Raw genomic sequence first — 57,671 nt, forward strand, 5'->3', positions numbered from 1 at the left:
TTCCTGATAAAAATATTTTTCTGTTTATTTCTAAGCTAGATAATACTGAAAGTGAAGTAAAAGAACCCACCAGTAGTAATATTTATCAAGTAATTTTTAGCGATGTTAGCAAAAAAGAAGGGGAGCTACTGTATATTTTTTGGGCAGGACATGGTTATATTAGCGATGTTGAAAATCGTAGATTATTATACAGCGATGATAACAAAAATCTTAATTTATCTTCTTTGTTAAAATCTCTAAAGACTGATACTTTTACTGCTTTTAAGAATCAAATATTGTTTATAGATGCTTGCGCTACATATGCTAAATCCACATCTAAGATACAATATTTTGGCGAACAATTATATAAAGAAGAATATGATATAGGAAAACCGAAGAGTAATTGTGAACAGTTTACCTTACTAGCAGCTAAAGAAGGAGAGACAGCTAAATATAATACTTCTGAGACGACAGGATTATTTTCACAGGTATTGATGGAAAAGTTAGAGGAAAAGAAGAAATTGCTTCTTCCTGAAGAAATGGGAGAAGTTGCAGAAAATGTACACAAAGTATTTGCCGAAAACGAAAATTATAAAAATTTACAAACGCCCATCTATTTGTGGTACAGAGATAAAGATGGTAATGAAAAACATTTAGGATTGACTAAATCTGCACAAGCTTCTCTTTTTTTGGAAGAAAGGTGGGAAGAATTAGAATTGATTTTATCTAAAATCGATGAGCGGTACATATTATATGCTTCTTGTTATTTTGTTTTATCAGAATTTAGTAAAGATGTAAATGGTAATTATCCAGAAATTAACTCATTAAAACTAGAAGATACTAATAGAGAAGATATTTCTAAGATATTAAAGAATATCTTATTTAAAGTGATTACTAACAATAAAATACAGCCAATATTTATTAATATTAAGTTTGTATGTTATTTGGTTATGTTAATAAGTTCAGAACAAACTAAGGAAGAATTACAAAAATGGAATAAAATAACAATTAATAAACTTAATCAAATAGGTCTAGACGTAAAGAAAATAAAACAAGAAATAAATAGAAAATTAAACAATTACAAAAAACAGTATCAAAAATGTTATCCTTACTTAATTATAGTTTATAAACCAAATTTTTCTGGAAAATTCTATTTAAGCGCTGAGTTAATTTTCCAAAGAGATAATGATGAAGCTAAGTTAAAGTTTCCAATTACTGATGAAATTGAGGTAGCATTAACCAACATTCAAGATAAAATTGATGATTTTCTTATTTTTAGTTATAAAATAATTAAATTATATGGATTTGAAAACAATCAATTAATTGTTGAAATATTTTTGCCTAATAGTCAATTAGTAACATCTTCTGAAAAATCTTATGAAAAGATAGAAGTAAAAACTGATATATATAATGTCCGAAAATGGATTGGTTGCCATCATAAATTTGTATTGCGTTCTTTCGAGCGTTTACAAAATCAGGATCATACTTCACTAATAACCATCAGAAAAAAATGGGATCAGCTTAGTTATTTCAATTTAGCTGAACAAGAAATTGACAATATATTCAAATGGATTTCTTGTAAGGAAGATTGTACTTTTAAATCGAATTATGATATTTTAGGTATTAACTTACTCTCTTATTCAGGAATAAGCATAATCGATTTGTTGCAAAAGCAAATTATTAGAGAAGGATTACCCCTTTTTCTTTGGATAAGAGGTGTTTGTATTGAACAAAAACAATTAAGAAAAGAATTTGAGAAGCTATTAAATGTAAATAACTTAAATGATTTATTAATAAAAATTAAAGAAAAACGATTAGAGGCTTTTGAAAATAAAGAGCAAACAGAATATTCTTTAGGATATCATTTAGGGTTTTTATGTGACAATCCTTATCGCTTGCCTTCCGGTTACAGTACTATTGGTAATGATGTTATAGATTTGGGATTTTAACTCAAATTTAATTAATAAATATAAGTAATTATAAGGAGAAAATTTGTGTCTGGTTGGTATTTATTTGATGGTAAAGATCAGCGAAAAGAAGTATTAACAAAAGAGAAAACTAAGGAATTGCGAGAAAAGATTAAAAAAATAGATGCTCCTCCTTGGCGACAGTTTGGGAAAGAACAGGATTTGACTGAAGAAGCAGATAATAAACGCTTTGAGTCCTTAATTAAATTAGCTAAAAACAAAGAAAGAGAAATCAAAAAAGGAAAAAATTTTCGACTTTCTGACTCTCCGCCAGCAACTGAAGTAAGAGATGCTGTTAATGCAGCTATTTATTTGAGAAGACCTTTATTAATAACCGGAAATCCCGGTTCAGGAAAAACATCTCTAGCTTATGCGATCGCCTATGAATTAAACTTAGGTCCAGTGTTATCTTGGTCGATTACAGCACGGTCAACTTTACAGGAAGGATTATATCGCTATGATGCGATCGCCCGGTTACAAGATGCTAATAAAAATAACAGTGATGAACAGCCTATCGGACAATATATTAAATTAGGAGCATTGGGAACAGCATTTTTACCTTCTTATTTACCGAGAGTATTATTGATTGATGAAATTGATAAAAGTGATATCAATTTGCCTAATGATTTATTAAACTTATTTGAAGAGGGACAGTTTGAAATTCCTGAATTGGTGAGACGTTCAAAAAAGAAGATAAGCCAGGAAACAGATAATTTAGAAACAGATAATTTAGAAACAGATAATTTAGAAACAGAGAATTTGTTTGAAGTCCAAACCCAAGATGAGGGTATTGATGTGGTCATCAAAGGAGGACGAGTTAGGTGTTACGCTTTCCCCATTATTGTGATGACTAGTAATGGAGAACGGGATTTTCCCCAAGCTTTTAAACGGCGGTGTTTGCGAGTAAGAATGCCCGACCCTACAAAAGACGAACTTGAAGCTATTATTAAAGCCCATTTTGGAGAAAAATTGTTTAACGATAAAGCACAAGAAATTAATGATTTGATGGAAAAATTTATACCCAAAGAAGGTGAAGGAATGGATAAAGCAACAGATCAGTTATTAAATGCTATTCATATCTTTACCCAGAAAGATAGTCCTCGAAAACCAGAAGAAAAAGAAGCAATTCGCAAATTATTAATGAAACCACTGACTGAAAGTGAATGAGCATCAAAAATAATGCCAACATCATAAACTCAACAAAAGGCTAAAATTGAGTAATGACTGATGACAGATTACCAAACAATCAACTGAAACAATTGATTTCTCGTTTAAGTGACAATTATGACTTAACGGGAGAGGATATTGCTGATGTTTTGTGGTTAGCCTTAAAACAGAGACAATTTTTAGTCAAAGAAGAAGAAAGACATCCTTCTTCCAAAACTGATATTAATCAACTGAATCAAGAAAAACCAAATAATATTCCAAAAAACAAGAATCCAAATCATATTTCCCCACCAGAGTTAAGCCCAGCACCACCGAAAGAAGAACCATCAGTCAATATTCACCCCACTAAAGCAATAGATGAGGATAAAACCGCTTCATCTTTGAGTGAAAAAACTCTACCTCTCAGACATCCTGATCCCCCTTCATTACCAAAACAATTAGAATTTGCTAAAGCATTTCGTCCTTTAATGCGTAAGGTCGATTCTGGAAGAAGAATCCAATTAGATGAACTAGAAACAGTTAAACGCACTGCTGAAGAAGGAATTTTTATTCCTATCCTTAAAAGTGAACCAGAACCTTGGTTAGATTTAGCTTTAGTAATAGATGAAAACTCATCAATGGTGATTTGGCGGAACACAATTCAAGAGTTAAAACAACTTTTTGAACATTATGGAATTTTTCGAGAAGTGCGAATTTGGGGATTAACCAAAGATGAGCAAGGAAAAATTCAAATTAGGGCGAAAATCGGTAGACAAGAACGCTTCAAAAATCCTCAAGAATTAATAGATCCTACCCATCGCCGTTTGATTTTGATTGTAAGCGATTGTGTAGCTCAAATTTGGTTTGATGGCACAATTCTTTCCACATTACAAGGTTGGACAAAACATCAACCGATGGCGATTATTCAACTGTTACCTGATTGGATGTGGTTGAGAACCGGATTGCGTATAGGAGCTTCTGTTGAGTTAGTCAATTTCATTCCGGGGGTAGCTAATCGAAACTTACGCATCCATGAACTACTGTTGTGGAAAGACATTGATTTAGAGCAAGGGACAAAAATACCTGTTTTTACTCTGAACCCAGAAATTGCTAGTCTTTGGAGTGGTTTTGTTGCAGGAATACGTGACAAGGTCATGCCTGGGTTTGTATTGCCATCTGACTCGGAATTTACTCCACCACCACAATCACTTCAAACTCAGGTGAGTCAATTAAATCCAGAGCAACGGGTTGATCGTTTTCGTAAAATTAGTTCTCCTTTGGGGCGCAAATTAGCAGGTTTATTAATGGCTGCTCCTGTCATTACTTTACCTGTGGTTCGCTTAATTCAAAAAACTTTATTGCCTGAATCTCTACCTGTTCATGTTGCAGAGGTATTTTTAGGAGGATTGCTCAAACCTTTAACAGAGATTACCGCAGATGTTAACGCCGATGGAGTCTTGTTTGATGTCATGCAGGATGAAATTCGGACAATTTTCTTAGAAGATGCTCCCTATAGGGATTCTCAATCTATATTTGAAATTCTATCGGATTATATAGAAAAAAATATAGGGAAGTCTTTGAAAGAATGTGTTGCTTTGTTAAAGGAAACATCAACAGGGGAAGATGGACAACAAGAAAACTTAGAAAAAGCTTATGCTCGAATTTCTTTAAAAATCCTCAAGCAGTTTGGGGGAAGTTATGCTGAGTTTGCTGAAAAATTAGAAACATCTGCTCCTGTAAAAGAACCAATTTCTCCTACATCAGAAGATGATTATCCTCAACTTGAAGAATTGACATTTGAACTAGCAACTATCTCTATCGAACCCGAGATAAAAACATCTACGGATATTGAGCTAGAACCTTTTGAGTTTGAAGTTGCATTGATAGAGATTAATCAATCTGCTCAAATCAGTACAGATAGTCCTCTCGAAATGGTGAACGAGGAGATTTTGACTAAAACAGGAAAACATCTCAACGATGCTGAGCAGTTAGTACTACAGGGAACATTAGCCAATCAAACCTACGAGCAAATTGCAGCGTCAGCAGACTACTCTGTGCCTGACCTAAAGAATGTTGGTATTAAGCTATGGAAAGTTTTATCAGAAGTGTTTGGTGAAAAAGTTACCAAAAGAAATCTACAAAGTGTACTCGGACAGTGGGCTGCTAGTCGTCATCTAACCATTCATCGTCATCGCCAGCAAGGGCAATGCTTTATTGAGGACTTAGGAAATGCCGTTCAGCTAGAGATGGTAGCCATCCCTGAAGGCAGTTTTCTAATGGGTTCGCCAGAGGATGAACTTGAACGCTCAAGCAGTGAAAGCCCTCAGCATACAGTAACAATTAGCCCTTTCTACATGGGCAAGTACCCCGTAACGCAAGCACAGTGGCAAGCAGTAGCTGCTCTGCCACAAGTTAACCGCGAACTCAAAAGAGATCCATCTTACTTTAAAGGTGCAAATCGCCCTGTTGAAAACGTTTCCTGGTACGATGCGGTTGAGTTTTGCTTACGCCTGTCTCAACACACTGGCAAATCCTATCGTTTATCAAGTGAAGCCGAATGGGAATATGCGTGTAGAGCCGGAACAACAACTCCTTTCCATTTTGGTGAAACAATGACATCGGAACTAGCTAACTATAATGCTGAGTACACTTACGGTGCTGGTGTAAAGGGAAGATCTAGAGGAAAAACAACAGAGGTAGGCAGCTTTGGTGTAGCTAACGCCTTTGGTCTATACGATATGCATGGAAACGTATGGGAATGGTGTCTTGATGATTGGCACGATAATTATGAAGGTGCGCCAAAAGATGGCAGTGCTTGGTTTGAAAACGATAACGATAACCTTTCTCAAAAACAAGGAAGAGCCGTACTGCGGGGCGGTTCCTGGCCCGACGTTCCTAACTTCTGCCGTTCCGCGTTTCGCTACTACTACGGCTCTTGGGCGGGGCGCGACCACATCCTCTACAATATTGGTTTTCGTGTTGTCTGCGCGTTCGGGAGGATTCTTCAGTAGCCCTTTATACTTTAGCCCTTTTACCCTCTACACTTCTTTTTTTTGCCCTTTTTTAGCGTAGCGGAGCGGAGCGATCTAATTTTTTCAGGGTTGCCTGCATGATATTTAGGAATAAAGTGCATTTATATACAAATCTTAGAAAAAGTAAGCAGGTAAAAAGAAATGGCAAAAATAGTCATTAATCGTACCCAACAGACAGCGCAATATTACAAAGAAGACTTAGGCAATAAAGTTGAACTAGAGATGATGCTGATTCCTGCTGGCAGTTTTATGATGGGTTCACCAGAAGATGAACTAGAACGTAGTAACTCAGAAAGTCCTCAGCATTTAGTAAACATTAAGCAATTTTGCATGGGTAGATACCCCGTCACTCAAGCACAGTGGAAAGCAGTAGCAGCACTACCCCAAGTCAACAAAGAGCTAGAAACAGATCCATCGCATTTCAAAGGAGATAATCGACCAGTAGAGTGTGTTTCCTGGTACGATGCAGTGGAATTTTGCGATCGCCTTGCTGCCCATACAAAAAGACAGTATCGCCTCCCCAGTGAAGCGGAATGGGAATATGCCTGTCGCGCGGGAACTACGACTCCATTCCACTTTGGTGAGACAATTACAACCGATTTAGCCAATTATCGAGGTACAGATAACGAACAATATAAATGGTCAGGTTCTTATGGTCGAGGTTCAAAAGGAATTTATCGAGAAGAAACTACCGTTGTGGGCAGTTTTGGAGTAGCTAACGCCTTTGGACTTTGCGATATGCACGGAAACGTATTGGAATGGTGTCTCGATGATTGGCACGATAACTATGAAGGTGCACCTACAGACGGTAGCCCTTGGTTTGATAATAAGAATGATAACCTTTTTCAAAGACAAGGAAGGGTGGTACTGCGGGGCGGTTCCTGGATCCACGATCCTAGGAACTGCCGTTCCGCGTTTCGCAGCAACTACAATTGGGCGGAGCGCGACGACTTCTACTACGTTATTGGTTTTCGTGTTGTCTGCGCGTTCGGGAGGGACTCATAAGTAGCCCTTTATACTCTAGTGCTTTTGCACTTTACACTTGTTCTTTTTTTCTCTTTTTTTGTCGCCTCATGGCGACTCGAATTTTTTGACAGAAATATTAAGATTGATGAAATTCAATGAAAGAATTATCAGTCATCCAAAAGACCTATGATTGTATTAAATGGTACGTGCCAATTATCGAAAGATTGCCAAAAATTCATAAGTTCACTTTAGGAGACAGGATAATCAATCAACTGTATGATTTATTAGAAGGTTTGATTAAAGCTAAGTATGCCAAAAATAAACTTCCTCAACTAGAATCTCTCAATACTCAACTGGATATTTTACGTTATCAAACACGAATGCTCCTAGACTTCAATAAAATGTCAGTGGAACGATACGAATATGCTATCAAGTTAATAGATGAAATAGGGATAGAACTAGGTGGATGGATTAAAAAACAAAGAGACAGAGAACAGTAAGTTTATGTAAATAAAATAGAATGAAGCGTTACGGTAATCTTTACCCCGAAATTATTAATTTTGAAAATGTACTCCTAGCATCGCGTCAGGCGCAAAAAGGGAAGCGATTTCGAGATAATGTTTTAGATTTTAATTATCATCTAGAGACTGAATTAATTAGATTACAGCAACAGTTAACTGATAAAACTTATCAGCCAGGAGCTTACCGGACTTTTCACCTGACAAACCCTAAAAGTCGCCTCATTTCAGCCGCACCCTATCGGGATAGAGTTGTTCATCATGCTCTCTGTAATATCATCGTACCAATTTTTGAAAAAACTTTTATTCACGACAGTTACGCTAATCGACTTGGTTTTGGAACACATCGAGCTTTGAGGAAATTTACTCACTTTGCTCGCAACAGCCGTTATGTGCTTCAGTGTGATATCAAAAAGTATTTTCCTAGCATTGACCACATAATTTTAAAAGAATTCATACGCCGTAAAATCAAATGCCCAGACACGCTCTGGTTAATTAATAGTATCATCGACAACAGCAATGAGCAAGAAACAGTAGTTGATTATTTTTATGGGGATGATTTACTTACTCCTGTGACTCGTAGGAAAGGTTTACCAATTGGAAATTTAACTAGCCAGTTTTTTGCCAATATTTATTTAAATGGCTTTGACCATTTTGTGAAAGAACAGCTTTAGTCAGTTATCAGTTACCAGTTATCAGTTATCAGTCTATGGATTGTTGGTTAATTTTTGTTTTTTTGAGGATTGAGAACAGAATTTTTCCGATTTCATCTGCATCCTGATAAATGCTATCAAAGGCTTTCTGCTCAATGTACCCTGTATCTTTTAACAAAGAAAGCCAATATTTCGTTTCCAAGCATTCTTTATAAGCAATAGAAATTTTGGCGGAAAAATCTGCTTGAGATATTGCTCCATTAGCTTCAGCAATATTAGCTCCGATTGATGTTCCGCTTCTCATTAATTGCTTTGATAGAATATATTCTTTCTTCTTTTCGGAAAGATATTTGTAGGCGTTTACAATCCGAATAGCAAATTTATACGCCTTCTCATAAACTAAACTGTTCATAACTGACTGATAACTGATAACTGGTAACTGATAACTGAATCAGCTTGGTAGGCATTAGCCGAACAGTTGCTCAACTCTATAAACAAATTAATTTATGGGATATATTCTTGTAGCTCTTAATAATTTCCCTTCCTTTCTTAAATATTTCAAAGCGTCAATATTTTTCCTCAAAGCATGATCTACAACACTATGAGCCACACTGGTATACGTAGAAGCATCCCACTCGGTTAAATACTGCTCAATCTCAGTAATTTCTGCCTCACTGTATTTTGCACACGAACTTAGGCATCCAATTATTAATATAGTAATTTCCTAGCTTCTGGCAAGATTGAAATTACTTTATTGGCATAGGCTTTATCCGGGCAATATCCACAACCAACGATAAATTTTAAATAATCTTCTGGACTAGAATATTGCTCCCATCCCTGGTATGGTTTCCTGCCAATAAATAACCAATATCCCTTTACTGCATCTTCTAGAGTTTGAAATTTGCAATAACTATCAATTCCGTCATGGGCTTTATAGGAAACATTTTGAGCAATTTCGCTCATTTCCCTCCGCCATTTCAAACCATAGGGGTTGTTGTGCTCTAAAAATAATTCAGAAGTTCCCCTGCCTGATTCTAAAATTGCTTGCGCTAATTGTGCTGGCTTCAATTGCGGATAGGCTATATTAGCAGCTTTAAGCACATCTATAAATTCCTGCCACTTAGCCGCGCGATCTGGACTTTTGGCAGGAGTTGCGACACATTGCCCAGTTAATCCCTTAACAATAGCCGCTGCCATCGTGTCAGCATTTAATAAATTCATATCCGTTGCGGAATCTACAAAGCAGCACTCTACAAGAATCGCTGGCATACATGTATTTTTCAAAACATACAGATGAGATCCATCTTTTACCCCACGGTTGAAAAATCCCAGAGAGCAGATTTCGTTTATTACATTCTTAGCTAAAGTCTTCCCGCTGTTGCTCATTGCATAGACTTCAGTCCCGTAAGCTTTGCAATTAAAGGCATTGAAATGAATACTGACGAAAACATCCACATTCTCGCTGTTGGCGATTTGGCAACGTTGCCTTAACGAATCACCGACGCTGCTAGCTTTTGTAGGAGTACAATTAACAACCTCATGCCCTAGCGATCTCAAGCCAGCCATAACTCGACTACCTACAGCTAGAGTCAATACATCTTCTTGCTTAATTCCAACAGCCCCAGTATCCGGGGTTGCGTTGTGTCCGCAATCAATTCCATATTTCATCTTTTTTACTTAATTAATTTTATTAAAATCGTGTTTTCTTAAACTTCAGTTAGCCAAACTTCCGCTGTTTCAGTTTCACATAAGATTGCGTATCTTGCCCACCTTTAGCGTTGTATGCCCTGATGATAAACTTAGGTCTAACACCCCTGGTACCGATGACATCACCTTTGAGCAAAGTGCAACTTTCGTTGATTCGGGTAGCACCATAGAGGCAGACACCGAACAGAGCGCGATCGCGTCCTTGTATTATTTACACAAGTACTAAGAGTTAATGAACAAGGTGATGACAAGTAGCGACATTTAGTGCAAAAGTTACTTTTATCAGATCACCGTATTTTCTGATAAACACAATTGCTTTGTAGGCGATCGCCCATATTTTAATTCAACAAATTTATAATTCTGGCACCTGTAAGTTACGTTTATTACCTGCGTAATGCTTGTAAATAATTTCTGGAGAGTTACCAACCCACCTTCCTACATCCTTCGCATCAATATCAGCTTCCAAGCAAAGAGTAATAAAAGTGTGCCTGCATTGGTAAGGTTTGCGATATTCGCTGACTACACCCTGTTTTACAAGTTGAGTTACGATTCCATCTATATGTGTTCCACGCTGATTTTTGTAACCTTTCCAAGCATGATTGAGAAAATCTCCAAAGTCTACTATGCCGCCTTTCTTGCTTCTAAAGATAAAATCATCCGGGTTACAGTTCTCAGGTTTGATAGAGTCTAAAATTTCACGTTGCTGATTATTAATCGGAAAACGTCTTTGGCTTTGGGTTTTTAATCCATCTTTGAGGGCTAACCCTTTAGTACTGATGGTAATTGCTTGCTCAAAGGTAATGTATTTATCACTGATATGCTTCCATTGTAGAGCGATCGCTTCTGATGGTCTGCACCCAGTAAAAAATAATAATTTTACTAAAGGAGCATAGTAGCTGTAGAGTTTGCTCTCCTCAAATGCTTGAATTATGTTATCCCGTTCTTCCTTCGTAAAGGGATTAATTTCATATTCTGTTGATTCTGACTTCGGAAGAAGAATGTCTTTTGCCATACTTTGAAAGGGATTGGATTCAATTAGCTGACTTTTAAGTGCCCAATCACAGCAAGCATTTATATTTGTCAAAGTACGTTTGGCGGCATTAGCACTGAGATTTGCAAGTAAATAGTCTCGAATTGCGATCGCATCATCTAAAGTTTTAGTTGGTAACTTAGCAATGTGATTGCGATACTTGCGGTAGTCAACCGCATAAGTAGAAGGACTAACCTGTGGTTTTTTAAACTCAGTGTATTTTTCCCATAATTCTCCCAAGTCTGGTTGGGGGCTACGTGAAGGTGTAATTGGGGTAATTGGGGTAACGGTGCTTAATGACGCTGCTGGTTTGTACTTAACTAAACTGGCATCAAACTCTCCATAGTCAATATCCCTCTGGATTTTTGTCGCCAAAGCCGATGCTTGATGTCTTCCAAAAGGTGTATCGTCGTGCCTTGTTGAAACATAGAAACGTTTGGTTTTTAGCTCTCCAGTGGGCGTAATAATAGGATGAGAAAAAACTAATTGGAGACTGCCGTTAGAGTTCTTTATCTGCACCGAACCCCGACTGGCAATACTTTGAGATTTTTTAGGCTCCATAAGCTTAATTAACTGGGGTAAACATTTTTACTTTTCCACTTTACCCCAGTTTTACCCCAGAAATGTGTATTGGGGTAAACACCTTTACCTTACATATCTACCCCAGTTTTACCCCAGTTGTTTCCCCAAACTACCCAAAATTACCCCAAAAATATTGGAAGGCTCTGGAAACAAGCCCTACAACTACCATTAAAAAAGGGCTTCAAAGCCCTGTAATGCTTATATTTCTTTGAAGGCGGCACCCGGATTTGAACCGGGGGTGGAGGTTTTGCAGACCTCTGCCTTACCACTTGGCTATGCCGCCAGTTATGCGCTTGCGCGGTCACACAACTGAATATTTCCTGAAATATAGCTTATAACTAGCTCGATTTACAGGCGTGTTTCTCATTGTACGCAAAAAGTAGACTGATTACAACCATGTGGAATGTCGGATTTGTTGGGTAAAGCGTAAAACAGTGAACAGTACCAGCCGCAAGTACCAGCCGCAGTGAGGCTTTCTCGGGCTGGTGTGGTTGTACTGACACCAACGCTTTCTGTGCTCTTGGTGTGGTGTTTCCCCCGGAGGATGAAACTGATAACTGATAACTGATAAGAGACTTCCAAATAAAAAAATATCCAACTTTTTCTTGTGGGATGGGCATCTTGCCCGTCCTATAAACTGGGCGGGCGGGGACGCCCAACGCCAGTCGCCTAGGTCGGGAAACCCTCCTGCAGCGCGGGCTCCCCCACAAGACGGATAATTTATTTCTTGGAAATCCCTTAGGGCGCACTTTAATTCTGAATGTAAAACCTCAACTGTCGTACGCCTAACCCACCCTACATAATGGATAATTTATTTTTTGGTACTCGCTTAGGACTCTGGAACTCAGGATTCAGGACTTAGTTTGACTTCATCTGCAAAACTAGCCCACCGGACAAAGTAAAATGGCCCAGCGACTGACCCCCAGATATGCTCATCGGTTTCCGGATCGCGTCCGCGATCGCGACTGATAAATTTGTCTTCATCAATCTCAAAGTCGCTATCGAGGTAGGTCTTTTGCCCTTTGCGAACCACAATGCAGCCTTTACCTGGTTCTACCGTGCCTTTAAAGTTGTGACCCGTCCACTCTACAATCATATTGCAGCCTGGTAGTTTTTCCAGATCATCAGCAGTTAGGGTTTTGAGGCGTTCAAGGTTACGGGATGCACCGTAAAACTTTTTTTCTTCCTTAACACTGTAGTTCTCGATTTCAATGTGCTTTCCTGTGTTCACCAGCTTCAGTACCCTTAAGCGATAAGGATCATTAAGCGAATAGTCATAAGCTTGTTCAACAAAAAAACCTACCCCAGATAAAACTTCTAAGGGGAGAGGACGCATACAAACGCGAATGTGAGCAAAAAAAGGCGGGTTTTCAAAAGCTTGTTCTTGATTGCTGAAATCTGCTGCCATCCAGCGGGCTAATGTTGCTATATCCGTAGAATTAGTCATTCTATCAAACTTAGATTCTGAATTTTGGATTTGGTCAACAAAGCTACCAGGTATAAAAACTTTACCAGTATGTAGCCGGACAAAAGATAAATTGTATTATGGAATATTTTATAGCTTGTGGTTGTTCTTAGGAGAATTTTTTGCTGAGTCTCGTCAGATAGGTAATAGGTTTGTAGTTGCGCTACCGCGCAACAGTTGAGCAAGTTAGTAATGCAACAAAAAGGTAAAATGTCCATGCTACGGCGCTTAAGTGTTACCATGACAGCCACTGCTACATTGTGTCTCCTTTGCAGTTCGCCGACACTAGCAGCGAGCAAAAAGCCTACACAGCCAGATAAATTCCCTCCTAATCCACTGGAGCTCACCACACCCGATCCACTGTTACCACGTTCGCCAAAAGATAAACAGCCGCTAACCCCGCAAGAGCGTCAAAATTTGGAGCCTGCGCTGGATCAGCTCAATCAACAAGCTGCTGCTACACTGCAAGCAGGGGATAGGATAACAGCGTTTGATATCTGGAACCGGGAACTGCGCTTACGCCGTTATTTAGGTCCATTGGCAGAGGTACAAGCACTCTCGCGGGTGGGTGAAATCGCTTGGAGAGAAAACGAGCGCCAAGAAGTGCAATATATCACACAGCGGTTGCAAGTCATCCAAAAACAGGCTCAATCCCAAAAAACTACAGCAGATTTACAACTTTTGCAAGCGTTAGGTCAAGCTTACCAAGGAGTGCGATCGCCTAAAGAAGCACTGCAAGTTTACGACCAAGTTTTGGTAGGAGTGCGACAGCAAAAAGATACCACAGCAGAAGTAAACATCCTGAAGATTATTGGAGAATTGCATCTCAATTGGTTTGATTACGCATCAGCAGCGGCTACTTATGAGCAATTGCTAACTTTCGCTTCCTCTAGAGGCGATCGCGCTAACGAAACAGCATATTTACAACAACTCGCTTACATTTACAAACAAGCAAACCAACCAGAAAAATCAGTAAAGATACGTAATAAACTAGCAGAAGTTTATCAGCAAGAAAACAACCAGATCCAGTTAGTAGCATTAAAGCAGGCTATTGGCTCAGATTATGAAGCTTTAGCACGGGAAAATCCCAGCTTACTGCAAGAAGCCTTCAAGAACTATGAAGAAGCTTATACCACAGCTTGGCAATCAGAGCAATTTGTCCGTGCTGGGGAGATTTTGCAAAAATTAATTGCACTGTACCGTTCTCAAGGACAAGTAGAGGAGGCTTTGCAAGCAAGCCAAATCCTCTTGCAAGCACAGGAGCGATCTGCCAACTTTTACGGTTTAATGAATGCTTATGACCAAATTGGGCAACTTCATTTGCAACGCAAAGACTATCCCCAAGCACGAACAGCTTTTCAAAAAGGGCTGGAGATAGCGCAACAGTTGAACTATGACGAAGTATACTTCACCCAGCAAATTCAAAAAACGTCTGGGCGAAGTTCCCAATAGAGAGGATAAGGGAGGGAATGAGTGAGTGATATCATGTTCGGATAATTAGTTATGATTCCCACGTTGACTGCACCCCACCCCGCCAAAGCTGCGCTTAGGCTCCCCTCCCCGCTTGCGGGGAGGGGATAAAGGGGTGGGGTTATTCAGGAATGATAAGTAATCAACCAAGCCTGATATGAGGGAGTGAGTGAGTGAGTGAGTGAGGGAAAATTCTCCTTCCATCCCTCTTTCCCTCCCTCCTTTTTCTTCCTCCCCTGCTTCCATTGCTCAAACAGGCATTGCTTCCAAATTTTTGGATGCTCGAACAACCTCGTAAAGTTTATCTTCAAACTTTTCCGTACATACTGACCAATCAAATTCAAGTATCGAGAGGCGAGCCTGTAGAGACATTTCTTCTTTGAGATCAGGATTTTCCAGAATTGAAATCACCTTCTGAGCGAGATCAGCTGGGTTGTTAGGTTCAGCTAAAAAGCCACTGATACCAGGTAAAACCTGCTCTGGGTTTCCCCCAGCACAAGCTGCTACAACAGGAGTTCCAGATGCTAGGGCTTCGGTATTGGTTGTACAGAAGTTTTCGGTAACCGAGGCGTTCACAAAGACATCTGCACGAGCGTACCAACCCAAAAGTTCTGTTCCGTGGGACTCACCCCACACAGTCACACCGGATTTAAACTCTTCAGCACGGCTACGGATTTCTTGATCTTGGGGACCACTGCCAATGATAACTAAATGGACGTCAGGAATTTTGGCAGCGATGAGCGAATATGCCTCTAGGAGTTGGCTGACATTCTTTTCTGCGGTAATGCGTCCGACAAAAAGGACGGTTGGTCTGTGGTCGTTGGGAATAGGATTATAACAGATGTTTGCAGGATTAAATTTTTGACAATCAATTCCTTGAAAGGGCAGATATTCGCTGCGTTGGGATTTCATCTGTTGATACTTAGCAAGCTGTTCTCGGGAAGGAAAGAGATTGACATCATAAAGTTGGCTGAACTGCTTAATCAAAGAGGGAATGATGGGACGAATAAGGTTGAAAAAGTGATTTCCTAAGTAATATTGGATATAGGCAACGATATCAGTATGGAAGAGTGATATTGTTGGAGTGCCTGTTCGTTTTGCGTATTCAACGCCAATCGGGCGACCGTAACCTTGCAAATAAAGCGAGTAAAATCCTCTCATTTGCGCTGCTTCTTCAACCACTATAATGTCGGGCTGGAACTTTTCGAGTAACTTAGTATCGCTCCAATGCCGATAGTGCAATGGTTGAGGAAGAGACTTATAAAATATCAGTGGCTGTGTTGGGAATGCATAGTCGGAAAAATTGGGGAAAAGCTTTAACTCATCCAGCCCTGGCATGGGTCGATTGCTAACACGTTTGGGGTACTGGTCGTTGATTTCAGGGTGAATCAGAAAAACTTCATGCCCCTGCTGTAACAACCAGCGAACCCGTTGGTGTACTGCTACGGAGACCCCTGCTAAGAATGGAGCATACAAGCTTGTAAAAATTGCAATGCGAAGAGGTTGCTTGTTCATAATTTCTGTGCAGTATTGTCTATTTTCCTGAACTAAAAATTGGTGTCCTTAAACAAAAGCACACCTGTTAGCACTGATACAGTTGAATTTAGGATTTACGCATTGCAAGAGATTCTTAATTAAGCAGGATATGTTTTCTGTCCTTACTAACCCCACTGATGTTGTCTGAAAGCTGCAGCCTCATGAATGACTCTGGATATATGCTTTCCAACCCTTGAAATAACTACTAAATTACAATTTCTGTTATCCAGGTTACTGATTTCAATTGATTTTTCGTTGGTTTGATTTATTGCTATTTTATATTTTATGGTAAATGGCAACTGACTAATCTGCAACTAAATTATCAAAGTCCAAGATTTTTCAAAATTTTTAATTCATGTTTTCTAACATAGATAAAATCAATTAGCAAAACTCTCAAAAAAGTTTGAGATGTACAAAATATTTTTTCAATTGAGCTAAATTAGTAATTAATTTATTGAGAAAACAGTGATTATTGATAGTATCAAAGACTCTGTGCCACGTTTTAAGAAGTGCATATCTGAGAGTCTTTAATTTTTGTGTTTTTCATTGGTAACAAGTTTACTACAGTTAGGTAAAAAATTGCTTTTTACCAAAATTTTGTTCTGACCTAAAACTAGACCCATTTTTTAGGCAATAAGTAAAATACAGGCGGCTGATTATGGAAACCATAGCAGGTAAGACAGTGGTCTTAACCGGTGCATCAGGTGGCATTGGAGTATTTATTGCGCGTGCTTTGGCAAGAGAACAGGCAACTGTAGTCGGAGTTTCTCGTTCCAAGGAAAGTTTAGAGCAAATATGTGCTGAGGTTGAAGTTGCTGGTGGGAGAGGCATAAGTATTCCATTTGACATTAGCAAATTGGAAGATTTACCAGTTTTAGTGCAGCGAATTCATGAACTTGCAGGTCCAATTGATATCTTGATTAACAATGCTGCTATAGAAAAATATCGACCTTTCCAAAATTACACTTTAGAGGATATTCAATCGATATTGACGACCAATTTACTGGCACCAATGGAATTATCTCGTTTGATACTATCAAACATGGTAAACCGCAATAGTGGTCACATCGTGAATATTTCATCTGGTTCTGGTAAAAAGGGAGCGCCTTACAACAGCATTTACTCAGCGAGTAAAGCGGGTATGATTATGTGGACAGATGCAATGCGGCAGGAATTAGCTAATAGCAATGTAGGAGTTTCTGTGGTCTGTCCTGGGTATACTTCAGCAGGAATGTTTCTCAAGTTTGGCTTATCTGCACCAAGTTTAGCACGTGTTCACAGACCAAGTGATGTGGCGATCGCCGTCATCAATGCGATCAAGAAAAACCAGGCAGAAGTGATACTCGATGGAATTTTAACAAAGCTGCTGTTTTCTGAAATCCAACTTTTTCCCAAGTTTGGAGATGCAGTTTATCGCTGGATTGGTTTGACCAAACTGAATCGAATTTGTGCAGAAAATCAAATGCGTGACGAAAATTCTGCACAAAACTAAGTTATCTCATTTCTCTACTTACAAAAAAACAAAGCAAGCATGGCTGAGGCTCATTACGATGTCATCATTATTGGCACAGGTGCTGGTGGTGGAACTTTAGCTAATTTATTGGCACCCAGTGGAAAGAAAATTTTAGTCTTAGAACGAGGAAGTTTCTTACCCAAAGAAAAAGCCAATTGGGATTCGGAGCAAGTTCATAAAAAAGAACGCTACCTAAATTCTGAGGTTTGGTACAAAAAAGACGGCAAACCATTGCGTCCACTCACACACTATTATGTTGGCGGGAACACCAAATTTTATGGCGGTGCTTTATTCAGATTTCGCGAGCAGGACTTTGAAAAAATCATTCATAAAGGTGGCATTTCTCCTGAATGGCCATTGAAATATCGGGATTTTGCCCCCTACTACGCTAAGGCTGAAAGACTGTACGAAGTACATGGAAAGCGTGGTTTAGACCCTACTGAACCCCCAAGCAGTGAAGACTATCCGTTTCCACCAGTTAGCCACGAACCCTACATTCAAGAAATCCACTATGCCCTAAAGGATAAAGGCTGCCATCCATTTTATCAACCGCTTGCTATCAAGCTAAATGAAGTCAATCGTTTTTTGAGTGCTTGTATTCGTTGTGATACTTGCGACAGCTTCCCGTGTTTTCTTAATGCCAAAGCTGACGCCGACATTAACGGTGTACGTCCAGCACTTGTCTATTCTAATTTAACTTTAATGACCAATGCAAAAGTTGTGCGTTTGCATACGAGTGCATCTGGTCGCGAAGTGACTGGAGTTGAAGCAGAAATTGCAGGTCAGCGTCATATCTTTTCTGGGGATATTGTTGTTGTTGCTTGTGGCGCAGTCAACTCAGCAGTCTTGTTACTGAAATCAGCCAATGACCAACACCCAAATGGATTAGCCAATAGTTCTCATCTTGTAGGGCGCAATTACATGGCGCATAAATTTGCAGTGGTTATGGCTTTGACTGCAAAACAAAATCCAACAATTTTTCAAAAGACACTTGCTATCAATGATTTTTATTGGGGAGAGAAAGATTTTCCTTACCCAATGGGAAGTGTACAATTACTAGGCAATCTTAACAAAGATAAAATTGCGGCTAACGGGCCACCTTTTATGCCTCGTATATTATCTGAGGCGGTGGCGAACCATTCTGTTGTTTGGATGCTCATCACTGAAGACTTACCAGACCCCAACAATCGCGTGCGTCTGCAGGAAGATAAAATCTTTCTCGACTATACAAATAACAATGAAGAAGCATTTCATCGCTTCATAAAGCGCTGGAATCAAGCTTTGAAATCAATTGAGAATCGTCAGCGAGATGGGGCATTTTCACTATATACTAACCTAAAAATGTCCTTGAGAGAAGTTCCACATCAGTGTGGGACTTGCCGTTTTGGTGAAGACCCCAAAACTTCCGTACTTGACCTCAATTGCCGCACACACGATGTTGATAATCTTTATGTTGTTGATGGTAGCTTTTTCCCCTCCAGTACTGCTTTGAATCCATCACTAACGATTATGGCAAATGCTTTGCGTGTGGGAGAGCATCTGCTGGAAAGACTAGGATGTCATCTGAAATCCGGTTACTCAGATCTTGCACTCATTGAGGTTTAAAGATGTTTGGAACCACAGATGGACACAGATGGACACAGATAAATTATCAGTGTTTATCGGTATACCCTCCGGGTAGACGCCGGAGGCGTCTACATCTGTGATTTTATTTTCATAATATTGACTTTTGCACTCTTGTTTATTGACTGTATTTGTACCTCACCCCAGCAGCGCCACTCCTGTGCGAATTTCGGAGAGGGGAAAGGGTGAGGTTTCCTCTAACTACCAACTATATAGAAACCTTACGATCGCCAGGTTGATCTAATAACTCATAAGGGCGGTATTTGACTAAACGAACGCCCCAAGGACCTTTGATTTGATAACTAACGCCGCGCCAGTTGACTCTTCGCATCCCCAGGGATAATACCATCGCTATCCCATAAACCCACTGTGTCAAGGGAATTGCTATGAGCATTTTCACGACTGTTCGTGGTGACAATTTTGTCGTCGGTTCACCATGTTTGCGAATGATTTGCTGTACCCCTTGCTCTAATGCCAGCATCATAAAGAGTAATCCCAGCGTATATATGCTAAAGTAGCCAAACGACAAAGCCGCAACATTCCATTCTCCGGTCAACAATGCCGCTAGAAACAACACTATGACGAGAGTCGGTATCAGTATGCTTGAAATAGCATCACTCACTACAGCCAACCACAAAGGGTGATAAAGTCGAGCACTGAGTAGTTGGCGCATTAGCGAGTATTTTAAGTTAGGTAATTCGCATTCTTCGCGATTGAGCATTATTAGAGAAGGGACAAACTTAACCTGCATCCCATGTTTTTGCAAAACCTTGCAGATCATGGTGTCTTCGTTGAAGGCTTGCCCCCACTTATCTAGCAGTCCTGTTTGGCGAAGTAGTTCTGTTTTCACCGCCAAACTCCCACCCCAAGGAATCCGGAACAGATACATTTGCACCACTGTAGAGACGTTGCCTATGTACCGCACTAAAGACCCCCAATATCTACCTGTGGGGAGATACCAACGGTTACCTGTTGTCGCCCCGACTTTGGGATGTGCCAGAGGGCTGACTAATACAGCAGCCAATTGCGATGGACTACTGTATCGGCATCAACAAGAGCAACGACTTTGTAGGAATCATCCAACTCCGAGACAGCTTGCAGTAGGGAGCTGCATTTAAGACTACAATTTTGGCGCGCTATCCTCAAAGGGCTGATTTCGACGTTAGTTGCTCTTTGTTCGTGGATGGTATCAGTGGCAATTTTCCAAGCCGGGTCTTCTTGGCTATCAACGATCAGCTTTAAATCATAGCATGGGTAGTTTTGGTTCAAGAGCGATCGCAAGCAGTTAGTCAAAAACGGATCAGCGCCTCGTAAACAGAGAATCACCGCAGTTTTGGGCAACTGGTCGTCTGGTAATGATTTTTTTTGGGATAAGCGTAGGTAGAACAAAAAAACAACTGCTAAACACGCCTGAATACCCAACCAGCTTAGCAAAGACTTAGACAGGAATATCAGCAACTCTTTCATAATTCAGCCTAGTTTTTTATTAAGTGAAGAGTTTGTCAGTAGACTTCTTGAAAAAATGCGTGCGTTCGTGGGTATGAAAGCGCAGATAAACGCAGATGAAAACAGACAATTATTGACTTATGCAAAAGGTTAAGTAAACAGTTAACAGTATTAGATACAGATAGCTGATAACTGATAACTGTTCACTGATAACTGTTCACTGGTAACTGTTCACTGATAACTGTTCACTGATAACTGTTCACTGGTTTTAAGGGTCGAGCGAATATTTCATCACAATTTTGATGGTTGTATTTTTCTTCACCACAAAACTGGCGTCACGAAACTTTGGTGTACCCGTTGTTATTGATACAGTTGGATTTTTGGAAATACCAAAACCTTCTTGTGGAATACCTAAAAAGTCTTTGTTTAGTTTATGGTCTCCGTTTTGGTCGTCAACTACGGCGACAGCATAAGTTCCCGGTTTCAAACCTAAGAACTGCTTTTTTACAGAAGTTCCTGTTATCGGAGTGCAGCCACTTTGTACTTCACTGGTATTACTATTAGGAAATCCTTTTTCACTGGAGTAAATCCTCAGGCAAACTTCACCGTTTTTGTGACGTAGCCCATCTACTACAACAGTGAGTGTTGCACTAGGTTCTGCATTTACGGTTCTAGCTAAGCTGAGGCTTGCTAAAGTAGCGAGCAAGTAGAAACTGAATTTAGATAGATTCAGCATAATGTTGCAGTGACTAAGAGGTGAATTTTGCGCTTTGTTGGGAAATTGAGAAAAAGCTTTAGAATCCAGGTTTGATTTCACCAACCGATTCATTTAAAACAGTCCTGAGTCCTGAGGGCGTATGGTAGGGGATGCGCTCACCGCCCTCCGGGTTCGCCACTTGCTCTACTTGGGGAAACCCCAAGACCGCAGTGGCTCACCACCAACGCATAAAGGTGCTCTTGGTGGGGGACGCGCGACCACTCGTATTTAACTGATAACTGCGTAGGTAGCTGTTCACTGTTAAAGAGTTGATAGTCTGTTTTTGGATAGATGATTTTTGCAAGTCTTGCCAGAAGCGATTCATTTGAGGAGTGAACAGCAAATCTTTTATCAAGAGAAACTCTGTTCCTTTGAACTGGTTCAAAAAACTTATATAACAAGATATCCGCTCATACCAAGTCAGCTTCACCTGCCACACTGAAATAAAATACTCCCAGAAAATTCTCCAATGTGGAAACAAAATTTTTCCCTGATTTGCCGAATCAAACCACACTGCATACGCATGAAAATCAGGCAGCGTACGCATTGATTTTTGAGTATTTTTCTGAGTACATGACAGATAATCTGGAAAGAACATACTCAATGATTGTTGTGAATGGCTTCTAGCAAAGAACAGGTATTCGGGGATTTCATAAAACCGACCAAGCAGACCAAGTCTTAACAAGAAAATTGCGTCTGCAGCACCGTAACTACCCATAGGCGGCGTCATCCTGAGGGCCCTTGCGCGGATTACGCCGTAACATTGATAGCATAGGTGCGTAGCCAGAAGCTCATGAAACCGTTCGTGTGGTTTTGGTGAATCGGTTTTGAGTTCGATACCGTAATTCTGTATGAATTTACCGTGTTCATCAATGAAATATACTTTAGAGTGGCACAAGATAATGCTAGGGTCTTGGTCAAGTACCTCAATGCACTTCGTGAGAAAATCGGGAGCGTGTAGATCGTCATGAGCTACCCACTTAAAGTATTCGCCTGAAGACAATTCAAAGACACGATTAAAGTTAGGGGCGCAACCAATATTTTTTTGGTTACGATAGTAACTGATGCGTTGGTCTTTAGCAGCGTATGCTCTACAAATTTCCTCAGTCTTATCTGTTGAAGCATTATCTGAGATAATTAACTCAAAATCCTCAAAGGTCTGAGCCAAAACTGAATCGATGGCTTCTTTGATAAATTTCTCGCCATTATATACAGGCAGTCCAATGCTTAATCTTGGCTGATGATTGCTCATAATAAAAGATCGTGCAGAGATTCCGTGAAATGTGAGAGTTGTTTGAGAATTTAACGCAGGTAACTTTTTGTTCTTTGGGGTTTAGAACATCAATTCAGTAATCTTGGAAGAACCTCTCCCCTAACCCCTCACGCCACTTTGCTCAACGCGGGGAACCCGCGCACGCAAGTGGCTCTCCTACAAGGGAAGGGCAATTTGGCTCCCTCTTTCAAGAAAAAAGTTTTTCCGCTTCCCTCTCCTTTTAGGAGAGGGTTAGGGAGAGGTGGAAAGGGGGCTGAGGGGTTAGGTTTGTGATAAGTGAATCGATGTTCTAGGATTAAGAGCAGGGCATGAAGCGACAACTCTATTGCATAAATTTTTGGATGTCTGTTTTTTTCACCCATTCGTGCGTGCGCCGCATGCCTTCTTCCAAATCAACTGTTGGTTGATAATTTAACAGCTTTTGTGCTTTGGTGATTGAATAAGCATAGGGGCGAGTCATAAAATCTACGACTTCTGGCAGAATATCAGCTTGTTTGCGAAAAAGTTTTTGTCCTTGATAGCGCAGCTGGAGAAATAATTTAAGTTCATCTTTTGGTAGAGAAAAGGGAGCGGGTAAACCAGCTATGTCAGCTAAGCGTGTAAAATAATCTTTCCAAGTTGTTTCTTGTCCATCAGTCACATTGAAGATTTCTCCGTATGTTTCTTTTTCTATGGCAAGAAAGATAGCATCGATTAAGTTATCGATATATGTGTGGTTGATGACTCCCCGCCCCTCATTTGCATAAGCAAATAATCTTTGCCGCATCATTAGCAGAGGTCGAACTATCCAGGGGATGCTTCCAGGTCCGTAAACATCTCCTGGTCTGAGGATGATGATGCCAAAATTTGCTGGATCGTTGAGTTCTAAAAGTGCTTTTTCGGCTTCTATTTTTGTCTGACAGTAGGCATTCTTCTCACCACACAATGGTCCGTCTTCGGTGACGCGATCAGGATAGTTGAAGCCGTATACCAAAACACTGGAAATATGGACGAAGGTTTTGACACCAGCATTCTTAGCAGCTTGAGCCATGTTGATGGTTCCGCTAACATTTATCTCACGAAATTGGTCGATCGAACCACCTTCTTTGGCAATTTCTGCTGTGTGCAAAACTATATCTACTCCTTGGCAAGCCTTTTGGGCGGTTGCTGGATCAGTGACGTTGCCATAAATCACTTTAGCACCCAGGTTTTGCGCTTTTTTGTTCTTATCTGAAGCATCTTGCAGTCCACAAACCTTGATTCCCTTTGCTATGGCTAACTCTGCTGTACGCGAGCCGATAAATCCGCCAATTCCAGTGATGAGGAGAGTTTTGTTGTTGAGGTTCATAGAAGATTGTAATGAAGAATTGAAGCTAAGTGATTTGTGAGAAATTTTCCTTTTTGATGAGTTATCAGTTCTTTGTATTTACAAAGGACTCATGACTCATGCTAGAAAATATCTGCTGGATCTGTAGACCGGAGTTGGTTAATAGCCAGCGCTCCAGAAGTCATACACATTAATATTGTTGAGATTAAGACAATGATCGCGTTGTGCGAAGACATCATGATTGGTAATTTAGTGGCTTGCATGGCAAAATCATATAAACCTAAACAAATAGCATATGCAGGTATGTAACTTAAAACTGCTAAAATAAAAGCTTGTTGAAAGACAACATTATATAGATAATTATTTCCATAACCTATGGCTTTTAAAGTTGCATAAGCAACTAATTGATTGGAAATATTACTGTAAAGAATTTGATAAACAATGACTATACCAACGACAGAAGCCATTGATAACATGAGATTGAGTATAAAACCAATTGGTGTTCTGGTTGCCCAATATTCTTTTTCAAAATTGATAAATCCTTGACGGGTAAAAACTACGACATCATTAGGTAAGTTAGCTTCTAACTCTCGCTTAATGTTTTCCAAATTGGCACCAGGCTTCAGAGTTATTGCACCTACATCTATCATTTCTGCTGAACGGTTGTTTAATATTCTGATGAAAGTTGAGTCACTGACAATTAAATTACCATCTACTCCAAACGAGGAACCTAAGCTGAATAAACCACCAACTCTGACTCTATAACCAGTTAATGAGTTAAAAGGAAAAATTTCAATGAATTGCTCCGTCTTTTCTTTTTCAAATTTTTGAGCAATATTCCCAAACTCTTTCCGAGAATTACGGTCAAAAAGGACAACATCAGGAATTTTAATTTTATCTAAATTTGCCTCAATTTCTGGCATATTCATAACAGGCTTTCCCGGTTCAAACCCAATAACATATATTGAGTATTTTTGACCGTTTACGGGATTTTTAAATTTAGCAAATCCTATATACATAGGACTCACAGACTCGACACCATCAAAGGCCAAGGCTTGATACAAGCGAGTCCGGAAAAAGCTTTGATTTGCTGTTAATGCTTTATATTGAGAACTGATTAAAAATAAATCACCTTTGAGATTTCGATGCACTTGGGTCGCGCTGGAATAAAGAGCATCTTGGAAACCAAGTTGCATAAACATCAGAATGACAATAAAAGCAATACCAGCCACAGCCACAAGAGAACGAACTTTGTTTCGGACAAGTTGCAGCCATGCTAAAGGAGTTTTAACAACCATAATTCCAGCTTGTTGAATGATGTGCAATGCGAGTGTAAGAGGTGAGTAGGGGTCAGTCCCTCCGGGGAATTCAAAATTTAAAATTCAAAATTAATTTTTTGACTCTCAATTTTGTAAGCACCACCTTTTGAAGCGCTGCGCGTTGCTCCCGCGTCTATGCAGAAAATACGCGCAGCCTGTAAGGACTCAGGACATACCCGGAGGCGGTTTCCTCCCAACCCCACTTCGTGGGGATAGCCCCCCGTTCTAGGCGGAACGCCTTCCCGCAGGGTAGGAACTGCTCACCCTACAAAAAACTGCTGTATGTTTGAGTGATTGCGCGGAGCGCAGTGCCTAAAGGGCAATCGTGGGTTAAATGTGAATGGCGACATCCACTTGTAAGTTGGTTAAACCTGCGACCCTTTGACTATCTGCTGGATCATCAATGCGGATTTTCACTTCAACGATTCTCCGGTCTGTGTCTGCTGCTGGATTGACACTGAGAATATTTTGTCTGTCAACTTGCAAACCAATCTCTGTTACGGTTCCTTTTATTTTTTTAGGAAACGCAGTGCTGGTAATGGTGGCTTTTTGACCGATACGGATTTTGCCAATGTCAGTTTGATAAACTTCCGCTACCACATACATTTGAGATGTTTTGCCTATCTCAACAATCCCTTGATTACTGCTCACTTCTCCAGTTTTGGCGTGAACTTTCAAAATTCTGCCATCTATGGGAGATTTCAGGTAGGTTAAATTATAGTCTGCTTTTGCTTGTTGGACAGCAGTGATAGCACTTTGCACTTCGGCTTCTGCCAACTTCACATCTACGACACGCACCTCTTTAATACTCCCTAGTTTGGCTTTTGCCTCATTAAGCTGGTCGCTTATGGTGTTAACAGTACTGTTGAGGTTTGCTTTGGCTTCTGTCAGTTGCTGTTGCACTGTCCGCTGTTGCAAACGCTTACTATCTGCAGTGGAAGCAGAAATGGCACCTTCTCTATAAAGTTGCTGATATCGATTGTTTTCAGTTTGAGCATTTTCTAACTCAGCCTGCAAACGGGCAATGGTCGCTTGCTTAGTCGCCACTTCTCCTGTTAACTGCGATTCTAAGCGAGCGATCGCCGCTTTTTGAGCATTTATATCTCCTGGTTTAGCTCCAGCTTTGACCTGCGCGAGTTGAGCTTGAGCAATTTGAACTTTGTCTAAAGCTTGTTGTAAAGCCGCCCGACTGCGAGCATAACCTTCGAGCAAAGCCACGACTTGCCCAGCGCGAACTTCATCTCCTTCATTGACCAGCTGTTTTTCAACTCGGACACCAGTCTGTGAACTGGGAGCGAACAACTTGGTCACTTCACCTTGAGGCTGCAAACGTCCCAAGCCAGTAACAGCAACTTTAGTTGGGGCTGCCTTCGGGGCTTTTGCTGGCTGAGTTTGAACGTTAGACCTTCGTGAAACATTTTGAAAAAATAGGAGCCCCGTAGCTGAAGCAATAAGAGCTGCTAAGATAATTTGCCACCGAGACGGAGGTTTCGTGTATAACTGGCTTTCTTTTTCTGCTGCCATATTTTCATCTCAATTGTGTTATGCCGGAGGGTAACCTAGATGGCTATATCAGTTGATGACTGTGGATGCATCTGAAAATTCATTGCAAGAACTTTTCCTATATGGATTTGAAATTCATGACCGGAAAAGCCTGATAAGTTTTAGAAACTTTTGTACGTAATTGCTTAGAACAAAGCCACCACGAATAACTATGTCGGTGGGAAAACAGATTGTGATCTGGCACAAAAATCTACTAATTTTTATCCTAATGTAAACATTGGATAAGTTACTTTAAAAGCATAGAAATGCTGTCAAAAAAACCTCAGTCTCAAGCAAAACGAAGCGTCGTAGATAATTTGCGAAAACTTGTCTTCCATACTGCCAAAAAACTTTGATTTTGTCAAGCAGTGACTCTACAGAAGTTTTCTCCTAATTTATTGTTCACTAGTTCCAATTTTGAAAGAACGAAATGTAAAAAAAATGTTGCAGAAACTACAAACAATTGGAGAGAAACCTTAGATAAAGTTGGTTCCTTTAAAAAAGGGTTTTCTGTGAGCAGAACTATTGTGACGGAGCATGACAAGAACTCATCTTTTACAGTTACCAGTTACCAGTTACCAGTTATCAGGAATCAGTTATCAGTTTTTGGTCACTGTTTACTGTTCACTGGTCACTGTTCACTGTTCACTGTTTTAAAACCTAAATGTCGAAACGGGGAACTTTCTCATGGCAATTGACTTCCAAGGTTCTAAGTCAATACCTGCAAGCATAGCTGTAAAAGAATGAAGAAGGTTTAAGGGTGAAGTGAGAACAAATATACAGAATCAAGCCCCAAAAATAAAACGTGGAGCTAAGATACTGGTTCAACAGCTTTATTTCATGCTTTGGAGGAATCCGGTGAAAGAACTGCTGACTTCATACTTTATACTTTATATTTTCAATGGCTTTAGCATAATGGCGAGTTATAAACCATTTTTATCAGAATTATCATGAAATTTTTGTTTTTGATAGACTGATGAAATAAACTAGCTATATCTTATTGTTGGTATTTTCGCTGATAACACTAAAAAGCAGCAATTATGCCTATAAAATCAGTACCCATAGACCAAATTAAAATTGGTAGTAACCGCCGTCCCATAAGCGGTGACAAGGTTGAAGAGTTGAAGGAATCAATTCAAGCTAATGGTCTGTTGAACCCAATCACAATAGATCGAAAGCTGAACTTGATTGCTGGGCTACACCGCCTGACAGCTTGCCAGCTACTTGGTTTAGAAAAAATCCAGTGTAATATTGTTGATTACGAAGATGCTGATCAAGCTCGTTTGGCGGAGATTGACGAGAATTTTATCCGCAATGAGTTAAAACCCCTAGAGCGAGCAGAACTGCTATTGGAGCGCCAGAAAATTCTGGACAGACTGGGACTGATGGCTAAAGCTGGGGATAACCAGCATACGCTCAAAGGTCGTGAAATGATTTCACCACCTCCTAAGACGAATTTAGAATTTGCGAAAGAAATCGGATACAGCGAGCGTAGCTTGCAGCACGATAAGCAAATTGCTAAAGATATTCATCAGGAAGTCAAACAGAAAATCAAGGGTACGCCCATCGCTGGCATAAAAACGGAGCTAATTAGGATAGCTAGGACAGGGAGTAAAGAACGCGCCTTAGCAGAACAGGCGGAACAAGCTCTAGAGTTAGCTCAGGCGAAAAGAGACGAACAAGAAGCTCAACAGCAAGCTAAAATAGCAGCGCAATGGCGGCTGAGGCAACAAGAGTTACAGTTGCAAGCTTTCAAAATTGCTATGGCAAAACGAGAAGCTAAGTTAGCTGTTAAGAAAGCCCAACCTCTGCTTGAGCAACCTCAAGCCGGTAAACCAACAGTTGCTGCTCACAAACCTTCGGTCAATGTTGGTGACGAATGGATGCTCAACCAACAGCACCTAGTTTATTGTGGGGATACGGCTGATAAACAGTTCATGAACCTGCTTCCTGGTGATGCATCTCTAGCGATCGCTACCCTTTCCCCAACCTGGAATCATGATTACTTAGTAAATGAAGCTCGGATTGTCGCTGTGCTACGTTCTGAGGGCAACATTTATGACTTTTGCAGCCGCACTCGGATGCCATTTCAATATGAATTAGTCCTTGGTAATTTGTATGTAGGTATTTTTTCGCACCAATCAATATCCAAGCCACAGATACCTATTCATATAGAAGGAGTGGAGGGAATAGTCGCTTACTTATTAAATATGTATACCAATCAAAATAATTTTGTCATTGCCCCGTTTATGGGACACGGTGAAATTTTAATTGCTTGCGAAAGGATGGGACGTACCTGTTTTATTGGGGGTGAGAATCCGGAGTTGGTCAGTCGCGGAATTATGCGATGGCAAGAGTGGACTGGTAAGCAAGCACAGAAGACAGGGTCATTTGACGTATAAAGTTGAGTTGGTGCGCGATCACCTCAAACTAACTTATATCATGTCCGGCAAATTACCCATAATAAAACTTATATGTAGTAAAGACTTGAGTCCTTGTTTTCAAAGGAAGAGGACGCGCATTCCTCACTACAAACTTGAGTTTGGTTATTTAATCGGACATGATATTACATATAGTAATCCTGTTCCATTGGTGAAAATTATAGCGGTTTGCAACCCGGAGTAAGGTACACAAAGAAATAATGAACCACAGATGGACAACGGACACTTGCTATCTCCTGCGGAGACGCTGCTTTGAACAACGGGGGGAACCACCAAGGGCGCAGTGTCCTCCAGATGGACACAGATAAATAATTACTTTATTCAATTGAATTGCGCTATATTTTACAGCGCTCTCCTTACGGTAGGGCTATGCTGCATAATACCTCAAGTGTCGATATTACGGGCTTTTGATGGGAGATACCCACCCGACAATTTGTGTTCTAATCCTTGGAAAATAGCTGTAATATTGTATCTATCATTAAGGCTAAAAATCACAATCTCATGTTTTTATAAAAAACACACTGATACCTATTCTGTTAGTGTATGTATTTGTTAAATAGCCGACGAATTTACAAAAAACACACTGATTTCTTTATGAGAACCAATTTTACAGGGTTTTCAAAAGCATAAACTATAAACCATATGGTAGAGGCACAGCAATTCCCTGTATTCGACCTAATTGAAAATTGCTGTATCTTACAACCCTAATAAGGAATTTGAGAGGACGCTAAATAATAGTAAACACATATACTTTTTTATTTTTGGAAAAAGTTCATATCTGCAAACAATATATTTTCTTTCAAAAATTGCTAAAAACGAACTATTCAATTTCCATCATTTATGCTAGTCTTTTTATTAATTATCATGTTTCAAGGCAGTCAGGCATATTCTTTAGTTAATTGAGAGCGAAAAACTAAAAAAAACCTGCTTGCGTTTCCCCAAGTAATTCTTCAATTATTTGTTCGTTTTTTTCCATGTATTCGGGTAGAGAGGGGTGTTGTTTTCTGTAACTGATTTGTCAAACTCTGTTTGTCAAATTCCATAGAATATATTATCTTGGACGTTGAAACTTCCCATGGCATTTATCAAGATACAGAACGTTGTTATTAACACCAGCTATGTTGCCGCAGTTAAGCTAAATCATCAAACAAGCTCTGGAGAAAAAAGCGTTTCTGTGCTCATAGCTACTCCCAAGTTTCCAGCGTTCCAGGGGGAAACAATTGCTCAAAATCCTCAGAATTTATGTCATTCCGAATGGATTGAATTTAGTGGTCAAGCAGCGATCGCGCTGCAAGACTATTTTACAAGTTTCAACAATGTCATCGACCTACTACCACAACATCAGGAGTCGGGCATTGTATAGCAATTTTGGCAAAAATTGCTGTGATATTGCCAAAACCTTTTAGAAACGCGGTTGAGCATGAACTCACCAGGGTGGTATTTCTTATGTGGTGTGGATTTGAACAGAATCTTTTACTCTTTGCAGATAGGATAGCTGCTTTAAATAGGAAATAGTCCTGTCTTGAACTCGCCACAAAAGTCACCGCAGCACCTTCTTAAGCGCTACTCACGATTAGTCTATGTCCTATGTCTGCTCATTCAATTGATACTGCCTTGGCGGAATTGTCAGCCCAGATAAATAACTTTGAGAAGGCTGTGTATAAGTTTATTGAGGAGAAAAAAATGACGTCTGATAAATCCTTGTCGGTTAACAAAATTAACAGAAAATTACAAGATAACCCTATAGCCATCGTTGGTATGGCTTCTCTTTTTGCAAAATCTCGAAACTTACGAGAATACTGGCAAAACATCATTAACAAAGTTGACGGGATTACTGATGTTCCCTCGACACACTGGAACATAGAAGATTACTATGACCCGAATCCGAGAACACCGGAAGAAAAAACCTACTGCAAACGAGGCGGGTTTATCCCATATGTTGATTTTAACCCGATGGAATTTGGCATTCCCCCCAGCATCTTGGAAGTGACAGATGTTGCGCAACTATTAAGTTTGGTAGTTGCAAAAGAGGCAATGGAAGATGCAGGCTATGATACATCACGCGAGTTTAACCGTGAGACTGTTGGGGTGATTTTAGGCGTGGCAGGAAGCCAACTGGGATTACCACTTGCTGCCAGGTTGCAATATCCCGTTTGGGAAAAGGTGTTGAAAAGTAGCGGTTTATCTGATGAGGATACGCAAAAAATCATCAAGAAAATCAAAAGCGCTTACGTGAACTGGGATGAGAATGCTTTCCCTGGGATGTTAGGTAACGTTGTTGCTGGCAGAATTGCTAACCGTTTAAATTTAGGCGGGATAAACTGCGTTGTTGATGCTGCTTGTGCCAGTTCATTAGCTGCTCTAAAAATGGCAATTAGCGAACTCGTAGAACACCGCTGCGACCTGATGCTGACTGGTGGAGTTGATACTGACAACACCATCATGGCTTTTATGTGTTTCAGCAAAACGCCTGCTGTCTCTCCTAGTGACAACGTCAAACCCTTCGACGCCAAGTCTGATGGAATGATGCTAGGTGAAGGTGTCGGTATGGTTGTACTCAAGCGCCTAGAAGACGCTGTACGAGACAACGACAAAATTTACGCTGTTATTAAAGGAATTGGCACCTCCAGCGATGGGCGGTATAAAAGCATCTATGCACCCCGACAAGAAGGACAAGTCAAAGCCTTGGAACGTGCTTATGAAGATGCAGGCTTTGCACCTAAGAGTGTCGGTTTGATTGAAGCTCATGGCACAGGTACGATGGCTGGTGACCCCACCGAATTTGCCTCTATAAAAGAATTTTTTGGGGAACAAAACTCAAAAAGGCAGTACATTGCCCTTGGCAGCGTTAAGTCCCAAATTGGACATACAAAAGCTGCTGCGGGTGCCGCAAGCTTAATCAAAACTGCTTTGGCTTTGCATCACAAGATACTACCACCCACAATTAACGTTACTCAACCCAACCCCAAATTCAACATTCAAAACTCGCCGTTTTACTTAAATACCGAAACGAGACCCTGGATTCGTGCCGAAGGGGAAGCGCCAAGACGTGCGGGTGTGAGTTCTTTTGGGTTTGGCGGTACAAACTATCACGTTGTTTTGGAAGAATACGAAGCCGAACAAGAGCGCGCTTACCGTATACACAATACTGCCAGTGAGGTGTTGCTGTTTGCTCAAACTCCTGCACAGTTATTAGCAAACTGTCAAGATATTTTGGGTAAATTGCAATCTGAGGACGGAAATAGAAATTATGTAGAACTTGTAGAGGCGTGCAAATCACAAGACATTCCTCTCAACGTTGCAAGAGTCGGCTTTGTTGCAGCTTCTTGTGCTGAGGCTTGCAAATTGCTGCAAATGAGTATTGAGTTACTGAAAACTAGAACCTCAGACTCATCCTGGGAGCATCCCCAAGGAATTTACTACCGCTCTTCTGGTCTTGAGTTAGGTGGAAAAGTTGTTGCTTTATTCTCTGGCCAAGGTTCTCAATACTTGGATATGGGTCGGGAACTGGTGATAAATTTCCCCACCTTGCGACGTCTTTTTGGCTACATGGATAGCCTTTTGCTTAAGGATAATTTGCAGCCCCTGTCGGAAATCGTTTTTCCTCATCCCGTGTTTGAGGAGATGGAAAAAAATACTCAAATTGCTGCATTGCAACGCACAGAATATGCTCAACCAGCAATTGGGATGTTGAGCGCTGGGCAATATAAAATACTGCAACAAGCTGGGTTTAAGGCAGATTTCACCGCAGGACACAGCTTTGGAGAACTCACAGCTTTATGGGCTGCAGGTGTTGTGAGTGATGAAGATTACTGCTTCTTGGTGAAAGCCAGGGGTCAAGCAATGGCAGCTCCCCAAGATCCAGATTACGATGCAGGGGCTATGCTTGCCGTGAAAGAAGAAGTCGGCAAGATAGAAGTCGTGCTCAAGCAGTTCCCTCGGGTGACAATTGCTAATCTCAATTCTCCTCGTCAAGTGGTGCTAGCAGGTCCTGCGGTGGAAATAGCGAAAGTGCGCCAGGCTCTACAAGAACAAGGATATGCAGCCGTTTTGTTACCTGTGTCAGCAGCTTTCCATACACCGCTGATTGCTTTTGCTCAGAAAGCCTTTGCCCAAGCGATCAAGAGTGTCAGTTTCCAAAATCCGAAAATCCCTGTTTACACGAATGTGACAGGAAAGCAGTATTCCAAGGAACCAGCAGATATTCAAAGAATTCTGGAAACTCACCTGTCTAATGCGGTGCTGTTTAAACAGGAAATTGAAAATATTTATGCCGCAGGCGGTTCTTGCTTTGTTGAATTTGGTCCGAAGAAAATTCTCACAGGTTTGGTGAAAGATATTTTAGGCGATCGCCCCCACTTAACTGTCGCTTTGAACCCCAGCACCTCAAAAGACAGCGATCGCTCCTTAAGAGAAGCCGTCGTGCAGTTACGCGTAGCTGGTTTGTCCTTGAAAAATCTCGACCCCTACCAGTTGCCACAAACTATACCTGCAACCGAGAAAAGCAAAGGGTTGAGGGTGCCATTAAATGGCATTAACTACGTGTCAGAAAAAACAAAAATGGCATTTGAGCAAGCTTTGCAGGATGGTCACAAAGTGAAATTACCTGCAAGCACATCTGAGAATAACACTCCCACCGACTCAAAGCTACCCTCAGTCACTTTAACCACCATCGCCGCTACTCCCACAGCGATGGTTACAGAGAGCAACGGGCATACAAATAAATCCCTACTCTCTATCAATCACAACAATGGAAACGTGGGAACAACAGAACAAGGAGAAACAAGAGGACACGGAGACGCTTTGACGCAGGAACACAGCGAAGTTCTTCTTCCCATCACTCCAGCTGTGCAACTCCCCACCTCCTCATCTCCCTTATCCTCCTCATCCCCGTCATCTCCCTTATCCTCCTCATCCCCGTCATCTCCCTTATCCTCCTCATCTCCCTTATCCTCCTCATCTCCCTCATCTCCCTCATCCCCCCTCCCTGCTTCACCTCAACCCATTCCACAGCCGAAAATGCAAACAAGTCCAGATAAAGCCGTGAATTACCAACAGGTTTTAGCAAGCTTAGAATACGTCCTGGCACAATTTCAACAAAATCAAAGCGAGAATCTACAAGTTCACGGGCACTATCTCAACCATCAGAAGGAATATGCTAAAACCTTTTTCCAACTGATGCAGCAGCAAAATTCTTTGTTTGCCAACAGCACATCTTCACAAGAAGCTGCAAAGCTCAAGCCAGTTCTCATGGAAAGGTTAGAGCGTAGTATGATGCAGTTTCACGCTCAACAAAGCGAAACTCTACACATCCACGAGCAATATCTTAACTCTCAGGTAGAATACACCAAAAACTTTTTCCAACTCATACAGCAAGAGTACTCACAGATCATCAATGGTAAGCTGGCGATAACTCAACCCGTAGTATCCTCTGAAGTAACAACTCAGGTAACGACAGCTCCAGATAAAGAACAGAACCATCTCATTGCTTTAAAAACAACGACTACCCAACAAGACAGCCTAGTTCCTCCGACTCACCAGATAGCAGCAACTGAGGCACAGCCCGTAGTCAAAATGGATGCTCAGTTGCATTCATTTCTAGAAGTTGGCACTCAAACGCAAATACACAAAGCAACAGATTTTGTAGCGGATACTGATGGTTTCGCTGTCAGTCCCACAAATAACTTATCCGTTACATCTGTTACTCCATCCGTTGCTCCCCTCCCCATCTCCTCACCCGTAGTTACCGAAACTCTAGCAGTCAGGACAGAAACCGCTCCTACAGATTCTTCTACAACCACCTCTGGTATTAGTGTAAATGTGGCTGATTTGGGTACAAACCTGTTGGCAATCATCAGCGAGAAAACAGGCTACCCAGTAGAGATGTTGGATATGAGCATGGATATGGAGGCAGACTTAGGGATTGACTCCATTAAGCGTGTAGAAATTCTGGGCGCAATGCAGGAAATGTACCCAGACTTGCCCAAACCAAACGTAGAAGAACTGGGAGAACTACGCACCATCGGTCAAATTGTTCAATGTCTGCAATCCACTGCTTCTCCATCGATTGCTGTTCAATCTACTGTTCAATCTACTACTGTAGAAACTACTCTTTCCGTACAAGAAGACGTAAGAATACACGAGCAAGTAGAGACACAGAATGATTTCGTCTCTCCAAAGTCCTTTGTAGAAGCTGAACCAACACCTCAGCTCGCCATTTCAGAGTTAACTTCATTCACCGAAACTGCCATAGTCAACGCTGAAACAGAATCAGCAGACACAGATTTGGCAGACTTGGGTCAAACTTTGTTGGCAATCACCAGTGAAAAGACAGGTTACCCAGTAGAGATGCTGGATTTGAACATGGATATGGAGGCAGATTTAGGGATTGACTCGATTAAGCGAGTGGAAATTTTGGGGACAATGCAGGAAATGTACCCCAATTTGCCCAAACCTAATGTGGAAGAACTCGGAGAACTACGTACCATCGGTCAAATTGTCGAGTATTTGCAAAAGTTAGTTGGTACGGAAAAAAAAAAGCCTCTGAACAGCTCCTCCAACCCATCGGCTAACTTAAATAACAATCCTTTGCGTCGTCAAGTCAAACTAAAAATCCTGCCTCAACCGGATTTTTTAGATTTCACCTTACCAGAGGGGCACATCGGTTTACTCACCGATGATGGCTCCCTCACCACTTCCCAATTAGCTCAAATTCTCACAGAGCAAGGCTGGAAAATCGTTGTTTTAAGTTTCCCCCTATCGCTTGTTCCACAACATTCACCTTTACCCCCAGGCGTGAATCGCGTAAATCTCACAGATTTAAGTGAGGAACATCTGCAACAACAATTAGCCACCATCTCCACTAAATACGGTTCAATTGGTGCTTTCATCCATCTAAATCCAGTATTTGAGGTCATCCGCAACGGCAAAATTCCTTATCTTGAACAGGAAAAGGCGATTGTCAAGCACGTCTTTCTTATGGCTAAACACCTGAAAAAATCTCTCAATGAAGCCACACATTATGGACGCAGTTGTTTCTGCACCGTTGCTCGTCTTGATGGAGCCTTTGGATTAGGACAAAATGTCCACTTTGGTCCCATCAGCGCTGGTCTATTTGGCTTAACTAAAACTCTCAACTGGGAATGGCAACAGGTGTTTTGCCGAGCAATTGACTTGAGTCCTCAGATTGATGCCCAACAATCAGCACATCACATTTTTGCCGAGCTACACGACCCCAACCGTTACATTACGGAAGTCGCTTACGGTTCCCACGGACGAGTCACCCTGATTAGTACTCCCAATATTTAACCAGATAGGGAAGATGAGGGAGTAGGGGGAGAAATCAATTCAAAATTCTGCTCGTTCAACATTCAGGCATTAAAAGTTTCTCCCTCTCTCCCTCCCTCACTCCTTCACTCCCTCCCTCCCTCACCTAAAAGTATGGCAGCAATCAATTATATTGGTCGCGTTCTTGATAGAGAGAAACAAGCTCCTATAAGTGGAGCTAAAGTCTCACTTAATTTGCCGGGTTATTCAGTTGTTGTCTACAGTGACTTGGAAGGAATTTATAAATTTCAAGTTCCATTTGATGACAGTAATGTACTTGAAGGAGAAATAACAATAGAAGCCAAGGGCTACAAAACGTATTCTTCTTTCATTAGATTATTACCTGATGATAGAGATATTGGTGATATTAGACTCGTCTACCCTCATAATGTCTCTCCTCATAATGTCTCTCCTCATAATGTCTCTCCTCATAATGTCTCTCCTCATAATGTCCATCCTCATACTCAAGAGGTAGAAAATCAGGATAATTTACTACCAATTATAGCAGCCATTATGGTAGTATTAGCTTTAATTGTAGCGGCACTAACTTTACCTCCGCCTCAAGAAACGCCGCCTCCAGAAACACCAGACAATCTTATCAACCTTCAACAACCATTGCCTCTTTCTGTGAATTCAGTTTATGAAGGTTTAACGTTATCAATCTTTTCTTAAAACAATGAATATGAAAGAGCCTCTTGATTGAAAAAATGAAAGAGGTTGAAACATCAATTTGTCCTAACAATAAAACAAGGTAAACAGAGAATTTATGACACTAACAACCAACATTCGTCCCACATCAGTTTTTCTCGTAAGTGGTGGTGCAAAAGGTATTACAGCGAAATGCACTATCAAATTAGCACAGCATTCTCCTTGCAAATTTATCCTCATAGGTCGTTCAGAACTTCTAGATAAAGAACCAGATTGGGCTAAAGATTGTTTGGATGAACCAGTGTTAAAAAAAAGCATCATGGAATACCTGATCTCACTGGGAGAGAAGCCTTTACCCGTAAACGTACAAAAGCTCTATAACAAAATTATCTCTAGCCGAGAAATTAAACAGACTTTACAAGCCATCCAACAAGCAGGAAGTCATGCTGAATATTTGAGTGTTGATGTCACCAACACAGATGACTTAAAAGAGAAACTTGCTGCTGTGGTTGAACGTACTGGACCGATTACTGGCATCATACATGGTGCTGGCAATTTAGCTGATAAATTGATTGAAAAGAAAACAGAACAGGATTTTGACAAGGTTTATACAGCTAAAGTCAAGGGGCTGGAAAATCTTCTATCTTGCATAAAACCTAGTCAACTTGAATATTTGGTTTTGTTTTCTTCTGTAACAGGTTTTTACGGTAATATCGGTCAGACTGACTACGCGATCGCCAACGAAATTCTCAACAAATCAGCCCATCTCGTCAAGCAACGCTACCCCGAATGTCATGTAGTAGCTATCAATTGGGGTGGCTGGGATAGCGGTATGGTAACACCCCAATTGAAAAAAGAGTTTGCCCGACGGGGTATCGACATTCTTCCCGTCGAAGTCGGAACACAAATGCTTGTCAACGAACTTCATCCAGCCAATCAGGGAACCGCACAAGTAGTTATCGGTAGCCCTATAGTTCCGCCTCCTGTACCCCTAGATTCCCAACTGCGAACCTACAGCATCCGTCGTCAACTCTCACTAGAAGCCAATCCGTTTTTACTGGATCATAGCATCGCAGGTAAGCCAGTTTTGCCAGCGACTTGTGCAGTGTCATGGATTGTCGATTCCTGCGAACAACTTTATCCGGGTTATCGATTTTTTCGTAACACAGATTTCAAAGTTTTGAAGGGAATAACTTTCAATGAAACTCTCGCAAGGGAATATATTTAGAACTGCAAGAAATTTCTAAAACTGACTCTCAAGAAATCATCTTTCAAGCAAAAATATGGAGCAAAACCCCAGAAGGTAAAATCAATTATCATTTCAGCATTTCTCAGGTTAAGTTAGTGCATCAGCTGCCGGAGCAACCTACTTATGAACCCTTGAATCTTGAAGAAGATCATCTCATCAGCATGACTGGCAAAGATTTTTATCAAGCAAAAACAAAAACATTCTTTCCCTTATTTCATGGAGATTCTTTTCAAGAACTCAAAAGGGTTTTGAACATTAGCCCTGAAAAAATCACAGCTGAGTGTATTTGGCATGAAATTTCAGATAAACAACAAGGACAGTTTCCAGTTAAATGGGTGAATCCTTATGCCATTGACTTGAGTACCCATCCTTTATGGATTTGGATGCAGCATTTCCATCAAGAAATATGCTTACCTGCAGGGCAGCAACAATATGAACAGTATACGCAGATTCCCTGCAATACACCTTTTTATGTGTCTTGTGAAGTTAAGTCAAAAACTGCAACTAGCATAGTTGCCGATTTCATCGTACACGATTCCCAAGGAAAAGTCTGCTCGCGTCTCTTGGGAGGCAAGGGAACTATTATACCTACGAAATCATTGAAAGGCTAGAGAAGTAGGGGAATGAGAAAAGACAAATTAATCTTAATCACTTTATTTCTCTCATCTCCCCCTCCACTTCACGTATTGCCATAAGCCTCCACAATTTAGGAATCAAAACATTTTTTCATACAGTCATCCTAAATAGTTTGTGAACAAATCTCTTTATTGCTTCTCTTGGTGTCCTAGCCTACGACACGCCCTATGCCTGCGGCACGGCTATGTCCTGAGCCCTTCGGGCACGGCTTGAGGCCGAACGGACACGCTACGCACATGAAGGAGCCTGCGCTTTGCGCTTACGCAGTCGCCTCTGTCGGGAAACCAGGAGTGCAGCGCTGCCTCACCGCTGCTTTGTCTAAGGCGTCTAAAGCCCTTTGGGCATGCGCCTTCGGCGTAGGGCGGTTGATATAAAAAGCATAATGTTCACGTCCTATCTGGGATTGCTGCATGACCCAGCTATTCTCCTCTTCCTCTCTGTGCGTCCTCTGTGCCTCTGCGGTTCAATAAAGAAAACTTCTTCTCTAATAAATAAGGAAATAAACCATGGAAAAGATAGCCATTATTGGATTCTCATGCCTCTTTCCTGATGCCAAAAACCCGGAAGAATTTTGGCAGAATCTTATCCAGCAGAAGGATTCAACATCATCAATTACTGCTGAAGAAATTGGAGTAGACCCGCAAGTTTTTTATGATCCAGTCAAAGGTAAACCAGACAAAATCTATTCTTTGAAGGGAGCATTCATCCGCGACTTTCAGTTTGATCCAACTGGTTACAAGCTACCAGCGGATTTCCTGCAAAGCTTAGATAACACCTTTCAATGGTCACTTGATGCTGCTAAACAAGCCTTACAACATAGTGGTTATTTAAGCAATCAATCTGTTCTCTCAAAATGTGGAGTGATATTAGGCTCTCTCTCGTTGCCTACAAAATTATCTAATCAATTATTCGCTCCCATGTATGAGCAGGTGTTAACACCTGCAATTAGAGAGCTTTTGCAGTGTGAGGAATTCAATTTGGCTTCCGCTAAAGCATCTGCAAAAGCCTCGACTTACAATGCAATGATTTCTGGCTTGCCAGCTGCCGTCATCGCCCAAGCCCTGGCTTTATCCAATATTCATTTGTGCATTGATGCAGCCTGTTCATCACCACTATATGCAGCGAAGCTTGCGTCTCATTATTTGTGGACGCATAAAGCAGATTTGATGTTAGCCGGGGGAATTAGCTGTTCTGATCCTCTGTTTTTACGGATGTTGTTTTCCGGTATTCAAGGATACCCGGAAGACAACGACCTGAGCCGTCCTCTGGACAAATCCTCTAGAGGACTCATGACTGCCGATGGAGTCGGGATGGTGGTGCTGAAACGATATAGCGATGCACTTAGAGATGGCGATCGCATTTATGCCACCATTGCCGGTAATGGGCTCTCCAACGATGGTCGAGGGAAACATTTGCTTAGCCCCAATTCTAAAGGGCAAATTCTCGCCTTTGAACGCGCTTACAAAGAGGCACAAATCAGCCCCAAAGATATTGATTATATGGAGTGCCACGCGACTGGCACATTGTTGGGAGATACTACCGAATTCAACTCAGTAGAAACGTTTTTTGGTCAGCATCAAGCAACGCCTTTAGTAGGTTCTGTCAAGGCTAACGTTGGTCACCTACTTGTCGCTGCTGGGTCAGTAAGCTTGATTAAAGTACTTTTAAGTATGTCCAAAGGTGTCATTCCCCCGACAATTCATGTTACTGACCCCATAGGATGCGAAAACAACGTCATTTCACCTCAAAGAATTGTCACAAGTACCGCCAAGTGGTCCCAAAAAGCACCAGTCAAACGAGCAGCCATCAGTGCATTTGGTTTTGGCGGAACCAATGCTCATATGATTCTAGAGTCACATTCACTCGAAGAGACTGACACGGTGAAAGAGGACACGGTGATAAATTCCCTCTCCGCGTCTCCTGCTATACAGCCTGCTAAAGTCGCCATTGTAGGTATGGATGCCTTTTTTGGTTCCTGCAATGGATTAGATGCTTTTGACCGCAGTATTTATGACGGAACGCAGCATTTTATACCCCTTCCGTCTGACAGATGGCACGGCTTAGAAGAACAACAAGACTTACTCAAGAAGTATGGGTTGCCAAACGCTCAAGCACCAGTAGGGGCATACATCCAAGATTTGGAAATAGATACCTTATCTTACAAAATCCCCCCGAATGAACTATCCAAGCTGAACCAGCAACAGATCTTACTTCTGAAAGTTGCCGATCGCGCCTTGAAAGATGCGGGAATCAAAGAAGGTGAAAATGTTGCAGTCATCATCGCCGCCGAGACAGAATTTTCTGTCCACCAGTTACAGCAGAGATGGAATCTCTCTTGGCAAATAAAAGAAAGCTTGATTGCTGGAGAAATTTCTTTACCAGAAGAAAAGATTGCTCAACTGGAAACTATCCTCAAAGATGGTGTTCACAATCCAGTAGAAATCGGCGAATATCTGAGTTATATCGCCAACATCATGGCAAGTCGCATTTCTTCCCTGTGGGATTTTACAGGTCCAGCATTCACCATCACAGCGGGCGAAAATTCCACTTTCAAGGTGTTGGAAGTTGCACAAATGCTACTGAGTGCTGGGGAAGTGGACGCTGTACTTGTGGGCGCTGTTGATTTAGCTGGCGGGGTAGAAAATATCTTGCTACGAAATCTCACCGCACAAATCAATACAGGAGTCAATACCCTCAGTTATGACCAAAAGGCGAATGGTTGGACGGTTGGTGAAGGTGCAGGCGCAGTTGTCCTGAAGCGCCACGACACAGCAACAAAGCAGGGCGGTCGCATTTATGCAGTCGTCGATGCCGTTAGTTTTGCACAACAGCATTCTACATCCAATGACTTGGATAGCCGTCTAACAACGCCTGATGCAGCAGCCGTCAACTCTGTCTCGAGACAAGCTTTTGAGATTGCAGGCGTCAAACCCACAGACATTGAATATCTAGAAGTTTGTGGGAGTGGTATTCCCCAAGAAGATGAAGCAGAAATCAAAGGTTTAATCCAGGCTTATCCAGCGGATAAAAATGCTCTTAATTGTGCGATCGCCTCTGGCGCTGCGCATTGCGCAATCGGCAGTGTCAAAGCAAATATCGGTCATACATATGTAGCATCAGGAATTGCCAGCTTAATTAAAACCGCTCTTTGTCTCTATCACAGATACATTCCCGCAACCCCCAAATGGTCTGGTGTCAAAAACCAAGAGGTTTGGCAGGATAGTCCTTTTTATGTCGCCACAGAATCAAGACCTTGGTTTTTGGGCAAAGACGCTAAAAAGCGAGTTGCTGCAATTAATAGCATGGGGATGGATGGGACTTACGCTCATGTCATCTTGTCAGAAGAACCTCAGGAGATACAGCGCCACAGCAAGTATTTGGAGCAAACACCTTATTATCTGTTCCCCATTGCAGCTGATAATCACTCCGATTTACTCCAGCAAATTAACGCTCTCAAAACAACCATCGAAAATTCTACTTCTTTAAACGTTACTGCAAGCCAAACTTTTGCTGCTTATAAGCAGCGTGTTGAAGCAAATTATGCCCTTGCAATTCTTGGACGAAACAAAAACGAATTAGCAAGGGAAATTGAAGCTGCCTTCAAAGGTGTGAATAATGCCTTTGAAAACGGGGAAGACTGGCAAACACCAGTAGGCAGTTATTTCACAGCTAAACCAATAGGTAAGAAGGGCGGTGTAGCATATGTTTATCCTGCTGCGGTTAATTCCTATCTTGGCATCGGTCGCAATCTCTTCCGCCTGTTTCCCAAAGTTCACGATGACTTGGTCATCAAAAGTCTTTTCAGCCTTTTTGCTGAAGTTTCTCAGCTCGTCTTTCCCAGAAGCTTGAATAAATTATCAACCAGGCAGTTGGAAAATCTCGAACAGCGATTGCTCAATAATTCCTTGGCAATCTTTGAAACTGACATGGCATTTGCCAGACTCATTACCACAATTATCCGAGATGATTTCCTCCTCAAGCCAAAATATGTTTTTGGGTATAGCCTGGGCGAGACTAGTATGATGGCGGCGATGGGGGTATGGAGCAACTTTAGCCAAGGGATTAACGCCTTTCATGCATCTCCTTTGTTTGGAGACAGGATATCTGGACCGAAAAACGCCGTGCGCGAATATTGGGGATTACCATCAGCACAACAATCGCCAGATGATAATTTTTGGAGTACCTATCTTCTGATGGCGACTCCATCCCAGGTGAGGGAATGCCTCAAAAATGAAAATCGCGTCTACTTGACTCAGATAAATTCACCAGAAGAAGTTTTAATTGCTGGTGATACAGCCGCCTGTCAGAGAGTGATAAAAAGTTTGGGTTGCAACGCTTTCCGCGCTCCCTTTAACCATGCAATCCACTGCGAACCGATGGCATCGGAGTACAACGAAATACTTAAAGTCAACACCTTGCCGTCCCACAACATACCTGGCGTTGTGTTTTACTCTGCAGCTGGGTACATGCCCATCAGACTTGATAGTGATGTCATCGCTCATAGTCTTACAAAAACCTTGTGTGAACAGGTTGATTTCCCTCAATTAGTGAACCGCGTCTACGACGATGGGGCAAGAATATTCGTCGAAGCAGGATCTGGCAATGTTTGTTCTCGATGGATTGATAAAATCCTAGAAAACAAAGAACATATCACCGTATCCCTCAATAGAAGAGGTATGGACGACCATACTTCTATTATCAGAGCATTAGCAAAACTTTTCAGTCATCAGGTTTCTCTGGACTTATCGCCTCTGTATAGTCAGACAACAGAAACATCCAGTCAACTTAAACCGACGGTGAAAACTGTCAACTTGGGTGGAAACAGGATTGTTGCCAAAATCTTGAGTGACGAAAACCGTACGCTTTTTGAGAATGTAGCTAGCAAAAAACCACTTCATCGTGTTAGCAACCAGCATCAAAATATTCCTCTCTCCATAGAGTCTGAACTCACAAATTCTTTCAAGGACTCAAGCAGTATCCACAATGGCATAAGTCATCTGGGCAACATAAAACTATCAACGACTAAGCAAGACGAAGAAAACGTGAAAAATACCACTAATAACAGTTTTGGAGCTAGGGAAGAGTTACAATCTTGTGAGTCAACTGTAACTCAAGAAATTATTTCTCAATCCATTCTGCATCCAATCACCACCACTCAAAATTTTGTCCATTCAGTGCCTTTCCCTGAGTTAACTCAGTCTCAGTACGAAAAGTTAAGTGCTAATAATTCTAGCGTTAATAAAGCTCATGCTAACTTCTTAAAATCTAGACAAGAATTTAGCCAACAAATGAGCGAAATTATTCAATTACAACTGGCTTGCGCTGAAAACTTACTGGTTTAGCCATTTGTTAGTAGGTAGTGGTTACTTGTTATTCTCAGGACTTAGGCAAAGTCATGAATAAACGAACCACAAAGGACGCAAAGAACACGAAGAACACGAAGAAATAAGAGTTTCAGAGAGTTCTTGCGTAAGTCCTAATTCCTTCACTATTGACAATTAACCACGAACTACTAACCACTAACGACTCTCTCTTACTCACAATTCAAGGGAATCACTACCGTGAAAACTGAAAATGCGGTATTAGGTAAATACAATAACGGTCTTAGCTTCTTTGGTCACTTCAATCACAATCAAGTTTGGAAAGGTGACTTAGATTGTGTGGCATTTGAACCATCAGATATCAAAGAAAAATTGCAGAATTTACATAAACCTTGTTACATCGTAAGAGTAGCAGGAAAAATTGGTGTCACCAACGAAGGTTATTCTTATCCTACTGATAATGGGACAGGACAAGTAGAATTGTTGATCGCAGTTCCACCGATCTCAACACATAATTTAGGAGACCCTAGTTTTCTTTCTTCTCATGGTGTGAAATACGCCTATGCTACTGGTGCAATGGCTGGCGCTATTGCATCTGAAGATATGGTGATTGCACTAGGAAAAGAGAAAATTTTGAGTTCCTTTGGTGCTGGTGGTTTAAGTCCAGACCGTCTTGAAGCAGCTATTAACCGTATTCAACAAGCCTTACCTCAAGGTCCCTACGCTTCTAATCTTATTCACAGTCCGAATGAACCTGCTATTGAACGCCGTGCAGTGGATATATACCTCAAATATGGGGTGAGAACAACAGAAGCTTCAGCATTTTTGGACTTGACTCCCAATATTGTCTATTACCGTGCTGCTGGGCTGGGCGTGAATGCAGCCAATCAAATTGAAATCAAAAACAAAGTCATTGCCAAAATCTCCCGTCGAGAAGTCGCTAGCAAATTTCTCCAACCAGCACCACTAAAAATTCTTAAAGAACTTGTTGCACAAGGACTCATCAGCGAGTTACAGGCAAATCTTGCAGCCCAGCTTCCCATCGCCGATGATATTACTGTAGAAGCTGATTCTGGCGGACATACAGACAATCGCCCCCTAGTTTGTCTCCTGCCTTCTATGTTGGCATTAAAAAATGAAATTCAGGAAAAATATCGTTACTCAACACCTATCAGAGTTGGAGTAGCTGGGGGAATTGGGACACCACAATCAGCAATAGCCGGCTTTATGATGGGTGCTGCTTATGTGGTGACTGGTTCGATTAATCAGTCGTGTGTTGAAGCTGGAACTTGTGATTTTACGAAGCAATTGTTAGCACAAGCAGAAATGGCTGACATGATGATGGCTCCAGCAGCAGATATGTTTGAGATGGGAGTTAAACTTCAAGTTTTAAAAAGAGGAACTATGTTCCCTCTACGAGCTCAGAAACTGTATGAGATATACAGGAATTATGACTCGATTGAAGATATCCCTATCGCAGAACGAGAAAAATTAGAAAAACAAATTTTTCGTAAGAGCCTTGCTCAGATATGGGAAGAAGCTGCAACTTATTTATCTAAAAGAAATCCTGAAAAACTAGGGAAAGCAATCAACAATCCCAAAATGAAAATGGCGGCAATTTTTCGCTGGTATTTAGGATTATCCTCTCGCTGGTCTAGTTCTGGAGAAAAGGGTCGAGAAGTCGATTATCAAATTTGGTGTGGTCCGGTGATGGGTAGTTTTAATGACTGGGTTCGTGGTTCTTATTTGGCTGAGCCAAAAAATCGCCGAGTCGTTGATGTTGCTGATCACATCATGACTGGAGCAGCATTTTTATACCGCATTCAAAGTTTAAAAATTCAAGGACTACAAATCTCAGACGACTACTGTCAGTATCATCCAGTTTGTTCTACTACCTTTTAAGAGCTACAAATTGAGGGGTTCAAGAAACCCGGTTTCTCAGAGAAACCGGGTTTCTAAGAAATCGCAGACTATTATGTTAGAGGTGTGTAAATAATGGCTTCAAAACAGTCTCATACGGCAGAAGAAATTCAAGCATGGCTAGTATCTATTCTTGCTGAGGCACTAAAAATCGAACCTGATGAAATCAATATCCAAGAGTCTTTAGAAAGCTACGGTTTAGACTCAGCCCAAGCTATGGTTTTAGTTACCCAAGCAGAGAAGATGCTGGGATTTGAAGTCTCTCCTACGCTGTTGTGGCATTACCCAAATATCGAAGCACTTTCACAGCGTTTAGCTGAAGAATCGCAAGATTTGGAGTCACAGGTTCAAGACGCGGGAGTTGCCCCTCGAACAAATCTTTCCGCTGTCAAGACGGTAACGCTCGATTTAAGTGCTGAAGCTGTTTTAGACCCGAACATCCGTCCTGCATCGACTTTTAAATTTACAAGTGAACTGGATAATGTCTTTTTAACTGGAGGAACAGGCTTTTTAGGAGCTTTTCTCATCCATGAACTGCTACAGACAACAAATGCAGATATCTATTGCTTAGTCCGTGCTGCTAATTCTGAGGAAGGCAAGCGCAAGCTGAAGAAAAACTTGCAACAATATGCGGTTTGGGAAGAAGAGTTTAGCCCCAGAATTATTGCTATTCCTGGAGATTTATCGCAGCCACTTTTAGGTATCAGTACTGAAGGGTTTGAAATGCTGGCAGCTAATCTTGACGCTGTGTATCATAGTGCTGCCACCCTGAATTATGTATATCCCTACTCAGCACTCAAGACTGCTAATGTTCTGGGAACGCAAGAAGTGATACGCTTAGCAAGCGAAATCAAAGTCAAACCTCTGCATTACGTTTCTAGTGTTGCTGTTTTTGAATCACCTGCTTATGCTGGCAAGGTCGTCAAAGAACAGGATAACTTTGACCATTGGGAGGGTATTTATCTCGGTTACTCTCAAACGAAATGGGTTGCTGAAAAGTTAGTTAAGATTGCCGGTGAGCGAGGACTTCCCATTACCATCCACAGACCACCATTGATAGCAGGGGACAGTCGAACAGGTGTGTCTAACACCCATGATTTTACCAACCTGATGATCAAGGGCTGTCTTGAGATGGGATGTTTTCCAGATGTGGATTATATGCTGGATATGTCTCCTGTAGATTATGTGAGCAAAGCGATTGTTTATCTATCAAGGCAAAAAGAATCTATAGGCAAAGCTTTCCATTTACAACATCCTGAACCTGTATCCTTAAAGATGTTAGTTGAATGGATGCGCTCTTTCGGTTTTCCAATTCAAATGCTTCCTTACGACGAGTGGCAAGCACAGTTAATGAAAAATGCGACTTCTGTGGAAAATCCTTTGTACACACTGCGACCTTTCTTGTTTGAACGGTGGTCTCAAGAAGGACTGACTATTCCAGATTTATACTTGCAAGCTAGAAGACCCTTTATCAGCTGTCAGGAAACACTCGATGCACTTGCAGGAAGCTCGATTGTTTGTCCACCGATAGACTCTAAATTGTTTATCACATACTCCTCTTACTTGATTGAAACCGGTTTTTTGAATGTTGCCTAGAAGTGCGCCACTAGCTTTGTTTGAAAGGTAATGTAGTGAGCGTGTTTCATTAATTCTAATGGATTACAAGATCCCCGACTTCTTTAAGAAGTCGGGGATCTGATCCCTATGATATGTCAAAATTAATGACATAAACTACTAGTTTGTATTATTGGTAATTGGTCTGAAGTTTAGACTTTTACTGCAATTGTTTCGATAAATAAGCGCTCTTAGCGTTGTGCATTAAACTTTTTGAGGCAGTCTGAGCGTTAAAAGCCGTCGCTCCAGACTGCCGTTTCTTTATGGATAATATGAATCAGCCAATGGGGAATGAGCAAATACTTACTTGGTAAGCTTTTTATTATAAATATTAGTGTTATTTATAATATCAGCTAAGAAAAAATAAAAATGTTATAATATGGTTAACCCCGTGCTTTGTTTGAAAGTAAGCTCCGTGAAGCAAAGCATTTCGGAAATTCTACTCTACCCCAACGGGTGCGCTCCGCTACGGAATTTAAGTTTGGTTATGGTTCACAGCGATAAATCACCCAAAAGAGCTGATATTAAAGTTGGTTAATCACTTCGTTTATGTTGTTATTTGTTATCAGCTACTAGTTAGTCTTTGAAAATAACTAATAATTAACAATTCACAACTCATAATTAACCACTAAAAGCAAATTTATGGAGGTATTGAAGTGGTAGCAACGTTCACAGGAAAAGTCGTTCTGGTGACTGGAGGCGGTTCGGGAATTGGCAGAGCTTCTGCACTAGCATTTGCCAGGGAAGGAGCAAAGGTCGTTGTTGCTGATGTAGCTGTTGAAGCGGGTGTTGATACAGTTAGCAAAATCGAGGCAAGCTGCGGTGAGGCTATTTTCGTTAAGACAGACGTTTCCAAGGCGGCTGAGGTCAAGAAACTGATTAAAAAAACTGTTGAGACCTATGGAGCGATCGATTGTGCATTTAACAATGCTGGTATCAAGGGAGTGAGTAGTTCAACGGCTGCTTGCACTGAGGACAACTGGGATCGAGTGCTCAACATTAATCTTAAGGGTGTGTGGTTGTGCATGAAATACCAAATTCCCTATATGCGGGAACAAGGCGGCGGAGCGATCGTCAATATGTCCGCCGCTGCTGGTTTGAGTAACTGCCTGGAACGTTTTCCTGCCTACACTGCCAGCAAGAATGCTGTCATAGGACTGACGAAAACCGCCGCCGTTGAATATGCAAAAGCGGGTATCCGCATCAACGCATTGTGTCCAGGCTACATCTACACACCAATGGTTGAAAGCGAGATTCATCAAAACCATCAAAACTCTGATTTGAAGGATTTGATGGCTAATAAAGTCCCTATGGGACGTTGGGGAACCCCGGAAGAAATCGCTGAGATTGCACTTTTTCTGTGTTCAGATACTGCTTCGTATGTCAACGGACATGCGATGGTTGTCGATGGTGGTTTAGTCGCATAGCCAGAAATTTAACAGTTACCAGTTATCAGTTATCAGTTATCAGTTATCAGTTGACAGTTAACAATTAACAATTAACAATTAACAGTTCACTGTCCACTATCCACTATCCACTGCGGCTGGTACTGTTCACTGTTCACTGTTCACTGTTCACTGTTTTAATCATTTATGCACGACAACAGAAAGCTTGGCAGATGTGCGGACCCTGTTTTCTCAAGTATGGTCTTTTGGGGTCTTGAGAGTGCTTCAATGATTGGGTGAGGTTTTCAAGATTAATACTGCCAGCATCTTAACTGCAAGCTACTACCCTCTACAGCAACAGCCGCAACAGAATTGTCAGCTGGTACCAACTCAAGCAAGCTCCATTTTTGCTCTGTCTTTAGCTTTGCTGGTTGTCCTGGAGTGAGGGAAACTTCTATTTGCTCGAGCTGAGCAATTCCTACTCCAGTTGCTTTTAAATATGCTTCTTTGCAAGTCCAGTAGCGGAAAAATACCTCTTGCATTTTGTTGGGAGGAAGCCCACACATGACTGCATATTCCCCAGGTGAAAAGTATCGTTTAGCAAGGGCAAGAACGTCAGAAATCGGGCGGATGTATTCTAGGTCTACTCCTACGAGGCGATCGCAAGTCACTGCACACAAAGCTAACCCAACTGAGTGAGTCAAGTTAAACGATAGTTTACTATCAGCAAACGTCTCACCTAACACTGGTTTGCCAGAGGATTCATAAGAGAACTGCAATTCTTGCGCCTCCACACCCAAGTAGCGACCCAATATAGTTCGCAGTATACCCCGACCAGCAATAAAACGCTGCCGATGCTGTTCTTTATAGAAACGCTTTGCTCGACAAACTTCGTCGCTGGAGAGGGTTGCTGCCAAATGTTGCAGCTGTCCTTCTGGTCTGTCAAGGTCAATTCGCCAGACATGAACTTCATTCTGCAACAAAGTTAAATCTGCCGATGCAGGCAGCCACAAATGATTTTCAACAGTCATTGAGTCACGCAGTAATAGTTAGCTAATGCCTGAATTTAGATACCTAAATTTTGAGAGGATTGGTGTTAACAGCGGTGTTCTTCCACTGTGAACGATCGCCCCCTACTCATTGTGCGGTAATTTACCACTCTCACGACAAGATGTAGGAGATGTGTGGATTTATCCGTCATTCCTCTCGTTTGGGCTTTCATCGGAAAGCCCCAATCTCACACTCAACAAATCAATGGTCTAACGGTGTTGTCGCTTTTTCCAAGAGATAGAAGAAAAAGTGCGTTGTCAAAATCGGTTTTGCTTTTTGACTTTCCCGTTATTATATAACTTTATGACCTGATTCCGATAGTCTTCTTGTAAGCGATTCTTAACTATTTTCAGACTTTTTTTGTTGAAGGGATAACAGGAACAAGGAGGACAAGGGAGAGAGGATAGAATGTATGAACGCAACTTGGTATCAGAAGCGATTTTATGGAGTCTTGCGTTCATCATATCGACGGGGAGTGTAGACCCAAACGCTACCATCGCACCGCTGAATCATCCGGGTTTTGCTTGACCCGACAAGAATGACTGTCCGCATATCAGCAAGTTCTGGTGCTAAATCTTCCAAAGTGTAAACCTCAACAGATTCTCCATCCCTGCCAAGGTTGCGGGCAAGTACCACGGTCGTATCAGGATGTCTGTAACGCAGTAATATATTTTTTGTCTCTGTTAGTTGCCAAAGGCGCTGCTTTGACACTGGGTTATAAAAAGCAATCACGAAATCAGCTTGGGCAGCAGCAGTAATTCGCTGTTCGATAATTGACCACGGCTTCAAGATGTCAGACAGGGAGATGGCGCAGAAGTCATGACCAAGCGGTGCACCAATTTTTGCCGCCGCTGCTTGCATCGCGGAAATACCCGGTGCGACTTGAATTTCGATACCTTGCCATTCTGGTTTTGCCTCTTGATCAAGCACTTCAAAGACTGCTGCTGCCATTGCATAAATACCGGGATCACCAGAGGATACCACCGCCACAAAACGCCCCTCTGCGGCTAAATCCAGCGCCATTCGCGCCCGTGCAAGTTCTTCCCGGTTGTCGGACTCATGCCGCCGTTTGCCGTTGCCAAGAGAACCGACTAATCCCAAGTAAGTAGAATAACCTACTAAATCAGTGGCATTACGTAAAATTTCCTTGACTTCCGGGGACATCCAATCGCTTTGTCCAGGGCCAGTGCCAATTATTGCCAAGCGACCACGTGGTTTACCTGTGCTATTGATATCGATGGGTAGGGGTGCGATCGCCATAGCACAGTTAAAGTCAAATGATTGCCGTTGCATGATCAACTGCCCAGAGGAAGCCGCTAAAGCCGCCGCCATTGCCACATCTGCGGTGTTGTTTTGTGACATGGCAGCGGCAATTTCATCGGTCGTAAAGAAGCGAATAGGCACGTTGAGGGCGTCGGCAATTGCTTGTAAAGCTGGATTGGCAGCATCAAGGGTACTGGCAAAGACTCCGGCAACGGATGCTGGGGCTAACTCAGCATCCGCTAGCATTTGCTGTACGAGGGCGATTTCCTCGGAACCCCACCCCCTGCCCCTCCCCGCAAGCGAGGAGGGGTGCCCGATAGGGCGGGGTGGGATGCAACTGACTCCAATCGCCACCGTTGCTGGGTGATAGACAAGGCGGGTTGAGGTGGAAACGACTGGCTTTTCTGTAATTTGTATAACTCTTTCTGCATCTTGGTCGATAGGTAACGAACTATTTCTCAACCAAGGTGCATCACCCTCCAACCTCACGGAATTTCCCGCCAACAAGTCGGACATGAAAGATTTGGCGTATTCGGGGTTCGCCAGATGATAGCCTGCTGGGGGATCTTCCAGTGCGATGCCAAAACGGATGTCACCTGTAGTTGTGATGGCAGGTTTGACATCCAGTACGCTGGCGATTTGGCGTGCCAGATTATTTACCCCATTGAGTCCGCCCAAAAGTGGCACCACTGCACTACCATCCTCAGCAACCGCAATAACTGGAGGTTCCTGTCGCTTGTTGGCAAGCAATGGGGCAAGGGTTCTGATCAGAATACCTGTAGCACAAATGCCAACGATGGGTGTTCCATTGGCGAATAACTCCCGCAGTGTCGTTCCAAACTCAGTAAAACTGACATCTACATCAGAAGTGCGACCCGCCAGCCCGTATAACTGCGCTCCTGGCAAGACACTGATAATTTTTTTTGCTACGGGGATGCTGTTTTGACCTAGCATCACAACGGCGAGTGCGATTTTGCTCATAGGACTGTAGTGGAAGTTAGTAGCTTTTTGTCGTTCCTAGATAGAACATTAGTACCATATGTGAAGTACTAAACGGAGCTTTTATGAAGCCACAGCTTAATATCATTACCCTTGGAGTCACCAGTTTACAACGCTCTCTCCAGTTTTACAGCGACGGCTTAGGATGGCGACCATCTAGCGCCAGCCAGGGTGATATCGTCTTTTTCAAATTAGGCACAGTTGTGCTAGCACTTTACCCACGAGAAAAGTTGGCAGAAGATGCAAGGGTCAGTCCATTTGGTCAGGGATTCTCTGGCTTTACCCTTGCATACAATACTAGGAGTAAAGAAGAGGTTGATGAAATACTCAAGGTGGCAGAAAGTGTAGGCGCAACAATTGCTAAGCAAGCGGAAAATGTTTTTTGGGGTGGTTACAGTGGTTATTTTACAGACCCAGATGGGTATCTCTGGGAAGTTGCTTGGAATCCATTTTTTGAACTGAGTGAAGATGGTAGCTTAGTACTGCCATTACCAGAATCCCTGTGAACTAAGTACAGCATTTTATAAATCCGTAGCGTTTCTTTCGCCCAGCTAGTAAGACTGAAGCGGCTCGTGATTCGTTACGAACTTGTGAAATTTTGTACTCAGAATCCCCCACGTTCTACGCGTGGGGAGTGCCAATTTACCTATAAATGGCTCTTACTTGGAACCAAAACCATTGAAAAGTAAGGCACTTGGGCTGGATCTACGTCATCCAAAGGTATGGTTCGCTGGTTTGCCATCGTCCCTCGCTCAATGTAACGCGCCCGTGAGGCAAGCCCTAATTTATACAGCGCATCAGAAACTTTCGTGAAATGTCGCTGCAGCTTGATAATGGCGGCAGCATCAGCATTTAACAATTGTGCTTCTAGGACTTCGGCTGGCAACGTGGCTGGCAGTACGCTGAAAATATCGTTTCGGTAACTCAGGGGGACTCCTAATGCTGAAGCACATCCCATCGGTGAAGAAACCCCTGGCACGACTTCTGTTTCAAACTGGTCAGACAGCCGCGTGAATACGTACATGAACGAGCCGTAAAATAATGGATCGCCTTCGCACAGGACTACCACATCCCGTCCGGCGGCAAGATGTTCGGCAATAGGCGTGACAACCTGGTCATAAACCGGTTGTGCTGCATACGGATCAAGCGCACGCGGGAGATGATATTTTACCTCGATTTGATTACCAGGGAGATATTGGGCTACGATACCTCTAGCAATACTCTCTTTATCTTCTGCGGATTGATAAGCAACCACTGGGCAAGAACGTAGTAACCGCAGTGCTTTCAGTGTTAAAAGTTCCGGATCTCCTGGACCGACTCCAACTCCATAAAGACGACCTTTCGCCATCATTCTTCCTCCGTTGCTAAGGCGTTAACTGCAGCAGCGGTAATGGCACTTCCACCCCGCCGACCATGCAATGTTATAAATGGGACACCACGACTATCTGCTGCCAGTGCGGCTTTCGATTCTGCTGCCCCTACAAATCCCACAGGAAAACCTAGAATCAGCGCTGGTTTTGGTGCCCCAGCATCCAGCATTTCCAGTAACCGGAACAAGGCAGTCGGTGCATTGCCAATTGCCACCACAGCCCCTTCTAACTTTGGTAGCCACAATTCCAAAGCAGCGGCAGAACGGGTGTTTCCCAGTTTTTGGGCAAGTTCTGGCACTTCTGGATCATTGAGGGTGCAAATCACCCCATTGTCTGCTGGCAGTCGCCGCCGCGTAATTCCTTCTGCCACCATCCGGCAATCACACAGAATTGGTGCCGCTGCTGCTAAAGCTGTACGCCCCGATACCACAGCTGTTGGTGCAGCTGCTATATCATCAACAATATCTGTCATGCCGCAAGCATGAATCAGACGCACGGCAACCTTCGCGACATCCGGGGCAAGTACAGACAGATTTGCCTCTGCGCGAATAGTGGCAAAGGATTTGCGATATATTTCGTTACCATCTCGAATGTAGTCAATAGTCATTTGTCATTTGTCCCTAGTGCCTCACATCCCCTTGCTCAAACAACCGTTGCAAATCTTCAATAGCATATCGGTTAGCGAATTCCCCAAATGATTCATTGGGAGTAGCACGTTTTGCCATATAGATTTGCAGCATCCGTTCTAGCAATAGGGATAATTCTGGAAACGATACTAAACTGTAAACTTCTCGTCCAAATTTCTCCTTGCTGTCACCATCACCCACGTAGACTTTATAACCTTCCACCGTTTTCCCCTCCTGCTCAATAGTGACACCAAGGAGGGCGATATCGCTTCTGCTGTGTTGGGCACAGGATTTTTCGCAACCTGTGAAGTGAATGTTAACTGGTTGGTCGAGAGTGAGGCAACTATCCAGATACTTAGCTAGTGCCAAGGCGTGACCTTTGGTATCTGTTGCTGAAGACGCACATCCTGTATTGCCAGCACAGGCGACTAAGGCGCTGCGAATGTTGGTTGCAGACCAATGCAATCCTAAGTTTTCGATTTGACTTTGTGCTTGAGGAACCGACTGATGGGGAATATCTGATATGAGAAGGTTTTGCCAAGGCGTCAGCCGAAGAGTACTAGTGCCATATGTTTCCGCAATATCCGCTAGACCACGCATTTGCCAAGTTTCCAACTTACCAACGGGTAGCACAACACCAATGTAAAATAATCCTTTCTGTCGTTGGGGATGAACACCTATGTGCTGGTATCTGTTTATGGTAGAGACGTTGTATCCGAGAGTTCTACATCTGTCCACGTCACTCCATATTGGATACACTCGCCGCAATCGATAAGGAAGATGATGCTCAACTTCTTGGAAAAATCTTTCAATGCCTAAGTCGTTCAAAACCTGCCAGAGACGTGGCTGGCGGGATTTGCGATGGGGAATTATCTTGCCAGTCCCTACTGCTAAATGCTGTAAATAAACTTTCGCGAATCCAGCCACGACTTCTAGACATTCCTCTGGTTTCAGGAGAATGCCTGTATCAATGAATGGTTCAACCTGCGATACACCTAAATTCAACTTAAGCTGGAAGTAAACGTTTGTACCAACCATGACAGCGGTTAGGGCGATATCATTGAGGCGATCGCCTATCGACACAGAACCACCGCCATCAAAAGCAACGCTAAATTTTGGTGAAAGTGGTGCTAGCTCTGCGTGAGCCGCAATATAATTATCCCATTCGCAGATGAACGGTCGAGTATCAATTAATTCGTATGGATCAATGCCTGCTGTAGGACTACCCATGATGTTTCGCAGATGGTCAACCTCTGGAAGAGTTGAAGCTATGCCAATTTCCTGCAAGACTCTCAAAACATCAGCGGTCATTTCCTTGCGGATTTCACGGACTTGGAGGTTGGCGCGATTGGTAATATGAACATAGCCAGTTCCAAACTCGTCAGCTAAGTCAGCTATCACACGACACTGCTGGCTAGCGAGTATTCCTCTAGGTATGCGGATGCGAGATAATATGCCGTCCCGCGCGGACGTTCGATAAAAAAGACCAGGACAACTAACAGAATGATACGGTAATGACACGCCTGCAACTCCTTCCCTGTGCAACGCAGGGAGCAGATAAGAACTGTGTCCGTAAGACACCCTTAGAGTTGGCATTCTGACTTACAAAGCCAAAAGTTATAACTTTTTACTTGATTACAGCTGCGGCACAGTCCCGGAATTTCACCGGACTTTCCCCACTCCAAGTGTGTGTAGTTTAGCATGAGTTGACAACTCCTCGGGCTAAAGCCTTTGAGGATTCTTCCTTCATCCAACATTGCCTCTAAAAGCAGTGCCTTTAGATGGTCTTACACGTTGTCCAAAAGCAGTAGCGTTTCGGCCCTCCCGCCAAAAGCCGTAAACCTTCATCTCTAATATTTCTAGCTGCGTTCAAATCCCTGTCGTGTAATGTTTGACATTTAGGACACTGCCAGCTACGAATATCCAAACTTAGGTTATCTACTTGATGTAGGCAGTTACTACAGGTCTTTGAACTGGGAAAGAATCTATCTACTTCAATGTAGGTTTTTCCTTGCCATTGTGCCTTATACTTCAACATGGTGCAGAATTGACCCCACCCAGCATCACTCTAAATGCACAAATGGTTATCAGTGGTCGGTATTGGTGAGGATGGGCTATCGGGATTGAGTGCGATCGCCTCTGGCGGGGCTTTGCCCATCGCCCGTTCTCTTGTTGAGCGTGCAGAAGTGATCGTCGGGGGAAAACGCCATCTCGCCATGCTACCACCAGACGACCCGCGCGAGAAACTCATCTGGACTTCCCCCATCAGTGATTCGATAGAAGAAATTCTCCGTCGCCGGGGTCAGTCTGTCTGCGTATTGGCAAGTGGTGACCCCATGTGCTTTGGTATCGGTGTCACCCTTACCCGCAAGATTCCGATTTCTGAGATGACTATCATCCCCGCACCGTCATCCTTCAGTCTCGCCTGTGCCAGATTGGGATGGTCGCTTACCGAAGTCGAGACATTAAGTTTAAATGGTCGTCCCCCTGCTCTGATTCAAGCTGCTATCTACCCGAAAGCGCGTCTATTAATATTAAGTGAAGGGAAGGAAACCCCGGCACTTGTGGCTGAAATATTGACAAAACGCGGCTTTAGTGGTAGTAAAATTACAGTTCTTGAACACATGGGCGGTTCTCAGGAACGAATTATCGAAGGCACAGCCGTGTCATGGACGACAACAGAACTTGCTGATTTAAACACCATAGCTGTAGAGTGTATTGCTGATGCTGGAGTCGTGCCGTTACCTCGGCTAGCAGGATTGCCGGATGACGCTTATCATCATGATGGACAGTTGACAAAGCGTGAGGTACGGGCAATAACACTCTCCGCTTTGGCTCCCACACCGGGACAGTTATTGTGGGATGTGGGTGCTGGGTGTGGTTCCATTGGTATTGAGTGGATGCGGAGTCATCCTCGATGTCGGGCGATCGCTATTGAGCAAAACTCCACCCGACTCCAATATATTGCTGACAACGCGGCCGCCCTTGGTACA

Annotated in this window: 36 protein-coding genes, 1 tRNA gene, 3 pseudogenes and 1 riboswitch (1 of these 41 running past the window's edge); of the genes and pseudogenes, 21 read left to right on the forward strand and 19 right to left on the reverse strand. The window is 42.1% G+C overall.

What is annotated here, in order from left to right; genetic code table 11:
* From V5G28_RS10640 to V5G28_RS10665, 6 genes and pseudogenes are all read left to right on the forward strand, one after another.
* The coding region (locus tag V5G28_RS10640) for a VMAP-C domain-containing protein (protein ID WP_442994245.1) at positions 1–1,928 on the forward strand (1,928 nt) is incomplete at its 5' end.
* Positions 1,929–1,973: 45 nt separating this feature from the next.
* Positions 1,974–3,113, forward strand: a complete 1,140-nt coding sequence (locus tag V5G28_RS10645) for an AAA family ATPase (RefSeq protein ID WP_332992512.1) — start codon at positions 1,974–1,976, stop codon at positions 3,111–3,113.
* Between the two features lie 53 nt (positions 3,114–3,166).
* Positions 3,167–6,103, forward strand: coding sequence for a formylglycine-generating enzyme family protein (locus tag V5G28_RS10650; protein ID WP_332992514.1), 2,937 nt, complete (start codon positions 3,167–3,169; stop codon positions 6,101–6,103).
* Positions 6,104–6,265: 162 nt separating this feature from the next.
* Positions 6,266–7,129: a formylglycine-generating enzyme family protein gene (locus V5G28_RS10655; RefSeq protein ID WP_332992516.1), complete on the forward strand. Its 864-nt coding sequence runs from the start codon at positions 6,266–6,268 to the stop codon at positions 7,127–7,129.
* Positions 7,130–7,245: 116 nt separating this feature from the next.
* Entirely contained in the window at positions 7,246–7,590 is a 345-nt protein-coding gene (gene avd / locus V5G28_RS10660; protein ID WP_332992518.1) for a diversity-generating retroelement protein Avd, read from the forward strand.
* Positions 7,591–7,610: 20 nt separating this feature from the next.
* Positions 7,611–8,279: pseudogene (locus V5G28_RS10665) on the forward strand (reverse transcriptase domain-containing protein); the annotation flags it as partial.
* A 31-nt stretch (positions 8,280–8,310) separates the two neighbouring features.
* Here V5G28_RS10665 and V5G28_RS10670 read toward each other — a convergent pair.
* On the reverse strand, positions 8,311–8,673 hold the full coding sequence (locus V5G28_RS10670; protein WP_096563728.1) for a four helix bundle protein: 363 nt from the start codon (positions 8,671–8,673) through the stop codon (positions 8,311–8,313).
* Positions 8,674–8,969: 296 nt separating this feature from the next.
* Positions 8,970–9,929 (reverse strand): N-acetylmuramoyl-L-alanine amidase, encoded by a 960-nt coding sequence (locus V5G28_RS10675; protein WP_332992520.1) that lies wholly within the window; start codon positions 9,927–9,929, stop codon positions 8,970–8,972.
* 94 nt (positions 9,930–10,023) lie between these two features.
* On the opposite strand from V5G28_RS10675, the gene V5G28_RS10680 reads away from it, so the two are divergent.
* Entirely contained in the window at positions 10,024–10,194 is a 171-nt protein-coding gene (locus tag V5G28_RS10680; RefSeq protein ID WP_158054598.1) for a hypothetical protein, read from the forward strand.
* 126 nt (positions 10,195–10,320) lie between these two features.
* Here V5G28_RS10680 and V5G28_RS10685 read toward each other — a convergent pair whose 3' ends face one another.
* The 3 genes from V5G28_RS10685 to V5G28_RS10695 form a co-directional block, all read right to left on the reverse strand.
* Positions 10,321–11,559, reverse strand: a complete 1,239-nt coding sequence (locus tag V5G28_RS10685; RefSeq protein WP_332992524.1) for a tyrosine-type recombinase/integrase — start codon at positions 11,557–11,559, stop codon at positions 10,321–10,323.
* Between the two features lie 233 nt (positions 11,560–11,792).
* Positions 11,793–11,863 (reverse strand) — tRNA-Cys (locus tag V5G28_RS10690).
* 561 nt (positions 11,864–12,424) lie between these two features.
* A complete protein-coding gene (locus V5G28_RS10695) occupies positions 12,425–13,027 on the reverse strand; it encodes a chromophore lyase CpcT/CpeT (protein WP_332992526.1) in 603 nt (200 codons plus the stop codon).
* A 234-nt stretch (positions 13,028–13,261) separates the two neighbouring features.
* Between V5G28_RS10695 and V5G28_RS10700 the strand changes: the two genes are divergently transcribed.
* Entirely contained in the window at positions 13,262–14,497 is a 1,236-nt protein-coding gene (locus V5G28_RS10700; RefSeq protein WP_332992608.1) for a tetratricopeptide repeat protein, read from the forward strand.
* A gap of 267 nt (positions 14,498–14,764) precedes the next feature.
* Here V5G28_RS10700 and V5G28_RS10705 read toward each other — a convergent pair whose 3' ends face one another.
* Positions 14,765–16,030, reverse strand: coding sequence for a glycosyltransferase (locus V5G28_RS10705; RefSeq protein WP_332992528.1), 1,266 nt, complete (start codon positions 16,028–16,030; stop codon positions 14,765–14,767).
* A gap of 679 nt (positions 16,031–16,709) precedes the next feature.
* Between V5G28_RS10705 and V5G28_RS10710 the strand changes: the two genes are divergently transcribed.
* Both V5G28_RS10710 and V5G28_RS10715 read left to right on the forward strand, forming a co-directional pair.
* Positions 16,710–17,543, forward strand: a complete 834-nt coding sequence (locus V5G28_RS10710; protein ID WP_332992530.1) for an SDR family NAD(P)-dependent oxidoreductase — start codon at positions 16,710–16,712, stop codon at positions 17,541–17,543.
* A 39-nt stretch (positions 17,544–17,582) separates the two neighbouring features.
* Complete coding sequence (locus tag V5G28_RS10715) at positions 17,583–19,169, forward strand: GMC family oxidoreductase (protein WP_332992532.1); 1,587 nt, start codon at positions 17,583–17,585, stop codon at positions 19,167–19,169.
* Between the two features lie 226 nt (positions 19,170–19,395).
* On the opposite strand, the pseudogene V5G28_RS10720 reads toward V5G28_RS10715, so the two are convergent.
* From V5G28_RS10720 to V5G28_RS10745, 6 genes and pseudogenes are all read right to left on the reverse strand, one after another.
* A pseudogene (locus tag V5G28_RS10720) lies at positions 19,396–20,654 on the reverse strand (glycosyltransferase).
* Positions 20,655–20,901: 247 nt separating this feature from the next.
* Complete coding sequence (locus tag V5G28_RS10725; RefSeq protein ID WP_332992610.1) at positions 20,902–21,369, reverse strand: DUF2141 domain-containing protein; 468 nt, start codon at positions 21,367–21,369, stop codon at positions 20,902–20,904.
* 196 nt (positions 21,370–21,565) lie between these two features.
* Entirely contained in the window at positions 21,566–22,642 is a 1,077-nt protein-coding gene (locus V5G28_RS10730) for a glycosyltransferase family 2 protein (RefSeq protein WP_332992533.1), read from the reverse strand.
* Between the two features lie 343 nt (positions 22,643–22,985).
* On the reverse strand, positions 22,986–23,990 hold the full coding sequence (locus V5G28_RS10735; RefSeq protein WP_332992535.1) for an NAD-dependent epimerase/dehydratase family protein: 1,005 nt from the start codon (positions 23,988–23,990) through the stop codon (positions 22,986–22,988).
* Positions 23,991–24,091: 101 nt separating this feature from the next.
* Complete coding sequence (devC, locus tag V5G28_RS10740) at positions 24,092–25,267, reverse strand: ABC transporter permease DevC (RefSeq protein WP_332992537.1); 1,176 nt, start codon at positions 25,265–25,267, stop codon at positions 24,092–24,094.
* Positions 25,268–25,618: 351 nt separating this feature from the next.
* Positions 25,619–26,812 carry an ABC exporter membrane fusion protein gene (locus tag V5G28_RS10745; protein WP_332992539.1) on the reverse strand — a complete coding sequence of 398 codons (1,194 nt, stop codon included), beginning with the start codon at positions 26,810–26,812 and terminating at the stop codon, positions 25,619–25,621.
* A 1,058-nt stretch (positions 26,813–27,870) separates the two neighbouring features.
* Here V5G28_RS10745 and V5G28_RS10750 point away from each other — a divergent pair.
* From V5G28_RS10750 to V5G28_RS10770, 5 genes and pseudogenes are all read left to right on the forward strand, one after another.
* Entirely contained in the window at positions 27,871–29,232 is a 1,362-nt protein-coding gene (locus tag V5G28_RS10750) for a ParB/RepB/Spo0J family partition protein (protein WP_332992542.1), read from the forward strand.
* Between the two features lie 1,114 nt (positions 29,233–30,346).
* Positions 30,347–30,634, forward strand: coding sequence for a hypothetical protein (locus V5G28_RS10755; protein ID WP_096563748.1), 288 nt, complete (start codon positions 30,347–30,349; stop codon positions 30,632–30,634).
* Positions 30,635–30,858: 224 nt separating this feature from the next.
* Positions 30,859–36,579, forward strand: coding sequence for a beta-ketoacyl synthase N-terminal-like domain-containing protein (locus V5G28_RS10760; protein ID WP_332992545.1), 5,721 nt, complete (start codon positions 30,859–30,861; stop codon positions 36,577–36,579).
* A 132-nt stretch (positions 36,580–36,711) separates the two neighbouring features.
* Complete coding sequence (locus V5G28_RS10765) at positions 36,712–37,269, forward strand: carboxypeptidase-like regulatory domain-containing protein (protein WP_332992547.1); 558 nt, start codon at positions 36,712–36,714, stop codon at positions 37,267–37,269.
* Between the two features lie 94 nt (positions 37,270–37,363).
* Positions 37,364–39,105: pseudogene (locus tag V5G28_RS10770) on the forward strand (SDR family NAD(P)-dependent oxidoreductase).
* Positions 39,106–39,389: 284 nt separating this feature from the next.
* On the opposite strand, the gene V5G28_RS10775 reads toward V5G28_RS10770, so the two are convergent.
* On the reverse strand, positions 39,390–39,542 hold the full coding sequence (locus V5G28_RS10775) for a hypothetical protein (protein ID WP_332992549.1): 153 nt from the start codon (positions 39,540–39,542) through the stop codon (positions 39,390–39,392).
* A gap of 94 nt (positions 39,543–39,636) precedes the next feature.
* On the opposite strand from V5G28_RS10775, the gene V5G28_RS10780 reads away from it, so the two are divergent.
* The 4 genes from V5G28_RS10780 (at position 39,637) to V5G28_RS10795 (ending at position 49,412) form a co-directional block, all read left to right on the forward strand.
* Positions 39,637–44,472 carry a PfaB family protein gene (locus tag V5G28_RS10780; RefSeq protein ID WP_332992551.1) on the forward strand — a complete coding sequence of 1,612 codons (4,836 nt, stop codon included), beginning with the start codon at positions 39,637–39,639 and terminating at the stop codon, positions 44,470–44,472.
* 219 nt (positions 44,473–44,691) lie between these two features.
* Complete coding sequence (locus V5G28_RS10785) at positions 44,692–46,353, forward strand: PfaD family polyunsaturated fatty acid/polyketide biosynthesis protein (protein ID WP_332992553.1); 1,662 nt, start codon at positions 44,692–44,694, stop codon at positions 46,351–46,353.
* A 93-nt stretch (positions 46,354–46,446) separates the two neighbouring features.
* On the forward strand, positions 46,447–47,967 hold the full coding sequence (locus V5G28_RS10790) for a thioester reductase domain-containing protein (protein WP_096563754.1): 1,521 nt from the start codon (positions 46,447–46,449) through the stop codon (positions 47,965–47,967).
* 674 nt (positions 47,968–48,641) lie between these two features.
* Positions 48,642–49,412 carry a glucose 1-dehydrogenase gene (locus V5G28_RS10795; RefSeq protein ID WP_332992556.1) on the forward strand — a complete coding sequence of 257 codons (771 nt, stop codon included), beginning with the start codon at positions 48,642–48,644 and terminating at the stop codon, positions 49,410–49,412.
* A 269-nt stretch (positions 49,413–49,681) separates the two neighbouring features.
* Here V5G28_RS10795 and hetI read toward each other — a convergent pair whose 3' ends face one another.
* Positions 49,682–50,401: a 4'-phosphopantetheinyl transferase HetI gene (gene hetI / locus V5G28_RS10800; protein ID WP_332992558.1), complete on the reverse strand. Its 720-nt coding sequence runs from the start codon at positions 50,399–50,401 to the stop codon at positions 49,682–49,684.
* A 460-nt stretch (positions 50,402–50,861) separates the two neighbouring features.
* Entirely contained in the window at positions 50,862–52,664 is a 1,803-nt protein-coding gene (gene cobJ / locus V5G28_RS10805; RefSeq protein ID WP_332992560.1) for a precorrin-3B C(17)-methyltransferase, read from the reverse strand.
* An 83-nt stretch (positions 52,665–52,747) separates the two neighbouring features.
* Here cobJ and V5G28_RS10810 point away from each other — a divergent pair, with 83 nt between their 5' ends.
* Positions 52,748–53,188 (forward strand): VOC family protein, encoded by a 441-nt coding sequence (locus V5G28_RS10810; protein ID WP_332992562.1) that lies wholly within the window; start codon positions 52,748–52,750, stop codon positions 53,186–53,188.
* A 140-nt stretch (positions 53,189–53,328) separates the two neighbouring features.
* Here the strand turns inward: V5G28_RS10810 and V5G28_RS10815 are convergent, their stop codons facing one another.
* The 4 genes from V5G28_RS10815 to V5G28_RS10830 form a co-directional block, all read right to left on the reverse strand.
* Positions 53,329–54,033, reverse strand: coding sequence for a precorrin-2 C(20)-methyltransferase (locus tag V5G28_RS10815; RefSeq protein ID WP_332992564.1), 705 nt, complete (start codon positions 54,031–54,033; stop codon positions 53,329–53,331).
* Entirely contained in the window at positions 54,030–54,659 is a 630-nt protein-coding gene (locus tag V5G28_RS10820; protein ID WP_332992566.1) for a precorrin-8X methylmutase, read from the reverse strand. Before V5G28_RS10820 ends, V5G28_RS10815 begins: the two co-directional genes overlap by 4 nt.
* 13 nt (positions 54,660–54,672) lie before the next feature.
* Positions 54,673–56,199: a precorrin-3B synthase gene (cobG, locus tag V5G28_RS10825; protein ID WP_332992568.1), complete on the reverse strand. Its 1,527-nt coding sequence runs from the start codon at positions 56,197–56,199 to the stop codon at positions 54,673–54,675.
* Positions 56,200–56,248: 49 nt separating this feature from the next.
* Positions 56,249–56,377, reverse strand: a riboswitch (cobalamin riboswitch).
* A 78-nt stretch (positions 56,378–56,455) separates the two neighbouring features.
* Positions 56,456–56,716, reverse strand: coding sequence for a zinc ribbon domain-containing protein (locus tag V5G28_RS10830; protein ID WP_332992570.1), 261 nt, complete (start codon positions 56,714–56,716; stop codon positions 56,456–56,458).
* A gap of 34 nt (positions 56,717–56,750) precedes the next feature.
* Here V5G28_RS10830 and cbiE point away from each other — a divergent pair, with 34 nt between their 5' ends.
* A protein-coding gene (gene cbiE / locus V5G28_RS10835; protein ID WP_332992572.1) for a precorrin-6y C5,15-methyltransferase (decarboxylating) subunit CbiE crosses the window boundary here: on the forward strand, positions 56,751–57,671 show its 5' portion. It continues 309 nt past the right edge of the window; the window shows 921 of its 1,230 coding nt (coding positions 1–921); it begins with the start codon at positions 56,751–56,753; its stop codon lies beyond the right edge, outside the window.

The sequence above is a fragment of the Scytonema sp. PRP1 genome (assembly GCF_036697665.2).
In the GTDB taxonomy this organism is placed as follows: Bacteria; Cyanobacteriota; Cyanobacteriia; order Cyanobacteriales; family Nostocaceae; genus Kalymmatonema; species Kalymmatonema gypsitolerans.

What these genes read in the sequence shown, in the direction of transcription:
- V5G28_RS10820 (WP_332992566.1), bottom strand. Translation starts at nt 54,659, where the DNA reads ATGACTATTGACTACATTCGAGATGGTAACGAAATATATCGCAAATCC.
- V5G28_RS10700 (WP_332992608.1), top strand. Translation starts at nt 13,262, where the DNA reads ATGCTACGGCGCTTAAGTGTTACCATGACAGCCACTGCTACATTGTGT.
- avd (WP_332992518.1), top strand. Translation starts at nt 7,246, where the DNA reads ATGAAAGAATTATCAGTCATCCAAAAGACCTATGATTGTATTAAATGG.
- V5G28_RS10765 (WP_332992547.1), top strand. Translation starts at nt 36,712, where the DNA reads ATGGCAGCAATCAATTATATTGGTCGCGTTCTTGATAGAGAGAAACAA.
- V5G28_RS10745 (WP_332992539.1), bottom strand. Translation starts at nt 26,812, where the DNA reads ATGGCAGCAGAAAAAGAAAGCCAGTTATACACGAAACCTCCGTCTCGG.
- hetI (WP_332992558.1), bottom strand. Translation starts at nt 50,401, where the DNA reads ATGACTGTTGAAAATCATTTGTGGCTGCCTGCATCGGCAGATTTAACT.
- V5G28_RS10735 (WP_332992535.1), bottom strand. Translation starts at nt 23,990, where the DNA reads ATGAACCTCAACAACAAAACTCTCCTCATCACTGGAATTGGCGGATTT.
- V5G28_RS10755 (WP_096563748.1), top strand. Translation starts at nt 30,347, where the DNA reads ATGGCATTTATCAAGATACAGAACGTTGTTATTAACACCAGCTATGTT.
- V5G28_RS10655 (WP_332992516.1), top strand. Translation starts at nt 6,266, where the DNA reads ATGGCAAAAATAGTCATTAATCGTACCCAACAGACAGCGCAATATTAC.
- V5G28_RS10775 (WP_332992549.1), bottom strand. Translation starts at nt 39,542, where the DNA reads ATGCAGCAATCCCAGATAGGACGTGAACATTATGCTTTTTATATCAAC.
- V5G28_RS10750 (WP_332992542.1), top strand. Translation starts at nt 27,871, where the DNA reads ATGCCTATAAAATCAGTACCCATAGACCAAATTAAAATTGGTAGTAAC.
- V5G28_RS10730 (WP_332992533.1), bottom strand. Translation starts at nt 22,642, where the DNA reads ATGAGCAATCATCAGCCAAGATTAAGCATTGGACTGCCTGTATATAAT.
- cobJ (WP_332992560.1), bottom strand. Translation starts at nt 52,664, where the DNA reads ATGAGCAAAATCGCACTCGCCGTTGTGATGCTAGGTCAAAACAGCATC.
- V5G28_RS10780 (WP_332992551.1), top strand. Translation starts at nt 39,637, where the DNA reads ATGGAAAAGATAGCCATTATTGGATTCTCATGCCTCTTTCCTGATGCC.
- V5G28_RS10705 (WP_332992528.1), bottom strand. Translation starts at nt 16,030, where the DNA reads ATGAACAAGCAACCTCTTCGCATTGCAATTTTTACAAGCTTGTATGCT.
- V5G28_RS10760 (WP_332992545.1), top strand. Translation starts at nt 30,859, where the DNA reads ATGTCTGCTCATTCAATTGATACTGCCTTGGCGGAATTGTCAGCCCAG.
- V5G28_RS10685 (WP_332992524.1), bottom strand. Translation starts at nt 11,559, where the DNA reads ATGGAGCCTAAAAAATCTCAAAGTATTGCCAGTCGGGGTTCGGTGCAG.
- V5G28_RS10695 (WP_332992526.1), bottom strand. Translation starts at nt 13,027, where the DNA reads ATGACTAATTCTACGGATATAGCAACATTAGCCCGCTGGATGGCAGCA.
- V5G28_RS10810 (WP_332992562.1), top strand. Translation starts at nt 52,748, where the DNA reads ATGAAGCCACAGCTTAATATCATTACCCTTGGAGTCACCAGTTTACAA.
- V5G28_RS10675 (WP_332992520.1), bottom strand. Translation starts at nt 9,929, where the DNA reads ATGAAATATGGAATTGATTGCGGACACAACGCAACCCCGGATACTGGG.
- V5G28_RS10650 (WP_332992514.1), top strand. Translation starts at nt 3,167, where the DNA reads ATGACTGATGACAGATTACCAAACAATCAACTGAAACAATTGATTTCT.
- V5G28_RS10830 (WP_332992570.1), bottom strand. Translation starts at nt 56,716, where the DNA reads ATGTTGAAGTATAAGGCACAATGGCAAGGAAAAACCTACATTGAAGTA.
- V5G28_RS10815 (WP_332992564.1), bottom strand. Translation starts at nt 54,033, where the DNA reads ATGATGGCGAAAGGTCGTCTTTATGGAGTTGGAGTCGGTCCAGGAGAT.
- V5G28_RS10710 (WP_332992530.1), top strand. Translation starts at nt 16,710, where the DNA reads ATGGAAACCATAGCAGGTAAGACAGTGGTCTTAACCGGTGCATCAGGT.
- V5G28_RS10790 (WP_096563754.1), top strand. Translation starts at nt 46,447, where the DNA reads ATGGCTTCAAAACAGTCTCATACGGCAGAAGAAATTCAAGCATGGCTA.
- V5G28_RS10670 (WP_096563728.1), bottom strand. Translation starts at nt 8,673, where the DNA reads ATGAACAGTTTAGTTTATGAGAAGGCGTATAAATTTGCTATTCGGATT.
- V5G28_RS10715 (WP_332992532.1), top strand. Translation starts at nt 17,583, where the DNA reads ATGGCTGAGGCTCATTACGATGTCATCATTATTGGCACAGGTGCTGGT.
- devC (WP_332992537.1), bottom strand. Translation starts at nt 25,267, where the DNA reads ATGGTTGTTAAAACTCCTTTAGCATGGCTGCAACTTGTCCGAAACAAA.
- V5G28_RS10725 (WP_332992610.1), bottom strand. Translation starts at nt 21,369, where the DNA reads ATGCTGAATCTATCTAAATTCAGTTTCTACTTGCTCGCTACTTTAGCA.